The sequence below is a fragment of the uncultured Victivallis sp. genome (assembly GCA_944389935.1).
In the GTDB taxonomy this organism is placed as follows: domain Bacteria; phylum Verrucomicrobiota; class Lentisphaeria; order Victivallales; family Victivallaceae; genus Victivallis.
In genome coordinates this window covers 1-50,005 of sequence record CALXOE010000023.1, presented here as the reverse complement: position 1 = coordinate 50,005, position 50,005 = coordinate 1, and the positions used below count along the sequence as shown (strand labels likewise).

At 58.7% G+C, this 50,005-nt stretch carries 35 protein-coding genes; 13 read left to right on the top strand and 22 right to left on the bottom strand.

Going from position 1 to position 50,005, the window contains the following annotated elements; genetic code table 11:
* Together Q0J85_RS08550 and Q0J85_RS08545 are read left to right on the top strand one after the other, a co-directional pair.
* On the top strand, window positions 1-1,808 hold a 1,808-nt coding region (locus tag Q0J85_RS08550), incomplete at its 5' end, for an ATP-dependent RecD-like DNA helicase (RefSeq protein ID WP_294480351.1).
* 143 nt (window positions 1,809-1,951) lie between these two features.
* A complete protein-coding gene (locus tag Q0J85_RS08545; protein ID WP_294480349.1) occupies window positions 1,952-2,272 on the top strand; it encodes a hypothetical protein in 321 nt (106 codons plus the stop codon).
* 104 nt (window positions 2,273-2,376) lie between these two features.
* On the opposite strand, the gene Q0J85_RS08540 is transcribed toward Q0J85_RS08545, so the two are convergent.
* The 3 genes from Q0J85_RS08540 to Q0J85_RS08530 are packed head-to-tail and all read right to left on the bottom strand — an operon-like array spanning window position 2,377 to window position 6,900.
* On the bottom strand, window positions 2,377-3,774 hold the full coding sequence (locus Q0J85_RS08540; protein ID WP_294480347.1) for a dihydrolipoamide acetyltransferase family protein: 1,398 nt from the start codon (window positions 3,772-3,774) through the stop codon (window positions 2,377-2,379).
* 25 nt (window positions 3,775-3,799) lie between these two features.
* On the bottom strand, window positions 3,800-6,097 hold the full coding sequence (locus Q0J85_RS08535; protein ID WP_294480345.1) for a dehydrogenase E1 component subunit alpha/beta: 2,298 nt from the start codon (window positions 6,095-6,097) through the stop codon (window positions 3,800-3,802).
* Between the two features lie 20 nt (window positions 6,098-6,117).
* Complete coding sequence (locus tag Q0J85_RS08530) at window positions 6,118-6,900, bottom strand: DeoR/GlpR family DNA-binding transcription regulator (protein WP_294480343.1); 783 nt, start codon at window positions 6,898-6,900, stop codon at window positions 6,118-6,120.
* 185 nt (window positions 6,901-7,085) lie between these two features.
* On the opposite strand from Q0J85_RS08530, the gene Q0J85_RS08525 reads away from it, so the two are divergent.
* From Q0J85_RS08525 to Q0J85_RS08480, 10 genes are all read left to right on the top strand, one after another.
* Complete coding sequence (locus Q0J85_RS08525; RefSeq protein WP_294480341.1) at window positions 7,086-8,165, top strand: substrate-binding domain-containing protein; 1,080 nt, start codon at window positions 7,086-7,088, stop codon at window positions 8,163-8,165.
* Window positions 8,162-8,836 carry a prepilin-type N-terminal cleavage/methylation domain-containing protein gene (locus Q0J85_RS08520; protein WP_294480339.1) on the top strand — a complete coding sequence of 225 codons (675 nt, stop codon included), beginning with the start codon at window positions 8,162-8,164 and terminating at the stop codon, window positions 8,834-8,836. Before Q0J85_RS08525 ends, Q0J85_RS08520 begins: the two co-directional genes overlap by 4 nt.
* Window positions 8,837-8,878: 42 nt before the next feature.
* Entirely contained in the window at window positions 8,879-10,420 is a 1,542-nt protein-coding gene (locus Q0J85_RS08515) for a metallophosphoesterase (protein WP_294480337.1), read from the top strand.
* A gap of 10 nt (window positions 10,421-10,430) precedes the next feature.
* On the top strand, window positions 10,431-12,755 hold the full coding sequence (locus Q0J85_RS08510; RefSeq protein ID WP_294480335.1) for a hypothetical protein: 2,325 nt from the start codon (window positions 10,431-10,433) through the stop codon (window positions 12,753-12,755).
* Between the two features lie 99 nt (window positions 12,756-12,854).
* Window positions 12,855-14,660, top strand: a complete 1,806-nt coding sequence (locus tag Q0J85_RS08505; RefSeq protein WP_294480333.1) for a family 20 glycosylhydrolase — start codon at window positions 12,855-12,857, stop codon at window positions 14,658-14,660.
* A 208-nt stretch (window positions 14,661-14,868) separates the two neighbouring features.
* Window positions 14,869-15,945 carry a LacI family DNA-binding transcriptional regulator gene (locus tag Q0J85_RS08500; protein WP_294480331.1) on the top strand — a complete coding sequence of 359 codons (1,077 nt, stop codon included), beginning with the start codon at window positions 14,869-14,871 and terminating at the stop codon, window positions 15,943-15,945.
* Window positions 15,946-15,964: 19 nt separating this feature from the next.
* The gene (locus Q0J85_RS08495) at window positions 15,965-16,711 is read left to right on the top strand and encodes a type II secretion system protein (RefSeq protein ID WP_294480325.1); all 747 of its coding nucleotides are present in this window, start codon (window positions 15,965-15,967) and stop codon (window positions 16,709-16,711) included.
* Window positions 16,712-16,787: 76 nt separating this feature from the next.
* The gene (locus tag Q0J85_RS08490) at window positions 16,788-19,427 is read left to right on the top strand and encodes a glycoside hydrolase family 2 TIM barrel-domain containing protein (protein WP_294480322.1); all 2,640 of its coding nucleotides are present in this window, start codon (window positions 16,788-16,790) and stop codon (window positions 19,425-19,427) included.
* Between the two features lie 22 nt (window positions 19,428-19,449).
* Window positions 19,450-20,190 carry a hypothetical protein gene (locus Q0J85_RS08485; RefSeq protein WP_294480318.1) on the top strand — a complete coding sequence of 247 codons (741 nt, stop codon included), beginning with the start codon at window positions 19,450-19,452 and terminating at the stop codon, window positions 20,188-20,190.
* A complete protein-coding gene (locus tag Q0J85_RS08480; protein WP_294480317.1) occupies window positions 20,187-22,190 on the top strand; it encodes a hypothetical protein in 2,004 nt (667 codons plus the stop codon). Before Q0J85_RS08485 ends, Q0J85_RS08480 begins: the two co-directional genes overlap by 4 nt.
* 58 nt (window positions 22,191-22,248) lie before the next feature.
* Here Q0J85_RS08480 and Q0J85_RS08475 read toward each other — a convergent pair whose 3' ends face one another.
* Window positions 22,249-24,504, bottom strand: a complete 2,256-nt coding sequence (locus Q0J85_RS08475; protein WP_294480314.1) for a hypothetical protein — start codon at window positions 24,502-24,504, stop codon at window positions 22,249-22,251.
* 144 nt (window positions 24,505-24,648) lie between these two features.
* Window positions 24,649-25,362: a 16S rRNA (cytidine(1402)-2'-O)-methyltransferase gene (gene rsmI, locus Q0J85_RS08470; RefSeq protein ID WP_294480311.1), complete on the bottom strand. Its 714-nt coding sequence runs from the start codon at window positions 25,360-25,362 to the stop codon at window positions 24,649-24,651.
* Between the two features lie 62 nt (window positions 25,363-25,424).
* Between rsmI and Q0J85_RS08465 the strand changes: the two genes are divergently transcribed.
* Window positions 25,425-26,141, top strand: coding sequence for a pseudouridine synthase (locus Q0J85_RS08465; RefSeq protein ID WP_294480308.1), 717 nt, complete (start codon window positions 25,425-25,427; stop codon window positions 26,139-26,141).
* Here Q0J85_RS08465 and Q0J85_RS08460 read toward each other — a convergent pair.
* The 17 genes from Q0J85_RS08460 to Q0J85_RS08380 form a co-directional block, all read right to left on the bottom strand.
* The gene (locus Q0J85_RS08460; RefSeq protein ID WP_294480305.1) at window positions 26,132-26,770 is read right to left on the bottom strand and encodes a hypothetical protein; all 639 of its coding nucleotides are present in this window, start codon (window positions 26,768-26,770) and stop codon (window positions 26,132-26,134) included. The two genes, Q0J85_RS08465 and Q0J85_RS08460, sit on opposite strands and share 10 nt — an antisense overlap.
* 5 nt (window positions 26,771-26,775) lie before the next feature.
* Window positions 26,776-28,020, bottom strand: coding sequence for a hemolysin family protein (locus Q0J85_RS08455; protein ID WP_294480302.1), 1,245 nt, complete (start codon window positions 28,018-28,020; stop codon window positions 26,776-26,778).
* An 89-nt stretch (window positions 28,021-28,109) separates the two neighbouring features.
* A complete protein-coding gene (locus Q0J85_RS08450) occupies window positions 28,110-29,723 on the bottom strand; it encodes a hypothetical protein (RefSeq protein ID WP_294480299.1) in 1,614 nt (537 codons plus the stop codon).
* Entirely contained in the window at window positions 29,720-31,159 is a 1,440-nt protein-coding gene (locus tag Q0J85_RS08445; protein WP_294480295.1) for a hypothetical protein, read from the bottom strand. The genes Q0J85_RS08450 and Q0J85_RS08445 overlap by 4 nt, the downstream gene beginning before the upstream one ends.
* Window positions 31,156-32,325 carry an ABC transporter ATP-binding protein gene (locus tag Q0J85_RS08440; RefSeq protein WP_294480294.1) on the bottom strand — a complete coding sequence of 390 codons (1,170 nt, stop codon included), beginning with the start codon at window positions 32,323-32,325 and terminating at the stop codon, window positions 31,156-31,158. Before Q0J85_RS08440 ends, Q0J85_RS08445 begins: the two co-directional genes overlap by 4 nt.
* A gap of 32 nt (window positions 32,326-32,357) precedes the next feature.
* On the bottom strand, window positions 32,358-34,415 hold the full coding sequence (locus Q0J85_RS08435) for a cation-translocating P-type ATPase (RefSeq protein WP_294480292.1): 2,058 nt from the start codon (window positions 34,413-34,415) through the stop codon (window positions 32,358-32,360).
* A gap of 2 nt (window positions 34,416-34,417) precedes the next feature.
* Window positions 34,418-35,542 carry an SPFH domain-containing protein gene (locus Q0J85_RS08430; RefSeq protein WP_294480289.1) on the bottom strand — a complete coding sequence of 375 codons (1,125 nt, stop codon included), beginning with the start codon at window positions 35,540-35,542 and terminating at the stop codon, window positions 34,418-34,420.
* Window positions 35,543-35,548: 6 nt separating this feature from the next.
* Window positions 35,549-36,502 (bottom strand): protease modulator HflC, encoded by a 954-nt coding sequence (hflC, locus tag Q0J85_RS08425; RefSeq protein ID WP_294480287.1) that lies wholly within the window; start codon window positions 36,500-36,502, stop codon window positions 35,549-35,551.
* 46 nt (window positions 36,503-36,548) lie between these two features.
* The gene (locus Q0J85_RS08420) at window positions 36,549-38,564 is read right to left on the bottom strand and encodes an SPFH domain-containing protein (protein ID WP_294480285.1); all 2,016 of its coding nucleotides are present in this window, start codon (window positions 38,562-38,564) and stop codon (window positions 36,549-36,551) included.
* A 302-nt stretch (window positions 38,565-38,866) separates the two neighbouring features.
* Window positions 38,867-40,888, bottom strand: a complete 2,022-nt coding sequence (locus tag Q0J85_RS08415; RefSeq protein ID WP_294480284.1) for a beta-galactosidase — start codon at window positions 40,886-40,888, stop codon at window positions 38,867-38,869.
* Window positions 40,889-40,927: 39 nt separating this feature from the next.
* The gene (locus Q0J85_RS08410) at window positions 40,928-42,583 is read right to left on the bottom strand and encodes a metallophosphoesterase (RefSeq protein ID WP_294480281.1); all 1,656 of its coding nucleotides are present in this window, start codon (window positions 42,581-42,583) and stop codon (window positions 40,928-40,930) included.
* A 43-nt stretch (window positions 42,584-42,626) separates the two neighbouring features.
* Entirely contained in the window at window positions 42,627-44,162 is a 1,536-nt protein-coding gene (locus Q0J85_RS08405) for a glycoside hydrolase family 27 protein (RefSeq protein WP_294480279.1), read from the bottom strand.
* Window positions 44,163-44,172: 10 nt separating this feature from the next.
* Complete coding sequence (locus tag Q0J85_RS08400; protein ID WP_294480277.1) at window positions 44,173-45,648, bottom strand: ABC transporter substrate-binding protein; 1,476 nt, start codon at window positions 45,646-45,648, stop codon at window positions 44,173-44,175.
* Between the two features lie 17 nt (window positions 45,649-45,665).
* Window positions 45,666-47,645, bottom strand: coding sequence for a carbohydrate binding domain-containing protein (locus Q0J85_RS08395; protein WP_294480275.1), 1,980 nt, complete (start codon window positions 47,643-47,645; stop codon window positions 45,666-45,668).
* Window positions 47,646-47,685: 40 nt separating this feature from the next.
* Window positions 47,686-48,411 carry a DUF1559 domain-containing protein gene (locus Q0J85_RS08390; protein ID WP_294480274.1) on the bottom strand — a complete coding sequence of 242 codons (726 nt, stop codon included), beginning with the start codon at window positions 48,409-48,411 and terminating at the stop codon, window positions 47,686-47,688.
* Between the two features lie 55 nt (window positions 48,412-48,466).
* Window positions 48,467-49,189: a DUF1559 domain-containing protein gene (locus Q0J85_RS08385; protein WP_294480273.1), complete on the bottom strand. Its 723-nt coding sequence runs from the start codon at window positions 49,187-49,189 to the stop codon at window positions 48,467-48,469.
* Window positions 49,190-49,246: 57 nt separating this feature from the next.
* Entirely contained in the window at window positions 49,247-49,939 is a 693-nt protein-coding gene (locus Q0J85_RS08380; protein WP_294480272.1) for a DUF1559 domain-containing protein, read from the bottom strand.
* Between the last annotated feature and the right edge of the window lie 66 nt (window positions 49,940-50,005).

The window sequence follows — 50,005 nt, the reverse complement described above, 5'->3', positions numbered from 1 at the left end:
GGGAAAAGTCGCTCAAGGAAGTGCCCGGGATCGGCCCCAAAAAAGCGGAAGCGATCGCGCGCACCTGGCGGGAATCAGCCGCGCGGAGGGACAGTTACATTTTCCTGCAGGGGCTCGGGATCTCCCCCGCATTCTGTTCGCGGCTCTTCAAACGGTACGGGGATGCGGCGCCGCAGATGGTGCGGACGAACCCCTATCGGCTGGCGGAGGAGGTCGACGGAATCGGCTTTCTGAAAGCCGACGAGATCGCCAAATCGCTCGGCATTCCCCGCAACTCCATTCCGCGCATGACTGCGGCTGCCGTCCATACGCTCAACGGCATGATTGCGAACGGCGACGTCTGCTGCCCGTTCGAGACGCTCGTAAGCGCGACGGCGGAACTGGCAGGGGAACCGCCTGAACGCGCACGCCTCGGCATCGAGGCAGCGGTCGAACGGCGTCTGCTGCGGATTCTGGATGGGCAGATCTACACGCCGCTGCTCGCCCGCGCGGAAATGGAATTGCCGGTCCTCGTGGCGCGCCTGGCGATGACACCGGATTTCGCGGGGAAAAAGCTCCGTCCCGCCGCGGGGAACCGCCTCACTCTGAACAGCGAACAGCAGCTCGCGGTCGACCGGGTCAACCAGTCGCCGCTGGGAATCATCACCGGCGGTCCGGGCGTCGGCAAAACCACGGTGCTGGGAGAGATCGTCCGCCGCGCGCAGAAAGCGAATCTGAAAATCGCGCTTGCGGCACCGACCGGACGGGCGGCGAAACGGCTTTCCGAATCGACCGGCCTCGCGGCGCAGACGCTGCACCGGCTGCTTCAGTATGATCCCACGACGAATCAGTTCAACTGCAATGCCGACGCGCCGCTGAACTGTGATCTGCTGATCGTCGATGAGGTTTCGATGCTCGATCTTCTGCTTGCGCAGGCGCTGTTCCGGGCGATTCCGCAGGGTTGTTCCGTCATTCTGGTCGGCGACCGGGATCAGCTCCCCTCGGTCGGACCGGGGACGGTGCTCGCGAGTTTCATTGAATCGGGCTGGTTTCTCGTGACGGAACTTACGCAGATCTTCCGGCAGGCGGGGGACAGCCGGATCATCGTAAACGCCCACCGCGTGAACCACGGCCGGATGCCGGAGAAGCCGCAGGTACGTGACGGTGAACTCTCGGATTTCTACTGGATCGAACAGGACGATCCGGAAAAAGCGCTCGCGATCATCGAGAAACTCGTCGTCGACCGGATTCCGGCCCGGTTCGGGTTCGATCCCGTCGACGACATCCAGATCCTCACGCCGATGAACCGCGGCTGCTGCGGAACAATCACGATCAACGAACGGATCGAAGCATTGCTGAATCCGGGCGGGGAACGGCAGTTCAAATTCGGGGATCGGGTGTTCAAAAGTGGCGACAAGGTCATGCAGATCGCGAACAACTACGACAAGGGAGTATTCAACGGCGATATGGGACGCCTCGCCCGGATCGACGTCCCCGCGAAGAAGTTCAGCGTACTCTTCGACGGACCGCACGCGGTCACCTACAACTTCGACGAGGCCGACCAGCTCACGCACGCCTATGCCGTGACCGTGCACAAGTCACAGGGGTGTGAGTTTCCGGTCGTGATTCTGCCGTTTCTGAGTCAGCACTACATGATGCTGCAGCGGAATCTGCTTTATACGGCCATGACCCGGGCGAAAAAGCTGTTGATTCTGGTCGGCAGCCGCCGGGCGGTTCAACTCGCCGTCGAGAATGCGCGACTCGAACCGCGTTCGACGCTGCTCACGCGCCGGCTTCAGGAAAAACGACGCGAACTGCAGCGGAAATGAACAGGCATCATCGCAATCGCCATTTTGCCGCAGTCCCGCTTGCTTTTTCCGGAATCGATGTTACCTTATAGAGAGAAAGTGTCACCATGTTCATCATCGGCGCCGGCCGGTTCCGGCAGCATCTGCAACAGAGGGGGTTACTTATGAAGAAACTTATGATCATCGGCGGCATCGCTGCGGCGGTTCTGGTTGCGGCGGGAATCCTGACCTCACTGCCCGCACAGGCGGACAGCAGCAGCGATTCGCAGCTCTTCAACGCGGGGCGTTATGCACTCGTCGCGGCGGAAGTCGATACTCTGACTCTGCAGCAGGGCGTCAACAACGAACAGCAGGTCATCTTGAAGATCGACACCGTCACCGGCAAAGTCTGGGTGCTCCAGATCACCACTGGCGGTCCGAACAACGCGCAGGTCAACAGCGCGGTCTGGCAGCCGGTCTCCGATATGCAGCAGCAGTTGCCGTAATCGACAAAGAGAATGCGCCGACGCCCCGACAGCGTCGGCGTTTTTTTTGCACAAAAAACCGGACGGCAGAATTACCGTCCGGGAAATGAACGCAGATCACCCGATCAGATCAGGGAGTCCCAGAGAGAAGCGTCTTCGAGTTTCGCACGGATGCAGTTCGCAAACGCCGCAGCCATCGCGCCGTCGACGATGCGATGATCGGCCGAGACCGTGATCTTCATGATGTCGCGAACAACGATCTCGCCATCCCGCACGACCGGAGTCGGAATGCAGCTCGCAACCGCGAGAATCGCGCTCTCGCCCGGATTCACGATCGCCTGGAAGCTCTCGACGTTCATCATGCCCATGTTCGAGATCGTGAACGTGCCGCCTTTCATCTCATCCGGCGTGAGCTTGCCGGCGCGCGCCTTTTCGGCGAGTTCGCCCGATTCGGCCTGGATCTCGTCGAGCCCCTTGCGGTCGGCGTTCGCGATGACCGGCACCACAAGCCCGTTGTCGACCGACACGGCCATGCCGATGTTGACTTTCGACTTCTGTGAAACCGAAACACCGTCGCAGAAAGCGTTCACGTTCGGGAATTCCTTGAGCGCAAGCGCGACCGCCTTGATGATGAAGACGTTGACGGAGAGATTGATTCCCTCGGCCTTGAGCTTCCGGCGCTTCTCCATGAGGTCGCTCATATCGACCGCGACCGTGACGTAGAAGTGCGGAATCGTCTGCTTGGCCTGGGTCAGCCGCTGGGCGATGACTTTACGCATCGTGTTGAACGGTTTCGGGCGCTCCGCGATCGCGGCTTTCACGTCGGCAACCGTGATGCGCCCACCCTCCCCCGTTCCCTCAAGTTCGGTCATCTCGAGTTTCGCCCCGGCGGCGAGATTCATTGCAACAGGCGTGATCTTCCGCTGAAAATATCCGGTCGAATCGAGATAGTTCTTCACATCCTGTTCGGTCACGCGGATGCCCGCGGCGGGGACTTTGGCAACGTCAATCAGGTAATCGGCCGCAAACTTCTTCGCCCGCGGCGAGATCGGCTTCTTCGCCGGAGCCGCTGCTTTCGGAGCAGGCGGCGGAATCACCGGAGCCGGAATCGGAGCGGCGGGCGCTGCCGGTGCTGCCGCCGGCGGAGCGGGAGCAGCCGGAACCGGTGCAGGCGCGGGAGCCGCAGGTGCCACCGGAGCAGGAGCCGCAGCCGCAGATGCAGCTGCAGGTGCAGGCGCGGGAGCGGAAGCCGCCGCGAGCATCTCGGCCGGAACCGTTTCGCCGGGTTCACCGACGATCGCGGCGGTCGTGGTCATGACCGGGACTTCGACACCGACGGGAGTTACGATCTTCAGGATCGTCCCCTCGAACTGGGATTCGACTTCAAGCACGGCCTTGTCGGTCTCAACCTCGAAGAGGACATCTCCCTTCTTGATCTTGTCGCCCTCCTTGACCCGCCACGAGGCGATGGTCACGGTCTCTTCGGACTGTCCGAGTTTCGGAACGGGAATTCTGGTCGCCATGATGTGTTCCTCCTGTTCCGTTCGATCAGTAAAGTTTCTTCACGGCCGCGAGAATGTCCGCAACCGAGGGGAGGAACGCCGCTTCAAGCGAATACGCCTGCGGGGCGATGCCGTTCTTCGCGCCGACTTTCAGCACGGGGGCGTCGAGATAGTCGAAGCAGTTCGCCACGACCTGCGAGACGATCTCACCGGTAAAGCTGCCGATGTCGACGCACTGGCTCACGACCACACAGCGGCCGGTCTTGCGGACCGAGTCGAACACCGCCTCCGAGTCGAACGGCACGAGCGTACGCGGATCGATCACCTCCGCGGAGATCCCCTCCGCCGCGAGCTGATCCGCCGCCTTGAGCGCGTCCGTGACCGCGGGGCCCCACGCGACGATCGTCACGTCCGATCCGGCCCGGACAATGTTCGCCACGCCGAACGGAACCGTATACTCCTCCTCCGGAACCACACCTTTCACATTGTAGAGCAGCTGTCCCTCGACGAAGACCACGGGGTTGTTCGTACGGATGGCGGTCTTGATCATCCCTTTCGCATCGTACGGATTCGATGGATACGCGACGTAGGTCCCCGGAATGTGCGCGAACATCGACTCGAGCGACTGCGAATGCTGCCCGCCATACCCCTTGCCGCCGCCGACGCTGCAGCGCACCACGAGCGGGACCTCCGTTGAAGCACCGGTCATGTAGTGCCATTTCGCGGCCTGGTTCGAGATCTGGTCGGAGGACATCAGCGCGAAATCCATATACATGAGTTCCGCCACGGGGCGGTAGCCGGTCATCGCCATGCCGACCGCCGCGCCGCAGATGCACGCTTCAGAGATCGGAGTGTTGAAGACGCGGTCGCGGCCGAACGCCTCAAGCATCCCTTTCGAGAGCTTGAATGCGCCACCGTACTCCGCGACGTCCTCCCCGAAGAGCACGACCCGCCGGTCGCGCGCCATCTCCTCGCAGAGCCCCTCCTTGATCGCGTCACGGTAGGTGACCATGCCGTTCGCATCGCGTTTCGCGCGCGGCAGCGGCTCGTGAAGTTTCGGGGAGGCGTAGGCTGTCGGGACGACTTCGCTGTCGGTATCGGTGTACATATATTTGATCACGTCGGCCGGATCGGGGTCGGCGGCATCCGCGGCGCGGCGTGCGGCGCGGGCGTTGCGCGCGGCGACCTTCGCCTCAAGCGCGCTCAACTCCTTCTCGTTCATAATTTTCGCTTCGAGCAGACGTGCCCGGAACGTCGCGACCGGATCGACCTCTTTCCAGCGCGCTTCCTCCTCGCGGGTGCGGTATTCGTTGCGCGGGTCCGAGAGCGAGTGGCCGTAGTAGCGGTAGGTGTCGAACTCGAGCAGGACCGGCCCCTCGCCTTTCGCGATCAGCGCTTTGGCGCGGGCGATCGCATCGCGGACGGCGAGAATATCCATGCCGTTCACGATCTCGGCGTGCATGTTGTCGTTGTCGAACCCCGCTCCGCGCCGCGCGAGATGGTCGACGCCGGTCACTTCGCCGTCGGCGCGCCCGGTCATGCCGTAGTGGTTGTTGATCAGGCAGTAGATGATCGGCAGACCGAAATCGGTCTCGGCGAGCTCGCCCCGGAACTGATCCTGGCTCGCCCAGTTCAGCGCCTCGAGCACGACGCCGTTGGAGTAGGCGCCGTCTCCCGCGAACGAACAGACGACGCGCCCTTTCATCGCGTCGTCGATGCGGCAGGTCATTGCCGCTCCGGTCGCAATCGGAATGCCGCCGCCGACGATCGCATTCGCGCCGAGATGGCCGACGCGGAAATCAGCGATGTGCATGCCGCCGCCGCGCCCCTTGCCGTACCCCTCCTCCTTGCCGAAGAGTTCGGCGATCGTGCGAAAGACGTGATCCTCCAGCACCGCCTCGCGCAGCTCTTCGCCGGAGAGATTCGCAAACTCGGGGCAGCGTTCGTGCAGTTCGGCTTCGGTCATGCACTTGATCGCATGGAATCCTTTCGCGATCGAGTCGCCGTGCCCGCGATGCGTGCTCGTGATGAGGTCCGTGATGTTCAGCATCGAACAGACGCCCGCGGCGGTCGCCTCCTGGCCGATGGAGAGGTGGGTCGGTCCACGGTAGTTGTAGTCGCTGATGACCTCGTATGCGCCGGTGCGGCACTTGTTGATCATGTCCTCGAATTCGCGGATCACGAGCATCGATTCGTAAAGTTCGGCGGCTTCGGCTTTGGAAATCTCTCCGGCTTTGTACTCCTCGGCCAGCGTCTTCGAGAATGTGTAGGCGGGAATCGGCTTGAGTCGGATGGTTGTCTTGCGGAAATCGGGGCCACGGTCGGAGAGATAATTGTTCGCCATTGTGTCTTCCTCTGGTTTGGTTATGCTATTATGAATTCGACCCTGTGTTTCTTCAGGATTTTCAGGAAATCCGGAGACGCTCCGGAATCGGTCACCAGACAGCTGAAATCGTCGAGTTTCCCCGCATCAACAAGCGACGTGCGGCCGATCTTGCCGGAATCGGCCAGCAGAATCGCCTGCTCCGCGCGGCCGAGGATCAGTTTTTTCGTGAACGCCTCGCCCGGATCGGTGGTGGAGACCCCGGACGCCGTGAGCCCGATCGTGCCGAAAAACGCCTTGCCGATGTGCAGCGCCTCCCCGATCGGAGAGGTCAGCGGCCCGACCAGCGTGCGCGAAAGCGGCCGGAATTCCCCGCCGAGCAGGATGAGTTTGTGTCCCGACTCCATGAGCTCGGCCGCGGCCATGAGCGAATTCGTCACGACCGTGAGTTCATGGCGGGAGCTGAGTTTGCGCGCGAGCGCCAGAACGGTGCTGCCGCCGTCGAGATAAATCGAATCCCCGTCTTCAATGAGCCCGAGCGCGGCCTCGGCGATGCGCTCCTTTTCGTCGGCTCGCAGCGTGGTTTTCTCGTGAAACAGCGGTTCGCGCTTCTCGCCGTCATCGACCCGTACCGCTCCACCGTGCACACGCTGCAGCGCCCCGCGCTGTTCGAGCGTGCGCAGATCGCGCCGCACGGTCGCCTCGGAGACCTGCAGCGTTGCCGCCAGTTCCGAGATCGTCCGGACACCGTTCCCGAGTGCCTCGAGGATCAAAGCCTCGCGCTCCGGAGTGAGCAGTTTTCGATTGTTCCCATGACTGATCATGTTTATATTGTATCACATTTTTTTATTTTTGCAAGTTTATGAAAGAATTTGACAAATTTTTTCATTTTCCGGTCCCAAAAGATTCTCGCACAGAAAAAAATTTCAAAAAAATCATGCACAGTTATCGTGCAAAGTGTGCATTTTCGGTATAATATGGGTGAAGGCCAACTTGGAATGTACAGATTATGAGACTGGAACCGCAAATTGAAACTCTGTATCAGACCCTGAACCGGGAACTCGACAACTTTCCGGCAGGGACAAAATTTTATTCCGTACGGAAGCTCATGGACAAGTTCAAGTGCCATCGCGGTGTGCTGGACGAGGTGCTCGAACGTCTGGAGGCGAATCAGCTGATCGACCGGATACCGCAAGTGGGCATTTTCAGCAGCGTGACCCGCCGCCCGAACGCGCGCAAAGTGCTCTTCGCCGCACCGGACTGGCCGAGCGAACTGCTTCAGGAATGGAGCCGGGAAGCCACTATCTATACAGATACACATGAAGGGTGGCAACTGAGCAAAATCATGCTGGAACCGAACCGGGAGATGATCCGTTCCATCACAGCTGACGGCTTCGATGCGGTCATCATCCAGATGCCGAGTGCGAATGTCTCCCGTGAGGAAATGCGTTTTTTCGCCGAACTGCCGATTCCCGCTGTCCTTTTGAATGTCGACACCGGCAGCTTCTCCATCAGCGACGTCCATTCGGCCGATGCGGATGGGGCAATCATCGCCTGCACCTATCTCTACCGCCGCGGCCACCGCAACATTGCGACGCTGCTGAGCGAACCCCACGCTCCGCTGCCGGCGGAAAAGCGAGTTCGAACCTTCTCCCGCGTAGCAGATCTGTTCCACATCGAGCTGACCTGCATCGACTGCATGACCGTCAGTGGAGAATATGCACCGCACCGCGCCTATCTCGGCATGAAACGGTATTTGGAGGAACAGGATGGGAAAGTCGAGTTCACTGCGGTTTACTGTGATACCGGCGAAAGTGTCCCCGGTATCATGACCGCGCTGCGCGAAGCCGGTTACGAACTGCCGCAAGACATCAGCATCATCGCGCACTCGACCGAAAAAATCGGACAGTTTTACCACCCGGCGTTGACCGCAGTATGTGCGGACATTGCAGCTGAGGTCGAGGCGGCATTCACCGGAATCGCCGCGATCCTCAACAAGCAGAAAGATTGTTTCAAGGCAGAAGTGCCAATGAAACTTATCGAACGAGACTCCGTAAGAACACTCAACCCAAAGGAGGAAACGGTATGAAAGACAAGTGTTTTACATTAATTGAACTTCTAGTTGTGATTGCGATCATTGCAATTCTTGCTGCGATGCTGCTGCCAGCGTTAAACAAGGCCAGGGAACGCGGGAAGTCGGCAAACTGCATCAGCAATCTAAAACAACATGGAATGACGTTGAGCTTGTACGCCATGGATAACAACGACATGATTCCGAACAGGAAGGAGATTGTCGATGACGCCGCAACAAGCAAAATACTCTCCTGGCCTTATCTTTTTGAACCATACACGGGTGGATTCGCCTGCTGCCTCTGCCCTTCCGACGTCGATAATCCAAGTCTAGATGGTAAGGTTAAACCTTATCCTGACACAATTGATGAGGCCTACTGGTACGATACGAGCTACCGGCTCCGTTGGGTAATGATTCGCGACGGTGCCAATCAGATGCGGGGAACCACGTTTAGCATGCTGGCAAAGCCATCCCAGCAGGTGGTTATGTACGATAGACGCGCCAGGCACGATGGGACCAACATCAATTCAACTCAGAGCGGGCAACCACCGTTTGCAGTGGTTCACTTCAATTCGGTTTTCGGAGATCTGCATGCAGCCCCTCTGGCCTACACATTTGGAGGTACCTATGATATGTGCTGGTTTCACTATGGCGACAATACCGCCGATCCACGCAAAGGTTGGGACTGAACAGGTACGCAGACTCCCATCATCAAAAAGCGAGACATTCCCATGGATCATGGAACCACGTTTCAACTTCGCTTCACCGACGACATTACGGAAATCGGTCGTCGAAGCCTGACGCCCATGCCGCCCGGAACCGGGACGATCCGGATCGTCCCGGGAAAGGGGGCTGTCGATCTGGCCGGATTGCCCTCCTATCAAAACGACGCCTGTTTCGCCATTCTTTCAACGGAATTCCATTCCAGAAAAAACTGCGACGTTCAACTGGCAGCCGCCGCAGACTGGTGGTTTGACTGTTACGTCAACGGCGAACTGGTTTACAGCACCATGGATCTCGGGAACGGCGGTGCGCCCGACGCGAAACGCCACCATTTTCCCGCCCATCTGAAGGAAGGGGAGAACCGGATCGTGTTTGTGGTTGAACGTGGAGCCGATTCCATGAAATTTTATTTCGACCTCCAACCTTTGCCGGCGAACGCAGACGCGGTGAAATGCCGCATTCCGGTGCAACTGGAACGGGAACTCCGCCCGCCGCAACCGGAGTTTCCACTGCTGTTTCCGCCGCTCATCACCCACATGACTCCCCGAACCATGCTGATTCGCGCCATCACCACCGTTCCAGTCAAGCTCGGGGCGGAAGCGTGCTTCCCGAATGGAGAGCGGTTCACGGTTTTCGGCGACGGCGGCTGCCGAACGGTTCACACGCTGAAGCTCGATCATCCGGCAAAACGTATCGAAGGAACCTTCCGGCTGTTCACCTGCAACGGCGGAAAACGTACAGATCTGGCGGAAGATTATCCGGTTCACAGTTTCGGCGAAACAGGACCGTTGCGATTTCTCGCATTCGGAGACACTCAACACAGCATGCTTTACCGGTTTGACCTGCTGAAAAAATACGCAGAACTGGCAGAACGGGCAAATGTGGATTTCGTGGTACATCTCGGCGACATCGATTCATTTTCAGACAACTATGAAAGTCGTTATCTGCGCGGTTTTCTGGAGCCATACGCCAGGCTCTTCCACGGTCGTCCTCTGATGCCGGTGTTCGGCAATCATGAACTGCGAGGGAAAGAACCCCGGCGGTGGTTCGATCAGTTCGCCATCGCCCCCGGTGAAACCTGTTACACGTTCCGGGGCAGCGAAATCTTCTTTGCTGTACTTGACGGGGGCGACGAGGATCCGAAAATAGAACAACTCATTCCACATCAGCAGCAGATATTGAAAGCCGCTTTTTCAACACCGGAATTCCAGAATGCCAAATACCGTATTGTGCTGATCCACGGAGTGAATGTAGAACCGTTTCCGACCGGTTCAAAAATGAAGGCTGTTCTTGAACCGTTCCACAACGGAGCGGATTTCGATCTCGTGATCGCGGGACATGTTCATCGTTATGCACTGTATCCCCGAGGACAATACCCGTTCCCCATCGTCACCCTGGATGGGCCGGGCGGTGTTCGCGAGAGCTCAGCACTGCTGATTCAATTCGACGGCGACAGCCTGAGCGCCTGCGCCCTCACCCCGGACGGAGAAGAATTCGACCGGTTCACCATAATGAACCGAAAACAAAAACCAATTGCAACCAATTACTAAAGGAAATCAGATGAACTTTCTCAGCAAAACGATTCTGGCGACAGCCTGCATCGCCTTCACGAACCTGTATGGCGGTACGGTCCTTCTCAACCCGACGGAAAACATGACCGAATGGTGGGTTTATAACGGGCCGGAATTTCCTGGTGCTTCCGGGAAAATCCTCACAGATCCCGATAACGGCAAGGTGACGCTTCATGCCAATTTCACCCAAAAAAGCCAGTATGTCACGGCTGTGTACAGGCCGGAACTGCCCAAAGGGATCGAAATGTTTCATTTTCTGGTCGTACCCAGCCATCGGATTGAAGTTTCATACCGGCTCGTCGATGCCAACGGACGTTCATTCCAGTCCCGGAGAACCTGGCTTGAACCGGGAAAAGAAACCCGCCTCCTCCTTGACCTGCGCGGCGAATGGCCGGAAAAATGGGGCGGCAAGCAGGAAACCGACCAGCCGAAACTTCCGCTCAAGGAACTCCATCTCATCGTGAACCGCGGGCCGGACGCAGCAGTCACATTGCGCATCAACGGAATCGAGGCGGAGGCGCCGTTTCTCAACGAGAAACCGTTCCGGGGAGACGATTTCCGCTTTACGGCGTTCGGCTGCGACGTCACCGGTGTCTGGACGAACGGAACAAATCCCAGACTCAAACTGACGGTCTCCGCTCCGGACACCTTCGACAAGGGAACTCGACTCGTGCTTCGCTTCCCCGACATGTACCGCGACAAGGTCCAACGGTTCGAAATCAAGCCGGGCGAAACCGTCACACACGAGTATACCGCCCCGCTATCGCTCGGCGGCTGCGCCTTCAACACTTATGTCATTCCGGTTGCCCTCGAACGGAACGGGCGCGTGCTGGCTCAGACGGAAACCCGACTGCGCGGCGCGGATTCCCCCGACTGGTCGCGTCGCCTCACTTCCGCTGAAGCTGACGAAAACTCCATCATCGGAACCGGCGTCCACTTCAACCAGGCCGTCAAACCGGGTGTAGGAAACGTCGGGTGGTACGATTACGAAGCCATTCTGAACATACTCTCCCAAACGGGAATCAAATACATCCGTGACGACTTCTGGCCGAGGCGTGATGACGGAACTCCCGGCGTCCCCCCCGAACAATTCGAACGACTTAAGGCTGCCAAACGATACGGCTTTAAAGTCATTGCAATTCTCCCGACCTTCGCGGACCAATCCATCGAATACTTCCTCGAAGGGATCCGTGGATTCGTCAAAGAAACACGCGATTACATCGCCATCTACGAAATCGGCAACGAACCGCATAATTTCGGGGGGTGGCGCGCTAAATATCCGGGCGGCACCTGGAATGCGAAGCAGCCTGACAACTCCACCTCACGCTGGCTGCTTGAACACGCGAAATACACACAGGCAGCAGCCAAACTGATCCGGGAGCTCGCCCCGAATGCGAAAATCATCGGCGGCGGCTGCGTGACCTCCGCAAATATCCGCTATCTGCAGGCAGGAATTCCACAAGAGCTCGACGGAGTCGTGGATCATCCGTACTCAAACATGATGCCGCCGGAACGGCTCGCGTTCGGGACTCCGTTCAACAAACGCGACGGCGTGAAAGCGGGCGGTCCGAATCTCACGCTGCCGGAAGTCGTGGACGCTTACAAGGAGCAGTTCGCAAAGATCAACCGGAGCGACCTCTCGCTCTATTTCACGGAATTCGGTTATTCGACCTATGTCTACAACGGGAAGTACGAGCGGGATGCCTACGGGTTCGCGGCTTACACGGAGCCGGCGCAGGCCGCATACATCACGCGTCGTTTCCTGCAATGCCTGACCATGCCGGAAATCAAAGCCGTTGTCCAGTACGACGCATTGAACGACTACGGTGGCAATCCCTTCGAAGGAGAGGCGAATTTCGGCCTCCTCAACGCGGATTACTCCCCGAAACCCTCCTACTTTGCGATGCAGAATCTCGCCACGCTCTTCGACGGCGCAAAATATACGCCCGCAGTCGCTCAACTCGTGAAAATCGAGGAGCAGCCGCTCCAGCGCGCCGGCAAGCGTGACATCCTCATCGACTGGGAGATGAACGGGAAAGTGCTCCTGAAAGCCGACAACTCGCTTCATGCGCATCTCTTTGAAACCGCCGGAGGACTCCGGCTCGCCATCTGGTCCGGCCAGCAGTATTCGGAGGAGTTCGCCAAACGCACAGCCGTGATCCGGATCCGCAATCACGCGGCGTCGGCAGGGAAAACAGTCGGAACCGACCTCGTCACCGGAAAATGCTTCGACGTGCCGTCCCGACCCGACGGCAGCGATCTGATCCTGAAAATCGCAGTGGGTGGAAATCCGATCACAGTGACGCTCTTCTGATTTGCGGCGTTTTTGCGGAAAAAGCACATCCGCAGGATTGCAAAAGACCGAACCGGGTTTATAGTAATCCGTCAGATGTCAACGAAAATGAGGTGCATCATGACGCTTTTTCCGCCGCCGCGCAAGGTTTCCGAACAGAACAGCAAACTCGACTACTCCCGCCGCCGATGGCTGATCCTGCCGCACGGCGCGGGGTTTGAACTCAAGGAGGCTGCTTGCCGCACGGCGGCGGAACTTTCCGGACGTTTCTTCACTCCGGTCGAAGTGACAGCCGGAATCCCCGGCAGCGGAGAGTGCCTCCTCGTCATGGCGCGCGATCCGGAACTCCCGGCCGACGGGTATCGCCTCGAAACCACTCCGGAGGGCGCACTGCTCTTCGCCTCCGCCGATGCGGGTTTCTTCTACGGGATGCAAACGTTCCGGCAACTGCTCGCAAAACCGTCACAGGTTCCGGGCCTGCTCATCGAGGATGCGCCCGATTTTCCGCGCCGCGGCTACATGCTCGATGTCTCCCGCTGCAAGGTTCCGACCATGGAGTCGCTCAAAGCGCTGGTCGACTCCATGAGCAGACTCCGGCTCAATGAACTGCAGCTCTATATGGAACACTCGTTCGCGTTTGCCGGAGATGAACGGGTGTGGTACGACACAACCCCGCTCACTCCCGCCGAAATCATGGAGCTCGACCGCTACTGCCGTGACCGCTTCATCGAACTCGTCCCGAATCTGAACAGCTTCGGTCACCTCGAACGGTGGCTCAAATTCAAGGAGTACCGCCACCTCGCCGAAAGTCGGGAACCATGGTATTACCAGGAGTGGGACTCCTGGTATCAATCCTCGCTTACGCCCGGAGAAGCTGCGCTCGCTTTCATCGACCGGCTCTACGCCGAATTTCTCCCGAACTTCACGAGCGGCACATTGAACGTCGGCTGCGATGAAACCATCGAGCTCGGTCACGGACGCAGCCGGGAACTGTGCGAAAAACGGGGCACGCATCGCGTCTATCTGGATTTTCTCGGCGAACTTGCGAAACTCGCGGCAAAATATGGACGAAAAGTCCAGTTCTGGGGAGACATCATCCTGCATGAGCCCGATCTCATCCCGGAGATTCCCGCCGGAGTCACCGCTCTCGCCTGGGGGTACGAGGCAAACCATCCGTTCCGCGAACAGTGTGCGAAATTCCATGACGCAGGAATCCCGTTCTACGTCTGCCCCGGCACTTCAAGCTGGAACTCCATCACGGGCAGAACGGCCAATATGCTTGCAAACATCTCCTCCGCCGCCCGGAACGGCCGCGATGCCGGCGCGTCCGGGTTGCTCCAGACCGACTGGGGCGACGGCGGTCATCACCAGTACTGGCCGATCTCATGGCCCGGAATCACCGCCGCGGCGGGCTGGAGCTGGAACGCCTCCGCAGAAATCGAACCGCTGATCCCTTACGGCATCGACTTCGCGTTCAACCCCGGCGGCGACGGCACGCTCGGAACGTATCTGCTCGAATACGGACGAATCTGCGACGCATTTGCGCATCCCGGGGTCAACTGCAATCTTTTCTGGGCGATTCTGAACGCTCCCGACCGCCGCAGCAATCGCGAACTTCTGGAGCAGTCAACCCCGCTGGAGATCGCTGCTGCAATGCGCAAACTCGCCGTCTGGCGTCGTCGGATCGAAACCCGTCCGCCCGCGGCGCCGCGACTCGTCCTTGACGAGCTCGACAACTCAAGCCGCCTTGCCCGCCTCGCTCTCGAATCGCTGGCCGCATGCAAGGGGAAGCGGATCGACCGGGCCGCCTGGAACGACTCCATGCGCCATGTCATCGGCCGTCATCGCGACTTGTGGCTCGCCCGCAACCGCGCCGGAGGAGTCCGGGAAAGCATGAATGTACTCGAGAATTTCATCCGGAACTGAATTCTGTCGAACGTCGCCCTCCCTGCCGCAGCCGGGAGGGCTTTCTTTTCTCCTTTTCGATGAACTTTAAAGTTCATCAATACTGATAAAGTTCAATAAAAAATCTGAAAAATGGCGAAAAGCTCTTGACATTTCTGGAAAAATTTGGTATAATTTATAGTGATGACCGATGAACAATTTGAATGAACATTTATGACGACAAGAAAAAATGGCGGAATATTCCATACGTGACATCGCCCGGATGGCGGGAGTTTCAGTCGGCACGGTGAGCCGGATTCTGAATCATGCAACGAACGTCGACGAGGGAATCCGGCAGCGCACGATGGAAGTGATCCGGCAGGTCAACTATCGCTCCGGGCGGCGCGGACGGCGGGCGGCAGCACGATCCGTGACAACCGCGCCGGATCGGACACACACGCTCGCATTGATCTCCCCCGGCATGGGGTCGGCCTGGAAAAGCAATGAGCTCTGGACCAGCTACATGGCCGGAATCGAGGCGGCATGCCAGGAACGCCGCTGCCGGCTGACCCTCTACATGGCGGATGCGAAGCAGGAGGATATCGCGCGCGAAATCTCCCGGAACAGCGACGGACTGCTCATCAAGATGGAAAATGCTCTTCCGGATTACCTGAAAGAACTCATCACCCTGCTCCCCGCAGTCGGATTCGGAGCGGCACACACGTTCGACCCGCTGCCGCAGGTGATCGTCGACAACAATGCGGGAGGAGTGATTGCGACGGAGGAGCTCCTGAGGCGCGGCCATCACCGGATCGCTTTTGTGAATCACGAAGCGTGCAACGAGATGTTCATCGCCCGTTCCAACGGCTATCTGGAAGTCATGAAGTCCACAGGCCATTACCGCCCGGAATACCTCATTGAATTCTCCCCCGGAAACCGGGATGTGAGGCAGGTTGTAGATCCGGAACGCACCCCGCCGGATATGTCCGGTGCGCTCGAGCGGCTGCTGTCGCTGCCGGAACGGCCGACCGCGGTGGTTTTCGGCAACGACTGGGCGGCGTTCGGATTCCTGACGGCGTGTCAGGCGCGCGGAGTCCGGATTCCGGATGATTTCAGCATTATCGGCATGGACGATACCGGCAGCCTCTGCAACTTTCTGAAACCGACGCTCTCGTCAGTGGCGATGCCGTTCAACCGGGTTTCGCATTTTGCGACCTGCACGTTGTGCGACCTCATCGACGGGATTGGCATCCACCAGCGGAACACCTCGTCGATCACCCGCATTCCCGGTATTTTGAAACAGCGTGATTCGATCAAAACCATATAACCTTAGAAGGAGATGGATCATGAAACGCAACTCATTCACTCTTATAGAGCTTCTCGTCGTGATCGCGATCATCGCGATTCTCGCCTCGATGCTGCTGCCCGCACTCAACCAGGCCCGGGAACGGGGACGGCAGGCAAGCTGCCTCAACAACATGAAGCAGATCGGAGTCATCGACCTCACCTACGCGCAGGACTTCAACGACTATCTGGCCCCCGGCATCTATAACAACAAAGGCTCTTCGGAGAGTTACGTCAGCGGCTTGTACCGAAACAACTATTTATCTGCGTCATCTTTTAAGATCGTTCGCTGTCCCTCAACAGTACAATTTGAGATCCGCGGAGCCAATAATCCGGGAACCGCAATCAACGGAAACTTTTATGGCCAGACGCTGCTGCCGAATTACTACGTGCATCCGAATCTGAACACAGCGGAAAACCAGAAATACGTCGACAACGGCTATATGGACGTCGTTTATCCCAAAGTGACTCGCATCCGTACTCCAAGCCAGACTTATTCCGTTTCCGAATATTATAAACTCGGCTCAGGCTGGAATGCCGACAGTGAAAAAGTTGCGGGGTGGGTCACTCAGACGGAAGCCCACGGTGTCGATGCGTTCCTGTTGCTGAACGCTGATGCGCAGGGAAATCACCGGGATCGTTATAAAACCATTCTGTACGTTGCGGGAAACGCCGAACCGTTTGCGCTTGTCCCCGAACGACGTATGGTGAATAAAAAAGAGTTCTGGGGGACATTGAAAGATCTCTAATCTTCTGACATTAAAAAAGGCAGACAACAATATGTGGAAATCTCTCTTTGCAACAGCAGCAGTATTTGGATTAACCGTGGTTTCGACCGCGGACCAGATTGGTGACCCGTCAAAATATGCGTTTAAAGCTTCTGATAACGGCAGTGACACCAAAGCATTTCAACCAATCGTCGATGCAAATGGAATCCTTTCAATCGATTTCACTGATCAGGCCAATGCGGATAATTACCTCATCATCGATCTCGGCAGTTATCCGCTCGCCGATTACCTGCCCGGCGGCTATCTGGAAGTTCGAGCGGAAGTCGACAAACCGATTCTGAAACTCGGAACTTGTATCGCCATTCCTTCACGCTTCTGGCCGACCCGGGTGACATTGACCGGAGAAGCACTCCTGAAAGGCGGAGCTCAAACTCTCCGATTCTACTTCGACGAACTGCCGGATCGGGCGAAAAACAATCCGGATTACCATCTGTATCTCTTCCTGCACGACACCGGCGGCGACTCCAAGGGCAGCGCAAAGTTCAAAATGGTGAATTCGCGGCTCGTGAAGAGCGCGCCGAACTGGGAACAGGAGAAAACGGACTGCTATCGCACGCAGTATAACTGGCGCAAATTCCCCGACCTCGGCAAATATTACCGCGGGAAATACGACCGGCTGATCCCGGCCGCCGCCGTCACGGCGTCTCCGTTCATCAAGACGATTTCGCTCAACGGCGAATTCGACAAGAGCTATGCGGGCGACCTGACCTGGAAATACGACCAGCTCCTCGACGATACCCCCGCCCGGCCCGGCACCCCGCTCGCCGATGCGAAGAAAGTGCAGATCCCGGAAAAAGCCGTCCCCGATCAGCCCGGCGGCCACTTCTGGTACAAGCGCAGCTTCAACTGCCCCAAACCCGACGGCGGCAAGGTCTATCTGCAGTTCAAAGATCTGGCGGACTCCGCCGAGATTTTCGTCAACGGCGAACGGGTCGGAACTCAAACCAACGCCCGGCGCCGCAACGACTGGATGCTCAAAAACAGTTCACGTCAGACCCAGCTCTGGGGGAAACCCGCCCGCGAAATGATGAGATTCCAGCACTTCGAGCGGTGCGGCATCGCGTTTCCATTCGACGAAAAGGCCATCCCGGACGAGGATGTGCTGCTGCTGCCGATCATGACCGGCGCCTATCCGTGGAACTACGTCTACGACATCACCGATCTTGTGAAAGAGGGGAATAATACGCTCGCCGTCCGGCTCTACAACAATCCGGTGCGCGGCTACTGGATCTTCCGGAACGGCGAAGACCGTCATCACAAGGGAATCGCCGGAATTCTCGGCGACGTAAATCTCTATGTCGAACCGGCCGCGGCGTTCGTCGCGATGAATCCGGTCGCAGCGGGGAGTGTCGCGGAGGACGGCAGCGTCGTACGCACGTTCTCCGGCAAAGTCCGCAAGGGAACGGCTTCGGTCACCGTGACCGGCCACGGACTCCGCGCCGACGGGAAACCGGCCGCAGACGGGAGCTTCTCGATTCCCGTGACGCTCCCGGCGAATTTCGACCGCTACAACTTCACAATCAGCGCCCGCGACAGCGAGGGAAAGATTTTCGACGAGCAGAACGTCGAATTCAACGGGTCGGTCATCGAATTCCGCAACGACAAGCTCTTCGTCAACGGTGATCCTTTCCAGATCCGCGGAATCAACGGCGACCCCGGGATCGAGTGGGACAACGCCCGCACCCAGACCCGTCGCCGCTGGCTGAACCGGCTGACTTTCTTCAAGAATCTCGGCTTCAACGCCCTGCGCATGGAGGGAGTCAAGGCCGAGCAGCTTCAGGATGCGCTCGACGCCGGATTCATGGTCATGCCGGTCTATGCCGCCGGATCGTGCAACACCACCGAAGTGGCGCTCGGCAACCTCGACAATCCCGACCTCGCTTTCGCCACCGACCCGCACGAGGAGATGGCCCGGCAGCTGAACGGGTATCCGAATGTCCTCTTCTGGAACTCCGGCAACGAGAATCACGCGACCGCCGGATACAACGACAAAGTGCTGATGGACCGCTATCTGACTGCCGCGCGCGAACGGATCCGCAACGCCGATCCCGACAAGCGGCCCGTCACTTATGCGAATCTCGACACCTTCGGGAACTTCTGGTTCTTCACCGCCGGGCAGGATGTCCTCGGCTACAACAGCTACCAGTTCATCCCGGAATTCAAAACCCTCGCAGCCGGCATCTACGACCGGACGAAAATGCCGATCGTCTTCTGCGAATGGGGCTTCACCGAAAACGAACGCAACGGCACCCGCTACCGCAACGAGAACGTGGAGAAGTGGGAGAATGAAATGCGCGAAAAACTCGCTCTCATGCGGCAGTGTCCGGGCGTCATCGGCGGTTTCCTCTACCCGCACCACGGCGAACTCAACGACGTGCGCGGCCGGGAATTTCTGCAGGAGATCATGGCCTCGTTCAAACTCGCCCGCGAGAGCAACACCATCAAGTTCGAGAATCAGGATGTCGCGCCGCTGCGCAAGGTGAGCATCCACCTCGTCTCGCCTGACGACGTCATCAGCTCGGAATGGGCGGATGAACTCAAACCGGGACGCTCGATGCGGCTGCTCTTCCCCGGAGATGCGCAGAAAAACAGCCGCGATCTCCGCCTCGAAATCGAATTCGAGACTCATCGCGGATTGAAACATCGTTACACCAAAATGGTCGATCGGATCAAATAAACGAAAGGGAAACAGAATGAAAATGATGACCCATACTCTTCTCGGCTGCTCGGTTCTTCTGGCCGCCGTCACCGCTTCGGCGGCGGAATTCTACCGCCTGGATCTCTCGAAGAACAATCCCGGCGACAAATTCGTCACCGTCGACGACAGCGGGAAACAACGCTCACAGCGCCCGACCTGGGGAATGTGGCCGCGCGAAAAGAACACCGCCGGCGGTGAGGTGGTCGAGATCAACGGCGTCAAGGCGATCAAAATCGCGAAAGGGCTGCAGATCAACTCCTCCGAGTGGTCAGCCGATGTCCCCGACGCCCAGCAGAGCGTGATCTATGCGCGATTCAAGGTGATGATCGACAAACTCGGCGACAAGGTCAACGGTTCGCTGACGCTTCAGCAGCAGAACGGCCGCGCCGCCGCATTCGTCGGGCTGGTCGGCGACTTCAACAAACCGCAGGTCGTCATCTCCAACGGCGACGGCAAAGGATATGTCAGATGGATTCCGGTCGCTCCGTTCAAGGTCGGCGAGTGGACCGTCATCGACCTGAAGCTCGACTTCAACAACAAGCGCAGCGACATCTCCGTCAACGGCAGCCTCCCTCTGACTGGAAACATCTTCCGCCATGCGGACGCCTGGGAGGGCACCATGTGGGCGAAAGCCGCCGGTGACAAATCCTACCGTTATGACCTCAAAGCCGATTCCGCCGACCTCTATGTCTCCGACGTGGAGTTCAGTGCGGAACCGTTCCCGGGAGCCGCGCTGAAATGAATCAGATCCGTCTGCGCGAGTTTCTGGAGGAGAGCCCGTTCGCGGCCTACATCGAAACGTGTTGGAATTCCGATCATTACGAGGAGTTCCCCATCGCTTCCGGCTTGACCGGATGCGATCCGGGCGGCGTCAATTCGCAAATGCTCTTCTACCATGTCTACACGGAAAAACTGAAACTCCGCAGCGCGATTTCCGGCCGCGCCGTCAAACTTGCGGTCTGGCTCGCCGGTCTCGTGCGTGAAGACGGCCTCTGCCGGACCGCGGACGGCGTCACCGACCACCCGGCCTATGCGTCCACCATTGGAGACGCCCTCGGGACTGCCCTCAGCTGCGCCGACCTCATCGGAATGACCGAAGCGGATCGGCAGAAAGCCCTGGACGCCCTCACGCGCATGGCGGAGAACCATCCGCGGCTGCGCTTTCCGGAGGGGGCGCAGGGCAAGACGCAGCAGCTCCGCTTCGAGTTGCGCGTCTATTACTGGATGATGCTGCTCTCGGGGAAGCCGGTCTGGAAAGAGCGGTTTGAAACTCTGCTCGCCAACGGATTGCGCAACTACGTCACCCCCGCGGCGATCGACGGCCCGCTGCTCCAGCCGAGTTTGAACCCGGACTGGAGCTGGAATTACGTCTGCACCGGGGGCATCACCGACCAGCACTCGACCAACACCCATACTCCGGCCTACTACTGCACCGAACCGAACGGCTTCATGTTCGTCTATCTGCACGCTCTGCGGAACGGGATCTTCAAACGCCGCCCGGACTTCGACGCATTCTGCCGGAACTACATCGCCGGACTGCTGCGCAACCTCAGCCGCGGCGGCCATCTCGCCAGCGATCTCGACGGATACGGCATCCACCGCGCCTGGTACGGCCCGGTGCTGGTCGAGGGGATTCCGCTCGAATCGGCCATGCTCGCGGCTGATCTCGGCGAATCGGAACTCGCCGGCTACTGCCGCTGGTACATCAGCCGCTACGTCGAATTTGTCAAGAGCCGTCCCACTTATGCGGAAAGCGGCCTGCCGGAAGCGCAGCCGTTCGGCCAGAAGATCAACATCGAAGCGCAGTTCTCGCAGCTGGCGACGGCACGTTTTTACGCCTCGATCGCGCGGGCTCTCGCCGAATTCGGCGAAGTCGACGAACTCCCGGAACAGGAACCGCCGTTTTTCGGCTCCTACGCCTGGGAAGCGCAGTGGCTCCGGATCAGCACCCCCGTGTATGAAACCTCGTTCGCGGGGCACACCTGTCTGCGGAACATCCCGGTCGTGCCGCGCTACGGCGATCCGAATCTCGGCACCCTCATCGGCGGCGCGCCGCTGGCGACGCTGTTCGGGAAGCGCGAACTTCTGCACGCCGCGAGTTTTCCGGCGGCGTCGCTCTGGCACATCGAGGTGGACGACCACAATGGACGTCGTTTTGTAAGCTGCTCGACCTCTCCGGAGGATCACACCGCCATGGCGGTGAGAAGTTCGACCGGAAAAATGCTCACCGCATCCGATTTCGATCCGTACGATCCTCCGTGCAATTTCTTCCTCGACAGCGCGGCTTGCCTGGAAGCGGTCTGGGAGCGGCATGAACGGCGATACAAGATCGATTTCCATGTTCACAACCGCTATTATTCCGACCGGATCGAGCTCGAATTCGGCATGCGCCACATGGCGGGACACTATTGCGACAAGGTGACATTCGTAGTGCCGATCCCGCTCGTGAATGCAGAATTTTCCGAGGACGGGAGCTCGTTCCGACCGTTCGGACAGCCGTCTGCCATCCCCGCCGCAATCCGCTGGGGAGAGACGGAAAAGTGCATCATCCGCGATCTGAAACTCTCGGGCGGCGACGATGACCGGATCGAAATAAAAGCGGTCCCGCTGCCGCAGACGCCGGGAAATCCCGGAGGAATCAACGCATTCTCCCCGCACGCGACGCTCCAGCTGCGGTTCGAGGTGACGCCCGGCGTCATGACACAGATGCACAGAATGCGCTGCACGCTGACATTCCGCTGAGGACAACTCCGCCCGCCGCCCGTCCGGGGAAACATTCCCGGGCAGGCGGCGTCATATTTCAATCCAGGTCGAGTTTTTCCCGGCACTGCAGATAAAAGTCGAGATCGCAGGGGGGATGACCGAGCAGGTAGTGATTCCTCCTCCAGACGCCGTCCACCTCCCACTCGAGCAGGTACATGCGGTGAACCCCGGTCGAAACCCGCAGCGCGCCGAGATCCACGCCGGAGTTTGCGGCGCATTCGTACCGGCCCGAGACGAACTCCTCACCGGTCAGCAGGTCGCTGACCCGGTACGCCCCGGAAACCGTCCGCGGCAGATTGTTGTCGAGCCGCAGCGGGGAGTGCCACGCCGCCGGTTCCCCCATCATCAGCAGCACCGGCTGCTGCACGTTCCTGATGTAGAAATACGCCAGTTTCTTCTCATAATAGTAGTCGACCACCGCATCGGAGATCTGCGGCCAGCAGTCCGCGACGTTCCACCAGAGAATTCCGCTCTTGCGCCATTTGTGGAAGCGGAAATTCTCGATGAAGAACTTCAGCGCTTCCGCCTGTACGATCTGCGACGCCGCAACCAGCCGTTCCAGCTCTTCCGGAATCTTCCCGAACATGTTCGCGATCTGGTCGAGAAAGAGTTTGATCCGATAGGCGTAGGGTCCCTCCGGATCCCCGAACGGCTGCGCGGCATGGGTCAGGTACTCAGGGTCGCCGATCTTCGGGAAAAGGTGACCGGGGGAGAGAAATTTCTTCAGGCTCTCGACGCAGGGCATGCCGTGATAACCCGTTTCGCTCGCAAAACAGGCGGTGTTGAGCCGGTAGAAATCCCCCTTGTACTCATCGCGCGGCCCCCAGAGATGCTGCTCCGGCGCGGTCCGCGATTCGCCTCTGGTGATGACGCCGTCCACCAGATACGGTGAACTCGGCAGGTAGTCGCGCCCCGGGTCGTAAGAACGAATCACCCGCTTGAGCACTTCGCGCGTGATGCGGTTTTCGGAGGGCCGCATCAGATCCCCGCGCCAGAGCACGGCCTCGTCGCACTCGTTGTCGCCGCACCAGAGCGCGAGTGACGGATGATTCCGCAGTTTCGTCACAACCGCGACGGCCTCCGCTTCGATCCGGCGGCAGAAGTCATCGTCCTGCGGAGGAATTTCACACGCGAGCATGAAATCCTGCCAGACAAGCAGGCCGTGCTCGTCGCAATAGTCGAAAAACTCATGGTCCTCGTAAACGCCGCCGCCCCAGCAGCGGACCATGTTGCAGCCGAGATCCGTGAAGAGTTCGAGTGTCTTCCGGACTCTTCCACGCTCCTCCCCGTGCATCGCCTCCACGGGCACCCAGTTCGAGCCGAGGATGAAGAGAGGCTCGCCGTTCAGAAGAAACCGGAAATGGCCGGAGCCGTCCGGAGCGAACGATTCGCTCCGCTCCAGGCGCACGGTACGGATTCCGGTGCGGAAGCGGTTTTCCGCGACGACCTCCCCGTCGAGCAGAAGTTCGAGCGTCACATCGTAAAGCGCACTCTCCCCCAGCCCGTTCGTATACCAGAGATCGGGATTTGGAATCTCGAACACCGTATGTCCGGTCGTGAAGAGAAGCCGGAACCGTTTCTCAAAGCGCTTCGGGCCGCGCGCAAGCGTGAGCTTCGCCTCGAATCCGGTCAGTCGCGTGGCGGAACTCTCGAAACTCCAATCCAGCGCCAGGCGTGCCACGCTCTTCGCGGCCGATACCGTGTAAAGCAACACCTCGCTCCAGCGGTGTTCCGGAATCCGTTCCAGCCCGACCCGGCGCCAGAGTCCGCCGAGGACGATACGCGGTGCGATGTCCCAGCCGAACGAGTGTCCGGCCTTGCGCAGGTAAAGCCCCTCGAAATTGTACGACTGCGCCGACGTTCCGGGCGCGCGCCGGTATTTGCGGGCGGCGTTCACGGAACTGCGGATCACGACCGTCAACTCATTCTCTCCGTCGCAATTCAGCTTCCCGGTCACATCGAAGCGGTGTTCGTGGAACATATTCTCCATGCCGCCGAGAGGAGTCCCGTTCAAAAACGCCTCGGCTGCCGTGTCCACCCCCTCAAAGACCAGCTCAATCCGCCCGCCGGGCGCACACTCCGGCAGCCGGAACACCACCGAATAGGTGAAATCGGTGAACTCCCACTCCCGCAGCAGCTCCGCATTGCTCCCGAAATACGGATCCGGAATCACCCCGGCCCGATGCAGATCCGCCGCAATGTTCCCCGGCACCCGGGCCGGAATCGCCATCTTCTCCCCGCTCCCGGGGTGAACGAACGAAAGCATCCAGTTTTCATCCGGAATCCACTGCATTTGCGCCCTCCTGTGCTGCACAAAATCTCGTAGTCCGAATAGTATATCGCCCGCCGCATTCTTTATCAAGCGCGAGTCCGAAACTTTTCGGCACTTCTCCGCCACATCCTTCTCGCCCTCGCTGAACGGCAGGGAGTGCCGGAGTTACTCGTATTCCCTCTCTTCCGGGTTCTTCATACCGGCCGGGTGGACACCGATCACGAATTCGCCGCGCCATTGCCGTCCGGCGGCGAGTGCCGCAAGTTCCGCAGCGCTCCCGCGCAGAATCTCCTCGTGGAGTTTCGTCGCTTCGCGGATGACCGCGACCTGCGCATCCCCACCGACGATTTCAGCCAGCTCCGGGAGCGTCTTTGCAATCCGGTGCGGAGATTCAAAGAAGAAAACCGTCCTGCCCTCCTCGCGAATCTCCTCGAAAAACTTCCGCCGCCGCCCCGATTTGACCGGCGGGAAACCGAAAAACGCGAACTTGTCCACCGGCAGCGCCGACGCCGTCGCCGCAAACGTCAACGCCGACACCCCCGGAATCACCTCCGGGACGATTCCGCTCCGAACCGCTTCCCGCACGAGGAAAAACCCCGGATCCGCGATTGACGGCGTTCCCGCATCCGAGACGGAAGCGACATTGAGTCCCCCCAGAATCTGCGCGATGAGCCCCTCGGTCTTCCGGTGCTCGTTGAACGCATGGAAGCTGACCAGCTTCGTGTGAATGTCGAAGTGACTCAGAAGCTGCCGCGTGTGACGGGTATCCTCCGCCGCAATCAGGTCGACGCTCTTGAGCACATTCAGCGCCCGCAGCGTGATATCCTCGAGATTGCCGATCGGCGTGCTGACCAGATAGAGTTTTCCTACGTTGTCCATTGCAAAATTCCGCTTTCCGGTGTAATCTATATCAATGTCAAAAAAACAGGAGCCGCAACAAAATGCCCGAGCAACAGGAACGACTGGTCAAATTTCTCAGCACAGCCGGAGTCGCTTCCCGCCGCGCCGCAGGAGACCTCGTCAAGGCGGGCCGCATCGCCGTCAACGGCGTAACCGTATTCGAGCCCGGATTCCGGGTCTCCCCCGCCGACTCCGTCTGTTGCGACGGGAAACCCGTCAAACCGGCCGGGACGCTCCACTATATCATGCTGAACAAACCGCGCGGCTATGTCTGCACCAACTCCGACCCGCACGCGCGGCGGAAAGCCGTCGACCTGATCCGGCTCGACCCTCCCGTGCGGCTCTTCTCCGCCGGGCGGCTCGACAAGGAGAGCGAGGGCATGATCCTCTTCTCCAACGACGGCGACTATGTCGCGCAAATTACGCATCCGCGCCATGAGATTCTGAAAACCTATCTCGTCCGCGTCACCCGCGACTTTACCGCAGCCGAACTCGCCCGAATCCGCTCCGGGATTCTCGACCAGGGGGAACTCCTCCGCGTCATCTCCATCGACCCCGTCGGAAAATACCGATACCGGATCGTCCTCAACGAGGGGCGCAAACGCGAAATCAGGCGAATAACCGCCGCCGCGGGAGCTCCGACCCTGGAGCTCCGCCGCATCCGGATCGGCGGACTCGAACTCGGCGACCTCCCGAGCGGCGCGTTCCGCGAACTCTCCCCGGAAGAAGTCGCCCTGACTCTGCGTCCCTACTCCTGAACCGAAGCCGCCTCCGCGGCACTCTCCTCTGCCGGTTCTTCCGGCAGAGTTTTCTCTTCCGCCGGGCTCTGCCGCGACGGCTCTGAGGGGGCGCCCAGAATCTCTTCGAGCTCCTGATCCTGTTCGGCAATCAGCCGTTCAAGCTCGGCTTTCTTCTTCAGAAAAAGCGCTTTGACCTCAACCTCGAGGCGGGTTCCCACCGCACTGCTGAGCGTCTGCGGCCGGCCGAACTCCGCGAGTTCCGCCGCGAGCGGCTCCGGGGCTCCGCTGAATCCCACATTCGCCGGGTCAAGCGGGAACTGCGGTCCCTGATTGACCTCCTCGCGCTCGTAATAACCGACCGGGACCTTGCGGGCACTCACGAGGCAGACCGCATCCGCGCCATAGCTCCGCGCTTTCTCGAGCAGCAGCTCCTGAATATCATAACCGTCCGTCCCGTCCGGCGCCGTGATCTCCGCCCGCCCCATGATCCGGAACTCTCCCGGCGGAAGCTGCTCGCGGTTCACATAGTAAGCGACCGGCTCCGACATCGGCGTCGGCGCGAACTCCCGGCCGACATACTCGAAATTCATGCACCCGGCAACCAGAAAAAGCGCCGCGGCGCCAGTCAGAAGTAAACTCCGAATCATGCGGCTCATCCCTCGAATTTGATCCGTTTCAAATTGAACTCCCACACCTGGCCCCGCCGGATCTTGCGGACATAGAACTCCGCGTTGCCGTGCCGAATCGTATCCCCGACTTTCGGCGGGCGCTTCAGCATCCGGGCAAACCAGACCGCCACCGGTTCGGCCCGGCGCGGCAGATCGAGGTGCGTATCGCGCGTCAGCAGCGTCATCGGCACACCGCCGCCGACCACCCAGAAAAATTCGCTCGGGGAGTAGAACGTCCGCGGCAGCGGATCGAATTCATCGTCCAGATCCCCCAGCAGCTCTTCGACAATGTCTTCGAGCGTGACGAGGCCGAGCGTCCGACCGTCTTTCGGGTCACGCACAATCGTCATGTGACAGTGCTGGCTCGCAAACCGTTCGAGCAGTTCAGACGCCGTATCGTCCGGCTCCGCAAACGCGATGGGCCGCAGAATATCGGTCAGAGGCTGTGTCCCCGGGTGTGTCCGCTGCGTCGCAACGAGCTCCTTGAAGTTCACATACCCGAGCACCTTGTTCCGGTCGCCCTCGTCGCAGACCGGATAGCGCGTGTGGAAATCGGTTCCGGTCGCATTGATCGCATCGGAAACCGTCTGATCCGAACTCAGGAACGAGATATTCTCCACCGGCAGCATCACTTTCGACGCGGTCCGCTCCGACAACCGCGGAACCGCACGGATGATCCGCTCCTGTCGGGTCGAGATCACCTGCGAACTGCGCGCCAGCGCCGCCAGCGCGGAAATCTCATCCGCCGTACTCGGACGTTCCGGACGACGCAGCTCGAAAGGACGGTTGATGAAGTGTGTCAGCCGGATCAGCGGCAGCAAAACCCAGATCGATACCTGAAGCGGACGCGCCGCATAACGCATCACGGCCTGATTGAATCTGACTCCGAGCGTCTTGGGCAGAATCTCCGTGTACTGCACCATCAACAGCGTGAAGAGGATGGTGAATACCCCCATATATTGATTGCCGATCGTCTCGCTGACCGCTCCGCCCGCCACGGCCGCGCCGATCGTATGGGCCGCCGTGTTGGCAATCAGAATCACCGCGATCGGCTTGTCGATATCATGTTTCAGCGCCTGGCAGACCTGACCGACTTTCGGGCTTTTCTGCCGCAGCTCGGCAAGCTGACTCGGCGTGATGCTCAGCAGAGCCGCCTCCATCAAAGAACAGACGTGCGACGTGACCATCGCCACTGCAATGGCCCCGAAAAATATAAACCATTCCTCCAACGTTTTCTCTCTTCTGCCCGACTCGGGCGATTTGAACCGGAAAGCGACCGCCTCCGTTGCGGTCTGTTTCTCCGCTTTCCGCGTCCCTGCTATTGATCCGACTTCAGCGGGCCGACCGCCGGAGCCGCCGCCTGATCTTCCTGCACTCTCTGTTTCAATATCTCGGCCATGACCGGATTCAGCGTCTTGCTGAGGGTCTCGACCATCGATTTCTTCATCTCGTTGTACGGCGGCAGAGTGGTACGCGCTTCCCCTCCCATCTCTTTCTGATATTTGTTGTAAATATAACGCGCCATACGTTCATTCGCAACTGCGGCATCGTGATCGTTGTAGATCAAGTAGAACATGCTCCGCATAATCAGCCCCGAAACGATCTCGCTGGCTTTCTTCACGCTCGCATCGCGAACCTCTTCCGCCCACTGCTGCATGACGAACGCCTCAAGCGGCAGCTTGTGCGAACCGGGTTCCTCGGCCTGCAGCTTCTTGTAATACTCCGCAGACTTGCTGAAGCTGCCGTAGTTCCACAGAATCGAGATCGCCTCCTTGATGAAGTTGATCCGGGCACTGCGGAAAGTCGAGTAGTTGTTGTCTTTCTCGTAGATCTCCTGAACCTCCTTGTAGCGATCGAATACCGCATCGACCAGCTGGATGTTCGGAACGAGCGTGATCGTCTCGAACGCAGTCTCATCGATCATCAGAATGCGCCCGCTGCGGAACGCCTCGTAAAGCGACTGCGTGATGATCCGGTCGCAACTCAAATCCTTATGACCCGGCGTCCGCTTGATCCCCATCGTCGCCCAGTAGATCGCCTGCGACTCCGGCACCCGCCAGTCCATGTCGCCGTACTCCTTGTTGATCTCCACGATCAGTTTCGAGTCGAGCTTGAGCTTCTCCCGCAAATACTCCGCATGGAAATAGTCCCGCAGCTTCTTCACGAGCTCCTCATCATCGCCGAGGCGGTTCACGAACGGCTGCGGCAGCGCGGCCGGCTCCGTGGACTTGAATGCCGCATAGAGCATCGCGTAATTCTCATACCCCGCAGCCTGTGCCGCTTTCCAGATCCGGTGATCTTCCGGGTAGACTTTCATGAACTCCCGCTCTCCCACGGGCGCGGCCGCCATCCCCTCCCAGTCCGGATTGGTGCCGACCACATTTGTGACCAGAATCGCCAGCCGGTTCTTGTAGTAGAGATTCGCATCGTCCATGATGTTGCCGAGCTTATGCTGGAAAATCCACGCGAGCTCCTTGTACAGAATCGGATCCTCCGGATTGTATTCGATCGCCTGGTCGCGGATGAGTTTGATCCCCTCATTGACCCAGCGCCACCGGTCCTCGAAACTCGAACAGGTGACCGAGATGTTGTACGCCATATTCCACGCCAGATAGGCCGTCGCCCCGGAGAAAGTCGGCTGCAGATCGGTGATCCAGCGCGCAAGCTGAACCATCTCGAAATAACTGCCTTTCTCCTGAAGTGATCCGGCGCGCAGCCAGAGCAGGTCCGCCACCAATCCGCGGAAACTGCCGAGCGCCACCGTCGTAAACGTCACCAGAGGCGGAGCATTCTTGATCTGACCGGTGAAGCGCAGATGATGCTCAGCCACAGCATTGTCCAGCCGGCGCTCGACCCGGCCCACTCCGAAAAGCAGCACCAGCGTCACGCACACCAGCACAAAATACATGACAAGTGTTCGGAATTTACTCATTTGCGTATCACCAATCCCAGTTCACGCCGCCGGTACAAAATCATTCCGAGCACAAACAGCGGCAGCGCCCGGTAGATGAAATAACTCCGGAACAGCGCCCAGAAATGGGCGAGCTCGATCACTTCGCCGTTCGCAACCTGCCCGGAAACCTCAAACGCCTGCAGCGGAATCACCACCAGCAGCAGCAGTTTCGCAATCGCCTGCCCGATGTGGTCAGCCGCTCCAGCCAGATAGTCCTGGCTGGTCATATAAACTGCAATGCTCCCGAACAGCATATACGACACCGCCACGAAGATCGCCGTCGGCAGCGTCAAAATCCCGCCGAACGCACAACCGAGCCCGCTGAGAATCAGCAACTCCAACGCGATGATTCCAACCGCACGCATGTAATTCTCAAAAAATCCCGTCACTTCGACGAGCAGCTGCGGCCCGTCACCGGGCTGGAAATACTGTTTGGCCTGCGCCTCATCGTAATTCACATACGCAAACGAAACCGTCCCGTCCGGCGCAATGGCGTTCCAGCTCGCGGGCAGGACTTTCTCGTGAAACTCACCGGACATGACCTGCTCCGGATACTCCGACATCACCTGCGGCGTATACATGTAACGCTCTTTGCGACTGTTCTCCTCAAACACGTTCGCCGCCGGCGCCGTATTCTCGACCCGGCGCGGAATGCCGACGATCCAGAGCGAACGGGTCATGCGCTGCCCCTCGCTCGCAATCTTGCCGACATAGGGACGATACCGCAGGAACAGAGGCTTCTTCAAATCGTGCGGAATCCCCGTGAACACAAACTCCTTCGGAATGCCGGGCTCAACCTCGGAGTCGCGGCTCATGACCTCCAGCCGGGCCTCCTTGAGCATCTTATCCTGTGCGGACGGCGAGGTATCCGGGTCGAGTCCGCGGGCACGCGAACGCTCGATCTTCGCCTTGACCAGCTCCTGGCTCTCTTTCTCCAGATCAACCCGCTTCGGCCAGAAGACACGACGACCGACCATCACCTCATTGCGGATCTTCTCGCGATCTTTCTCCGGGAAATCCTGTTCATTGTATTTGTAGAGAATGATGAAATAAATCGCGGTCGTCGCCAGCACAAGAAGAATCAGATGCACCAGATAAACCCCGACCCATTTCGCAAGCCAGATCCGGATCCGCGAAACCGGCTTGGTGACAACCATGTGAAGCTGGTAGCTGTCGATATCCTGCGTCATCGCATGACAGGCCAGCCAGATCGAAGACAACGCAAGTATCGAGCTGACCGCCGAGAGGCTGTACAGCAGCGATACCCGGATGAATCCCCCCGCAGTCCCGTCGCCCGAAACCGTCGACGGAATGATAATCACCGCCAGCAGCAGCAACAGCAGCAGCAACTGAAAGATGTGCGACCGGAATGCATTGCGGCAGGTCAGTTTTACGATTGCCCAGAATGACTTCATTTACGATTTCCCAGAATATCATTGAGCCTGGCGTCGGCCTCTTTGAGGTTTTGATCCTCTTTCACCTTGACCGGCTCCGGTTCCGGAGCGACCGGCGCAGGCTCACCGGTCAGCTTCTCAAGTTTCTTCCCGACATTCTCTTTGCGCTGTGCCTCCTCTTCCGCCGGGGCCGGCGATTCGGCCGGTGCGACCGGGACGGACGGTTCCCGCACCAGGGACTCGAGCACCGCGGACTTCTCGTCCCCGCGCGACAGATATTCCGCAATCTTGCCGCCACCGGCGACGCCGGCCGTCTCGACCTTGTCGGATTTCGCCTTGGAAATCACGTCGAGGAAGAACTCCTCAAGCGTGCGCCGCGGATGGTCCACCTGGAACGTCTCGCCCTTGAGATTCTCACGCAGAATCCGCAGAACCTCGTTCATCGCCGCCTGCGGCAGCGCCGGCGTCACGATCCGGTTCTCGTCGGAAACCGTCAGAAGCTCGTTGAGCCCGCCCATCGCCCGGACCTTGCCGCCGTAAAGAATGATCACACGGTCGCAAACATCCTCGATATCACTGAGCAGATGACTTGTGATCAAAACCGTCTTGCCGCGCTTCTTCAACGTCAGGATCAAATCTTTGACCTCCCGGCAGCCGAGCGGATCGAGTCCCGAAGTCGGCTCGTCGAGGATCAGAAACTCCGGATCGTTGATCATCGCCTGCGCCAGACCGATCCGGCGCGCCATGCCTTTCGAGAACTCCCCGACCCGGCGGCGACGCGCATGCGCCATTCCAACCATATCGAGAAGCTGCTCAATGCGCATCTTCCGGTCCGCGCGCGACAGGTTGAACAGCGACCCGAAAAAGTCCAGCGTCTCCTCCGCCGTCAGATATTTGTAGAGATAGGACTCCTCCGGAAGATAACCGATCTCGCGCTTGGTTTCAACCGCCCGGGGCGAACGCCCCAGCACGTTCAGAATTCCCCCGGTCGGGTACAGAAGCCCGAGAAGCATCTTCACCGTGGTCGACTTTCCGGAGCCGTTCGGCCCCAGCAGACCGATCACTTCACCGGGTTCAATGGTGAACGAGATGTCATTCACCGCCTTCGCTTTCGGGCGGCCCCAGAAATCCCGGAACACCTTGGTGAGCCCAACGGCCCTTACGATTGATTCACGCTGTTCAGCCATCGTATGATCGATTCCTCAAATGATAGTATGGATTACTCTTCCCCGTCCGCGTCTTCACGGCTCTGCGTCTGCTCCTCGAGTGTCAGTTCCTCACCGGTCCGGACAAGACGCGCGCTGTTGAAGATGATGATCAAGGTACTGCCCGCATGCAGCACCGCAGCCCAGATCGGCGTCATCCAGCCGAACACCGACAGCAGAATACCGCCGAACACGAACAACATCCCGAACGCCAGATTCTGGTTGATGATCATACGCGACTTGCGCGACAGATACACCAGCATCGGAATCCGACGCAGATCGTTGGTCATCAGCGCAATCGACGCACTGTTGATCGCCACGTCGCTGCCGATCGCTCCCATCGCGATGCCGAGATCGCCCGCGGCGAGCGCCGGCGCGTCATTCACACCGTCACCGACAACCGCAACCCGCGAACTCTCCTTGATCCGTTCGACAAATTCAACCTTGCCCTCGGGCAGGCATTCGCTGCGATATTCGTCGATCTGAAGTTGCGCGGCCACAGATTCGGCCACCGACTTGCGGTCGCCCGTCACCATCGCGATAAACCGCACCCCGAGACGGCGCAGATCCGCAATCATCGCCGGGGATTCCCGACGCAACTTGTCCTTGAGCCCGATCCAGCCGAGCATCCGGCCGTTGCTCACCACATACATCACGCTCATACCCTCGGTATCGGCATCGTGTTTGTCCGGCAAAACAACCCCCTGCTCCGCCAGCCAGTTCGCCCGGCCGACCATGCAGACAATGCCGTTGATCTTCGCCGTCACACCCTTACCCGGAGTCTCGTGGAAGTCGCTCGCGGAATCCAGATCGAGCGACGCCTCCGTCGCCAGCTTCTGCAGCGCCACCGCGGTCGGGTGGTTGCTGTACTGTTCCGCCGAGGCCGCCACTTTCAGCAGTTCCGCAGGAGACACCTCCCCGAACGGATTGAGTTTCACCACCGACAGCAGCCCGTCGGTCAGCGTACCGGTCTTATCGAACACAAACGCCGTGATCTTGCTCGCAAGTTCCAGATGCGCCACATTCTTGATGAAAATGCCGAGACGCGCCGCCGCCGCAACCGCCGCAACCACCGCCGTCGGCGTCGCCAGCACCACCGCGCACGGACACGAGATCACCATCAGCGTGATGACTCGATTCATGTCTCCGTCCGAGAAATACCAGGTAATCAATGCCAGCATCAGCACTGTCGGCGTGTAATAACCCGCGTAACGGTCGATGATCCGCACCACCGGAGTGCGGCTCTGCTCAGCCTGAAGAATCATCTCCTTGACCTTGCCGAGTGTAGTATCCTCGCCGACTTTCGTCACTTCAAGGTCGACGAGACCGGTCAGGTTCTGCGTTCCGGCGAACACGTCGTCACCGACGCTCTTGTCCACCGGCAGCGACTCGCCTGTGATCGACGCCTGATTGACCGTGCTCTCTCCGGAGACGATCCGCGCATCGACCGGAAAGTTCTCACCGGGCCGGACACGGATACGGTCACCGATCTTGAGCTCGGTAACCTGAACTTCAACCTCCGTCCGCGCCTCGCCATCAAGACGGCGCGCCGTATTCGGCGTCAATTTAATGAGCTCTTCGATCGAGCGCTGCGCTCCGCTGGCCGTCCGCGTCTCGATGATGATCGTCAGCAGCAGGAAGAACGCGATGATCCCCGCCGTCTGGAAATCCGCACTCGCCAGCGCCGCGAGGATCGCGAGCGCCACAAGCTCATTCATGTAGACTTTTCCGTTTACCAGATCCTTGATCGCCGTGATGATGATCGGAAATGCCAGAACAAACGCGCCGAACAGCGCACTCATCTTCGAAGCGAACTCCTGCCCCGGCAGCAGCCACTCCAGCAGGAACGAGTTGACCGTCAGCAGACCGCCGAGAATCGCAAAGAAGATCCGCCCCATCGCCCGGTCATGCCCCACTCCACCTTCGACAGCATCATGGCCGCACGGGCAGTATCCCCGGTGCTCATGTTCGTGTTCGTGCTCATGGTTGTGGTTGTGCTCATGAGCGTGCTCATGGCAGCCGCAGGCGCAGTTCCCGGTATGTTGATGTTCGTTTTTCACAATTTCAGCCATGATTATTTCTCCTCCGCAGCGTCGCCGGCGGGAGTCTGCTGTTTCTTCTGTTCATGATTGAGCAGGAGCCGAACCTGCTTTGACCCGGTTCCGGAAGAGCCGAGAATGTATTTCCCCTGCTGCTTCTGCAGCACATCCGCAAGCGTGCTGGTGTAGAGCGTCATAAGCACCGTTTCAGGATCGTTCCGGTACTGCTCGTAAATCTTCTGGAAGTAGATGCTCTCGGCTTTCACTTCCGAAACCACCATCTCCTTGTAGGTCGTTGCACTTGAAATCAGCTCCGTCTGCATGGCCAGGGCCTCATTCCCGGCCTGAACGGCGTACTGCTCGGCCTTGCTGCGCAGCGAATCGACCGTGTTGGAGGCGGCCGCCACCTCGTCGAAAGCCGATTTCGTCTTGAGCGGCGGGAACACCTGCTCCAGCGTGACGTTATCCACCTCAACCCCGCAGTCGATCGCAGCGAGCTGCCGGGCAAATTCATTGCGGACCGCATCAGAGTAGGCCGCACGCCCGCTGTACAGCATCGAATCGACCGTCTTTCCGGAGGTTACCTCAATTACCGCCGCCCGGAACAGATTCCGCAGCAGCGTCTGCGGCCCCCGCGTTCCGACAAAACCGTTGATATCTTTCTCCGGCGTATCCGGACTGGTCGGATCGAACGGCGTCGCCAGCGATTCGTAATACTTCGCTGGATTCGCGACGTGATAGGTTACACGCCACGTCGAATGGATGATATTCGCATCCCCGGTGATGAGATAGGAGTCTTTCCCGGGAACCAGCGCCTGGGGCGGCGCACCGTCCGGCGTCTCCGCCGGCAGAAAATCAACCCGCAGCGACTGCTGGTTGGTCCGCACTTTCACCCAGCGGTTGACCGGATACGGCAGAAACCAGTGCCCGTCGGAGGTGTAGGTGTTCTCAATCTTGCCGAACTGCATGACAATCACCGCATTTTGCGGTTCAACAGAGAAGTAGCCGCCCGCCGTCACAAAATAGACCATGAGTCCGATGATGACCACCAGCAGAAATGCGAACGCCCACTGCAGGCTCTTCACCAGCGACTTCAGACCGGAGTCATACTGTCCGGAGCGGTCGAACTCGCCTTTGATTACGCTTTTGGTTTCTTCCATCTTGACTTATTCTCCATCCTTCGCGTCCTTGACCTGCTTGACCTGCTTGACCGGTCCGAGCATCTCGGCACCCGGTTTCAGGAGGTCGAAAGGCGCGACATCGGTGTTGAGAACCAGTACCGTCTGCCCCTGCATGACCTGGCGCAGGGAGTCGAGCTTGCGCAGAAATTCCGCAAGATCCGGATTCTCCTTGAACACCGAATAGTATTTCGCCGCATCCGCATCACCCTGCGCGCGAATCACACGCGCCTCGGCTTCCGCTTTCGCCAGAAGCACCGCCTTGTCCTGATCCGCCTTGATCCGGATATCGGACGCGAGACGGGTTCCCTCGGCCAGATAGCCCGCTGCCACGGCCTTGCGATCCTCGATCATCCGGTCGAACACCTTGTCGGAGATCCGCTCCGGAACATTGATCGTGTTGATTCCGACGCTGATGATCTCAACACCGTATTCCGAAGTGTCGGCCTTGAGCTGCGCCAGAATCTTGTCCTGAATCTCGCCGAGCTTCATCATCTCCGGATTCGTGTTGATGATCTGCCCGAACTGGTACTGGCCGAAAATCGTATTCTTGGCCGACCGCATGAGACTGTTCAAACGCTCTTCGGCATTCGTCATGTTCTCCAGCGTCCGGAAGAACTTCTCCACCGCGTTGATCCGATAGTTGATGTAGATCCCGACCAGAATATTCTGCCCGTCTTTGGTCATCGTCTCTTCGATCTTGCCGGAACCACCCTCAAAACAGCGAATCCGGTGGTCGAACTTGTAAATCTTCTGAAACGGGAACGGCCACCGGAAATGCAGCCCCGGCTCCGTCACCGCCGTCGGACTCCCGAACGTGGTAACCACGGCGCTCTCAGTCTGATTCAGCTGATAGGAGAATACCGCGATCAGAAGAATCACTGCGACCACCACGCCCAACAGCATCGTCGGCCAATGTTTGAAGAAATTACCCGTTGCCATACCTGGAAAACCTCCCTTTATGTGAAATGATATTTGTCCGATTCCGTTAATTTCCACCCAGCGCGCTCGCATCCACATCGATGAGATCCAACTGCTGTTTGGTCTCGAAATTCAACTGGTATACCTCGTTGTCCAGCCCCGAGGCGATGATGAATTTCCGAATGTCCCTGCAATCGTTCTCCAGCAGATCGAGATAGGCCTTGAGCCGGAACATGCGCGGCATGATCCGATAAGTGACCAGCTGCGTATTGAAACGTCCCGCTTCCGCCTCCGCAATCGTCTTCGTGCGATAACTGTAGGAGGTCGCTTCGGCCCGGATCCGCGCGGCCTCGGCCTCCGCCTCCGGAACCGTCCGGGCCGCGTAACTCTCCGCTTTCAGCACGGTCGCCTCTTTCTCCTCCATCGCTCCAATCACATCCTGGAACGCGGGAGCCACTTTCTCCACCGGCGGATGCGAGTCGAGAATCATGACTTTCACAATTTCGATGCCGATGTGGTGCTCATCCGCAAGTTTCTGAATCCGCTCCTTGAGGGCCGTCTGCGCGGACGCGCGACCGCTGGACATGATGTCCATAATCGAGGTGCTCGCCAGATATTCCGTCGCAGCCTGCTGCCCGATCCGGGTCAGCGTCGCAACCGGGTCGGCATTGCGGTAGGCAAAATCCATCACGCCGTCAGGCCGGATCCGGTAGTCGATCGGGATCATCATGCGGATGAATGCGATCGACGCCGCATTGCGGTCTTCTTTCCCCTCCGCATCCTCGCTTTTGCTCTCCGCACTGCGCAGACCGGGCTCGACCGCCACAATGAAGTTGTTCGTATCACTGCCGTGCGCAGCCGTCCAGAGCACGACCGGAGTCGGTTCCCCTCCGGTGCTCTTCTTCTGCGGCTGAGAGTGACCGTGGCCGTCATCGGCAACCTCTTCGGCCTCCTCTTCACCGTCGGCATGCAGCTCACCGATCACAACCTGATAAATCTCCGTGCAGCTGAAACGCTTGACCTCTCCGAACGGATACGGGAGCGTCCAGTAAATACCCGGCTGAAGCGGCTCTTCGCTGACGACTTTCCCGAGCCGCTCCTTGATCCCGACCTGGCTGGGCCCGACCTCGTGGATCATCGTAAATCCCCAGAAAATCAACGCCCAGAACAGCACCACCGGAAAAAACGACCTCTCCAGAAAACTGTAAATCCACGTCCCGGAAACCTTGAACCCGAACTGATAATCGAGCGCCAGCGCAATGTTGCGCATCACGCCGCCCGGCTCGGTGAAGAGCGAGAGCAGCTTGCTCTCGAAAATCGGCCGCATCTCCCGGATGGTCCGCGGCCGGTAGAACTCGATGATGAAACTTACGATGAATTCAGCCCCGAGTATCGCGAGAATCACAAATACCACCCGCGCGATCACCGTATCAAGACGGCCGCCGCTCGAGGCGAACACCGTCACGATCATCGAGAGGAACATGATCACAAAACCCGCCAGCAGCCACGCACCGAACGCACGCAGCCACCGGAACGCCGGCTGCCGCGACTGCCCGACGAAAAACGCACCCGCAAACAAGCTCAGCGCAGCGAAAACCGCCGAGGCAACCGGACCGTAAACCGCCCCGGTCACCGCAGGCTTCTCCAACCGCCCGTCCCAGTATCGCGAAAACGCCACCAGCACGGCCGCCACCAGCACGGCCCCGAGAATCGAGAGCACGTAAGGAGCGTATTTCTTGTAGTTCTCAAACGACCGGCCCGCCGTGAAGCGAACATCCTCCTCCACATTCAGCGCATGCGTGTCGTTGCGTTTCTCCAGCAGCTGCTTCTCCTCCGCTTCCTGCGCCGCAGAGGTGTTCAGCATGCCGTAGATCATTGCGGCAAATGCAAAAACAACCGCCAGCGAATACGGAATTACACCGAGGGAAAATACATCCGACCCGATCAAATCCGGTTTAATCACGCCGAAAATCAGCACCGGGATCAACAGAACCACCACTGTGATGATTCCGCCGATGACGGATAGTTTCGTCATCAGCCTGGCATTGTCGATTTCTGCGCGAATGTCACTTTTTCGCTCCACATCCCACCTCGTTCTTTTATGTCAAACCCTGTTGATTCCGCATCGCGTCAAGCCGGATTCTCTGCCCGGCGCAGCAGGAAAACCGTTTTTACAGGCACGGTTCATTTACATATTTATACACCCTCCCGCTGAAAAAACAAGTTTTCCCCGCAATTTTTTCAGATTTTTATCAATCTTCCCCCGTAAATTCATCGAAAAAAAACAGGAAACACATCCGTTGATACGGACGCATTTCCCGTCGAACGGAGACGACCTCCGTCGCCCGATCCGGCATGGAATCATCCGATTCCGCACCGCGCTGTTCAGCCGCGCGCCTCCCCGGCCGCGAACAGCACAGTCGCTCCGTCGGATGAAAGTGTGACCGAGTCAACGTCCGCACCATCCTCCCAGACGGCACACATCTTCCGCGGCAGTTTCACCGTCTGCGCTTCTTTCGACAAATTGTAAAGGAAATAGTAACTCCCTCCGTCAACTGCGAAGCGGCGCGCAGCCCGGACACTGTCCGGTACCCCGGGCAGAACCGGATCGATTCCGATTTTCTTTATCAGCGCGCCGTAGAAGTCGTTCAGAAAATCCATCCCGGTACGCGCCCCGATGTAGACTGCACGCCCCTGTCCGAGTTTCCGGAACGTGACGGCAGGAGTCCCCGCATAGAAATCCTCTCCGTAAACCGCTTCAACTGCCGACCCCTCCGGGTGAAGAATTTCGGCATAGTCCATGACCGGATACCGTTTTCCGTTCCAGACGAGGCTCTGACGCGCGGCGGGCTCAAGCCCGTCGAAGTCCTCACTCCAGACGCCGAAGAGGTCGCGCCCCGCCTCCCCGCCGGGATTTCCGCCAGCCTGGCAGTTGTTGCACTCATCGACGTAACCGGTAAAATAGGTGCCGACCACCGTTCCTCCCGCTTCGACAAAACGCCGGAGGCGCTCCACCACGCCCGGTTTGAACAGAAACAGCATCGGCAGGACCAGCAGTTTGTAACGGCTGAAATCCTGTTCACTGTCGATCACGGCAAGATCGATGTTGCTGTTCCATAAGGCGCGATAGTGGTTCTGAATCGTCTCATCCCACTTCTTGATCTCGTTTCCTCCGGCAAAATGGCTCTCCCGGAGCGCCCAGTTCGACTCCCAGTCGTAGATGACCGCGGCAACCGGCTCCCGCACCGCGTCGACCAGTCCGGAAAGCCGTTCGAGTTTCTCCCCGTAGGAGGCGACCCGCCGGAAAACCATCGTCCGGTCACTGCCGTCGTGCCCGACAACCGCGCCGTGGAATTTCTCGCAGTTGTTCCGCCCCTTGCGCCACTGGAAATACATCGTGCCATCCGCACCGTGGCCGAGCGCGAGGAGCATCTCCCGCTCGAATTCGCCGGGGCGGCGCAGCTTTGTGTACGGCATCATATTCGGGATGCCGGGACAGGACTCCATCACCAGAAACGGCTTGTTCCGCATCGAATAGTGCATGTCGTGACGGAACGAAACCGAAGCGCCCTCGCGTTCCGCCTCCCCCGCATACCAGGTCGGATAGCAGTCGTCGCTGATGAAATCGCACAGAGGCGCGAACTTCCAGTAGTCCAACGTCGGGAAGAGTCCCATGAGGTTGGTCGTCACCGGCGCGTCCGAAAACTCCCGCACCGCGTCAATCTCCATGCGGAAAAAGTCGACGATCACCTCCGTACAGAATCTCCACCAGTCCAGCGCCGCGCCGTCCATCGAGGAATCGAACGGCTCGACCTGTCTCCAATCCGTAAAACGATGCCCCCAGAATGCGGACCAGTATGCCTGATTGAGTTTCTCCAGCGTGCCATACCGTTTCCGGAGAAAATCGTGAAAACGGCTCCGGCACAGATCGCAACCGCACTCACCATGGTATTCATTCGAGATGTGCCATCCCCCCAGAGCGGGGTGTTTTGCGTACCGTTCCGCGAGTTTCCGGTCCACGATCCGGACCCGTTCCCGGAAGCCGGGCGAGGAGAAGCAGCTGTTCTGCCGCGACCCCTGAATATCCCGGTGGCCGGCCCGGTCCGCCCTGCGGCTGTCAGGCCACCGTTCTGCCAGCCATGCGGGCTTGGAGGCCGACGGCGTCGCGAGGAACAGCTTCTTCCCGCTTTTCGCGCAGCGCTCAAACACATCGTCGAGCCAGCCGAACTCAAAATGGTCGGGTTCAACCTCGAGCTGCGACCAGGAGAAGATCGCAACCGAAAACGTGTTGCAGTGCGCCTCGTCCATCAACTCGAAATCGCGATCGACCGTCCCCGGCACGTGAATCCACTGATCCGGATTGTAATCGCCCCCATGCAGAATCTTACGGAAATCTTTGATGATCATGATGATGTCCTTATCGTCAAAACGTTCGCCATATTCGTTTCACTTCGTGCCGATGCGCGTCACCGGAAAGGAATCGATGTGCTCTCCGGTGGAATCGAATGCCCTTACGGTTAATATATCCCCTCGCCGTGACAATTCCAGATGCGCGCAGTAATCGTTCAGGACCACCGGAAACGGCAGATCCCAGGCGGAATACCTCTGCAGCTTCGGCGAGTTGCAGAAAAGCGTTTTCCGCCCCGGCGTACTCCGACAGTAGCAATGTTCATGGCCGCCGATCATCAGATCGATCACGCCCGGCCCGGTCAGAATCCCATCGATCACCTCGAACACCGCATGCGATCCCAGTTCAGGAGAAATCAACGCTTCGTGACTGAGCAACACCCGGAAGTCGGCATGAAGAAATTCCCCGGATGCCGCGACGGTCCGCAGCCATTCGCGCTGCCGGTCGCGATATGCCTTCTCCAGCTCCGGCAACGCGGGATTGTAATCCCCCGCGACATCCAGGACAATGAAAAATACGCCGGCGTGGGAGAAAGTGAAATATCCCGATCCGTCCCGTCCCGCGAAAAGGTCGAACCACGCCCCCGCTCCGCAACCGCGAAATTCATGATTGCCGGTGGTGATGACGAACGGTTTGCGCCACTCCCGGAGCATCGCATCGAGAAAACCGTCATAATAGTTGCGCCGCCCCGGCGAAGCGGTCACCATGTCTCCCAGCAGAATCCCGAAATCGGCGGTTTCCGCCTCCGGAGTGCGCAGAATCCGCAGCAGCTCTCCGGTCCGGCAATGCAGATCCGAAGTGATCAGAAGCGAAAAATCCCGTTTGTTTCCGGCGTTGGTGCGGAAAGAAAAGTTTCCTGTCACCGGAGACTCTTTCCCGAGTTCGGGGAAAAGCATTTTCAGTTGATACTCGTATTCGCATCCCGGAGTCAGATTTTCCAACCGCGCACGGTGAAGCGTCCGATCCCGCCGGACCGTGCCGGAAACCGGGTCGGCATACGCACTCCGGAACTCGCCCTCCCCTTTCCGGCGATACTCCACGACCGCAGCGCCCGCGCCTGCCGTCTCCCAGCCGATCTCGACGGAAGAGCACTCCGGCTGACACACCCAGGGACCGTGCAGAATGCACTCCGGTTCAGGCGGCAGAAAATAGAGCCGTCCGAGCCGGTCGATGTTGTGAAAAGCCGATCCCGTGTGAACCCAGACGAGCAGCTGCTTTGCGGCGGAACGCTGCCGCGCGATGTTGAATCCGACGGACTCCCCCGCAAACGGCAGCAGTGACAGCGGAATCCGGATTTCCGCACTCCACCGGTCGTCGGCCATCGCGGTCACGGCCTCCCAGTCGGAGAGTTCCGCAAACTCGCTGAATCGCCCGCCGCCGGCAGAGACGGCAAAATGCCGATACCAGCTGTTTTCACCGGACTCCCCGAAAAAGATTTCCAGATGATCTCCCTCCAGGGCAGCATATCCGTCCTGAGGAGTCCCCGCAAGGATCTCCAACGGTTCCCGGGCCTGGACGTTCAGAAACAGATGCGTCGCACTTCGGAAAATGCTCACTTCCGTCAATGACTCAGCCACAGGATTTCCGTCGGCGTAATCAAGAAAGCGGGAAAGAACCGTTTCAACGTCCCGGCCCGCGTCCGGATTCAGAATCTGCGGGACGAAAACCCGCCCGGTCTGACTCTGGTTCGTCATGGTGTTTCGGTTCCTCCCCGAATCCAATCATTTGACGGACTCGTCAAAAAGTTCCGGCAGAGAGATTTCCCGCCCCCTGCAGCGATTGACCCCTCATCGCATTCCGGAACAGGGAATCCTGTCTGGACGGAGCAGGGAGAGTCCGGTAGAGCTGCACCGAATGCGGAAGAACCATCAGTTCTCCACACAATTCCCGCTCCTCGCCGCTCCACAACTCCCGTCCCCGGCACGCCTCGTCCATGAGGCAGGAGCGCCGGTCATCGCTCCGGTTGAAAAGGGCGACCGCGGTCGCGCCGTCTGCAAGTTTCTTGCGGTACTCGAGAATTCCCCGGCCCCGATCACGGATTTCCGGCGGAGAAACCAGCGGATCCTGATCGATGGCGATGAGTTCGTCATTGGTAAGCAGCTGGAACGTCGCCTCATCCATCCCCGCAATGTCACAACTCAAAAGCAGCGGCGCGGACAACAGACACCAGAGCGTGAACTGCAGCCGCTGCTCATCCAGCGTCAACCGCGTTGGGGAAAAGGTCGGATTGGGCGTGTTGGGCACGCCGATCGCACCGATCTGCAGCATATCCGGATCGGGAAAACGCCCCGGCCCCATCGCCGCGTGCCAGACGGCGGAGTGATCGAACCCGATCGAGGAAATACTCGACCAGAGATCCTTGATATCATGCGAAATACGGCAGAGCTGCGCGAGCGAAAGCAGCGCCTGCGCATCGGCCTCGGCCGCGTCGTTGGAGAGACTCAATACGATGTCTCGACCGCAATCCCGCAGTTCGGAAGCGATCCGCCGCGTGGTCGGCAGATCGTTCGGGTTCCAGTCCATCTTCACGAAGTCGACGCCCCATTCAGCCCACTGACGGATGTCGTTCCCGACCTTCCACTCCGATCCGATGCGGTCGACCTGCAGCTCATGCAGCCCCGGATAACGCCCGAACACCTGATGAGGCTGCAGCCGCTGCGACTCCGGCAGGAAGAGACGCTCCTCGCGGCCGCCGTCCGTACTGCCGCCGCGAAACCCGGCGTAAGTCGAAATCCACGGCGCCGAATAGATCCCGAACCGCAATCCGCGGGAATGCACATAATCCGCCAACGCTTTCATGTCCGGGAAACGCTCGTTGCCCTGCAATGCACCGTGCTTTCCGCCCCGTTCTCCCTGCCAGCAGTCGTCGATGTTCACGCTGTTCCAGCCGTGAGCGGCGAGACCGCGTTCGACGAGCGCGTCCGCAATCGCGCGGATACGCCGGTCACTGACCCCCTCCGAAAAACAGTACCAGCTGTTCCACCCCATCGGCGGGGTGAGCTGAATCTGTTCCCCGGCGATCACCTTGATTTCACAAGTTGTCCGACCGGCCGGATTCTCGGCCTCGAATTTGACGCGATACACCCCGGGAGTGGAAATTCTTCCCCGCAATGTGCCGGACGCCGCATCGAATGCACAATCCGGCGGAGGATTCACACAATTCAGGCTAACTCGCTCGCCCTCCACCGGCAGCGGGAGCAAAAACTCATTGCCCGGACGCACTCCGAACACCCCCGAAGCATGAAACCGGGGGCGAAATAATGACTTTTTCATGGTCACTTCTCTACTCTTCAAGCATATTCTTTTCACGATAATAGCGGAGATGGAACGGATTTTTGATCCACTTTGCCGGGATCTTTCTGCCCTCCGCCTTGTACTGGTCAATCTTCTTCTGGAGTTCACAGTCTTCGCGATAGCGTTCGCTCAACGAGGCGACGCTCTTGACGGTATCGCGAATCGAATGCATGATACCCTCATTCGCAAGTTTCAACGCCTCCTCCGGCGTGGAAAGACCTCCCGCCACGCGCTCGTAGGCGTACAGAATCTTATCTTCCGCCAGCGGATAATAGGGGCTCAGGCTCTCCGGCAACGCGATCGTCCGCGCCCACTTGAGTTCGTTCGTGTGGAGATTGCCCTCATATTCGTACCCCGGTGGATTGTGATATTCCGGGTTGTTCTCCGCCCATTTCGGGTTCGGCGGCAGCCCGTCGGAACTGCGGATCAGCAGCTCATTGTATTCGCGGCTGGCCAGAAACAGCAGGAAGATCTTCGCGTACTCCTTGTGTTTCGATCCGCGGTAAATCGCCGTGTTGCGCGAAATAAACACCAGATTCTTGAAATCATACTCGGGATATTGTGAGAATGACAGATGAACCGGCTCAATCTTGAACCGGCGCAGGTCCATGTTCACATACCGGCCGGTCGAAATCATCGCGTACCGTCCCGCAACAAGCTGCGGAATGGTCGTGCTGTTCACGCTGGATTTATCCGCACTCTCGGAAGCGACCTCCGCCGCGTTCGGAATCAGATGCAGCTCGTCCACCCAGCGGTGATAGATCTTGAGCGCTTTCACAAAAGCCGGATCCGTCAGACACGGGGCGGTCAGCGTCTCATTGAACATGTCGCACCCCATGCTGCGCGCGATCGGCAGAATCACATTCGGCATCGCAGCCGCGAAAAAAGCCTCCTGGCGGCGTTTGCCGGCATTCGCGCGCTTGATGTATTCCAGCCCGATCTTCTCGAACTCCTCCGGCGTCCACTCCTCGGGCGGCACCTCCATGTCGTATTTCCGGAAAAGATCCACGTTGCAGAGCAGCGCCGAAGCCGAGAGGTTGCACGCATAGGCGTACTGTCTGCCGTCGTACATCAGCAGGTCCCGGGCGGCACCGTAGTTGTTGCCGGGATCAAGTCCGTTCTCGCGAGCGAAATCCGTGATATCCTCCAACACCCCCATCGGCGCATACCGTTTCACCGGAACATGGTCGATCAAATCGCCCGCCATGCCGGAAACCGCCTGAATCAATGTACTTTGATTGTCAGCGGCTTCCAGCCGGATTCGGAAAAGCGGTTCGCCGTTTTTGTCGACCCGCCCGGTCTTTTTCATCCATTCATGAAAGGCGGCGACCTGTTCGACCCGATCCGCCGAAAGTCCGGCCGTCCACACAAGCGTCGTTCCGCCATCGTGGTCGGCGCGCGTCAGATACGTGACGATCGCCGCCAGACAGAGAAGAACGGCTATGATCAAAAACAGGTTCTTCATCTCTCACGCCTCTTTGTTTACTCCAGTACGTCGGAATCGATCGCATCTGCGGAGAACGCATAGCGCCCGCCGCCGAGATTGCGGATCTTCCCGAAACGGGATTTGAGACCGGGCTGCCCCGGAATCGTGAGAGTCACATCGCACTTCGCTCCGAGTGACGCCACGACCACCCACACGTTGCCGTCCTTGACGAACGCCCGCGCACAGACCTCATCGGCACCGGTGCCGTTCACCGTCACCGCGGGGGCTTCTTCCGTGCTCATGATCCACGGTTCAAGATCGTGCAGCAGCTGCACGGTCTCCTTGAGATTGTTCCAATCCTCTTCTCCGCGTTCCGGGGCGCGTTTCTCCATCGCGGTGATGTCGTAATAGGCGTAGAAGACGAACGCTTTCGCTCCATAAATCGCACCGAGCAGCGGCGCGGTACGCACCTCCTCGCGGGTCAGAAAACGGGTTTTGCGGAACTCTTCGTCGCTCATGTTCTTGTCGACGATCGCCCAGTTGAACGCCTGCGGCACATGCCAGATCGTCGCACCGGTCTTCTGTCCCGCGGCCAGGGCGTCACGCAATTCGCGCAGCGACTGCGGTCCATGGGTCGCCTTGATCGGGTACGGATCGATCCCGAGGATGTCACCGGAAGTGGCATAGTAGTTCAAATCGTCGTAGAAACAGGTCAGAGTCCAGGTCGGATGATCGGGGTCGATCGCGCCGACGGTTTCGCGCAGTTTGATGATGTCCGGAATACGCGAACGAGCCTCCTCGTCACTGACGTACCAGACCAGAACAGCGGGGTGATCTTTCAGATTCTCGACGATTTTCTTCGCAACCGGAATCGGGCCGAACGCATCGTCCACCTTCTGATTCCAGCCATGCAGCATCTCCTTGATGCTCGGGACGAGTTTCAGACCGTATTTGGCGACCTGGTCGACACCGGCGCGGATCCCCTCCATGTCGGTGGCGTATTTGCCCGGACCGCGATGCCACGCGATCCCATAGAGATGCAGCGTGTTGAAACCGGCATCGGCGATGCGTTTCAGATCCTCGTCCTTCATCGACCCCTGCCAGGCGCCGTAGATGCCGATCGGCATGAACGGTTTCCCGTCAACGATCAGACGGTGATGTTTGTCGATGGTGACGGCGTTCGCGGAAGCAGCGCTGCGATCCCGCACCTGAATGTCGTACGCGACCGAGAAGAGGCGGCGTTTCGCCGCGGTGTCGAGCAGCGTGAAGTCGATCTTTCCGGAACCGGCCGGCAGTTCGCCGAAGTCGCCGCTGCAGAACCCATTGTCATCGGGGGTGAGCAGTTTTTCATACCGTTTCCCATTGAGATCGAGGGTCGCAAGAACCGCGAAATTCTTCGCGCCGGCAGGAATCGAGGCATGGACGTCAAACGACGAATCGTCCGTCCAGAGCGCAAGTCCCGTCAGCCGGGTCGGCTGCACCGACCAGAGGTTGCCGACCTCTTCGACGCGCAGATTGTCATAATAGAGCGTGCCGGAGGCCTTATCGCGGATGTAAAGCGAAACCTTTGCCTCCTGCCCCTCCTTGAGCACGAAGGGGCGTTCGATCTTCGTCCACTCTTTCGTGATCGGCTGAGCGTCATAGAGACCGCCGTCATACTGTCCGTTTCTGGAGAACTCGATGCAGAACCCGTGCGGTTCGCCCTTAATGTTCTCGCCGCGGCAGAGCATGGAGACTTTGTAGGTCTTACCCGCCTTCAGCCCCGGAATCGGAACGGAGACGAAGCCGTATTTCTCACCGGGTTTGCGCTCGGCGCGGAGACCGGGGGAACCGTTGTAACCCCACTTCCCGATCTCATACCCCTGATAGGAGGTGAAGACCGCGAGGTCGCCCGTGGCGAAATCCTGCTCGTAGACAACGCCTCCGCTGTCCCCCTCCGGCCAGGCGCGGCATTCGTCGAACATCGACTCGGCGGCAAAAGCCGCTCCCGCGAGCCAGAGTGAAGCTAAAATCGTATAAAACTTATTTTTCTGCATAATCATTCCCAAATTAGAAAAAGCTGTTGAAACAAAACCGTCAGATGACGTTCCCACGCGGGCACTGCGGACACTCGCCGTCAACAATGTGAAGGAATGTTTCCGCAAAGGAGGCACTGTCCGGGAAGCGCTTCGTCTTGACATGTCCGTCCATATAGCTGTGCGTGGTTCTTCCATTGTGACGCCCCAGCGGCAGATGCTCCCAGGCGTCGTACTTGTCCTGAAAATCCCGGTCGTTGCCGCGCTTGTTCGCATCAAGGTCGATAAAGACGCCCTGAATGGACGGATGACCGACGCGGGTCGTCTTTCTGGCGGTATACCAGATATCGCGCTTCTTGCAGAGCGACCAGTCACCGAACATCCACGGATAGCCGTAGGAAGACCAGGTGATGTTATCGACCGTATGAACCTCTTGCTCATTCGCGCTCGGGCAATTGAAAAGTTTTGCCAGAACGAAGTCATCGGGAACCGGCAGCGTGTACTCACCGGCGCCGACATACGGATAAATTTCCGGGATCCAGTACATCTCGTCGCGGGACGGACTGTTCCAGTCCGCTCCCTGGTTGGAAAGCGGCATGAAGTCGTTATAGTCGATCGTATACGCAGCTGCGCCGCTCGCAAGCTGCTTGACGTTGCTCTGGCAGCTCGCAATGTGCGCCCTTTCGCGGGCACTGTTCAGAGCCGGAAGTAACATCGCCGCCAGAATCGCAATAATCGCAATGACAACCAGGAGCTCGATCAAGGTAAAATTACTTTGTCTGTTCATATTTTTGATTTCCTTCATTTATGGACGTACTTCTCTTGTACGCTTTTATTAAATTTTAGAAATAACACTTGGGACAATTCCGATTGACAACGTGCAGGAAAGTTTCCGTGAACGATGCCTCATCGGGGAAGCGCTTTGTCCTGACATGTCCGTCGACATAACTGTGCGTGGTTCTACCATCATGACGCCCCAGCGGCAGATGCTGCCAGGCATCATACTTGTCCTGAAATTCCCCCTGATCATTGCTGCGGCGATAGGAGTCAAGATCGATAAAGACACCCTGCTGAGACGGATGGCCGATGCGGGTTGTCTTTCTCGGATAATACCAGAAATTCGTAGGTTGCACAACGTTCAGGCTTGCATCCCCGAACATCCAGGGATAACCGTAGGACGACCACACGATGTCATTCGTCGTGCGGACTTCTTTCTCGCTTGCACTCGGGCAGTTGAAGATATTCGCCAATTTGAAGTCCTCCGGTACGGGAAACTCATATTCCCCCGCTCCCACATACGGATAAATTTCCGAAAGCCAGTACGGCTCATCACGGCTGGGACTCGTCCAGCTCGCACCCTGATTGGCGATCGGCATGTAATCGTTGTAATCGACCGTATATGAGAGCGCACCGCTGGCAAGCTGTTTGACGTTGCTCTGACAGCTCGCAATGTGCGCCCTCTCCCGGGCGCTGTTCAAGGCGGGCAGAAGCATCGACGCAAGAATCGCAATGATCGCAACGACGACCAGGAGCTCGATCAAGGTAAAATGTATCATCTTCTTCATGGTAAGTCCTCGTATTAAGTTTACCGTTTATATCCATCCTGTAAAAAAGACATCAGACTACTTGGTGCAATCCTCACAGATCCACGGGGCGACGACATGGCAGAACGTCTCCGTAAAGTCGTCGTCGTTGTGGAATGCTTTGTTTTCGACATGTCCATCAGCGAAACTGAGATTGACATATCCTCCGTTCCGATGCCGGTCAACATCCAGATGATTGTAACCGTCGAACATATCGAGGAAGTCGCTGGTATCCTGATCTTTCTTGGTCGCGTCGAGGTCGACGAGCACGCCCTGTTCGGTCGGGTGACGGAAACGGGTCAGCTTCCGCGGGTAGTACCAGGTGTTCTTCTCTCGCGTCAGGAGGGAATCTCCAAACATCCACGGATATCCGTAGGAAGACCAGACAATCCCCTCAGACTTGCGGAGTTTGTCCTCGGACGCCGACGGACAGCTGAAGACTTTGGCCAGCTTGAACCCCTCGGGCAGCGAGAAATCGTATTGCCCCGCTCCCACGTAGGAATATACTTCGCTGATCCAGTACGGATTCCGGCGGGAGGATCTGCCGAATTCCGAATAGACCGCCATCGGGAAATACGAATTGTAATCGACCGTATACGACAGGAGACCGGTCTGAAGCTGCTTCAGATTGCTCTGGCAGTTGGAGCTCTTCGCCCGTTCCCGCGCCTGATTCAGCGCCGGGAGCAGCATTCCGGCCAGAATCGCAATAATCGCAATTACAACGAATATCACTTGTTAAATATACATTATGGGAATATATTATTCAATCAATAAAAGAGGAGATAAAGTAATGAAAGC

Bases quoted from the DNA above. Each gene is read 5' to 3' on its own strand.
- Q0J85_RS08545 (WP_294480349.1), top strand. From the start codon at position 1,952: ATGAAGAAACTTATGATCATCGGCGGCATCGCTGCGGCGGTTCTGGTT.
- Q0J85_RS08540 (WP_294480347.1), bottom strand. From the start codon at position 3,774: ATGGCGACCAGAATTCCCGTTCCGAAACTCGGACAGTCCGAAGAGACC.
- Q0J85_RS08535 (WP_294480345.1), bottom strand. From the start codon at position 6,097: ATGGCGAACAATTATCTCTCCGACCGTGGCCCCGATTTCCGCAAGACA.
- Q0J85_RS08530 (WP_294480343.1), bottom strand. From the start codon at position 6,900: ATGATCAGTCATGGGAACAATCGAAAACTGCTCACTCCGGAGCGCGAG.
- Q0J85_RS08525 (WP_294480341.1), top strand. From the start codon at position 7,086: ATGAGACTGGAACCGCAAATTGAAACTCTGTATCAGACCCTGAACCGG.
- Q0J85_RS08520 (WP_294480339.1), top strand. From the start codon at position 8,162: ATGAAAGACAAGTGTTTTACATTAATTGAACTTCTAGTTGTGATTGCG.
- Q0J85_RS08515 (WP_294480337.1), top strand. From the start codon at position 8,879: ATGGATCATGGAACCACGTTTCAACTTCGCTTCACCGACGACATTACG.
- Q0J85_RS08510 (WP_294480335.1), top strand. From the start codon at position 10,431: ATGAACTTTCTCAGCAAAACGATTCTGGCGACAGCCTGCATCGCCTTC.
- Q0J85_RS08505 (WP_294480333.1), top strand. From the start codon at position 12,855: ATGACGCTTTTTCCGCCGCCGCGCAAGGTTTCCGAACAGAACAGCAAA.
- Q0J85_RS08500 (WP_294480331.1), top strand. From the start codon at position 14,869: ATGGCGGAATATTCCATACGTGACATCGCCCGGATGGCGGGAGTTTCA.
- Q0J85_RS08495 (WP_294480325.1), top strand. From the start codon at position 15,965: ATGAAACGCAACTCATTCACTCTTATAGAGCTTCTCGTCGTGATCGCG.
- Q0J85_RS08485 (WP_294480318.1), top strand. From the start codon at position 19,450: ATGATGACCCATACTCTTCTCGGCTGCTCGGTTCTTCTGGCCGCCGTC.
- Q0J85_RS08480 (WP_294480317.1), top strand. From the start codon at position 20,187: ATGAATCAGATCCGTCTGCGCGAGTTTCTGGAGGAGAGCCCGTTCGCG.
- Q0J85_RS08475 (WP_294480314.1), bottom strand. From the start codon at position 24,504: ATGCAGTGGATTCCGGATGAAAACTGGATGCTTTCGTTCGTTCACCCC.
- rsmI (WP_294480311.1), bottom strand. From the start codon at position 25,362: ATGGACAACGTAGGAAAACTCTATCTGGTCAGCACGCCGATCGGCAAT.
- Q0J85_RS08465 (WP_294480308.1), top strand. From the start codon at position 25,425: ATGCCCGAGCAACAGGAACGACTGGTCAAATTTCTCAGCACAGCCGGA.
- Q0J85_RS08460 (WP_294480305.1), bottom strand. From the start codon at position 26,770: ATGATTCGGAGTTTACTTCTGACTGGCGCCGCGGCGCTTTTTCTGGTT.
- Q0J85_RS08450 (WP_294480299.1), bottom strand. From the start codon at position 29,723: ATGAGTAAATTCCGAACACTTGTCATGTATTTTGTGCTGGTGTGCGTG.
- Q0J85_RS08445 (WP_294480295.1), bottom strand. From the start codon at position 31,159: ATGAAGTCATTCTGGGCAATCGTAAAACTGACCTGCCGCAATGCATTC.
- Q0J85_RS08440 (WP_294480294.1), bottom strand. From the start codon at position 32,325: ATGGCTGAACAGCGTGAATCAATCGTAAGGGCCGTTGGGCTCACCAAG.
- Q0J85_RS08435 (WP_294480292.1), bottom strand. From the start codon at position 34,415: ATGGCTGAAATTGTGAAAAACGAACATCAACATACCGGGAACTGCGCC.
- Q0J85_RS08430 (WP_294480289.1), bottom strand. From the start codon at position 35,542: ATGGAAGAAACCAAAAGCGTAATCAAAGGCGAGTTCGACCGCTCCGGA.
- hflC (WP_294480287.1), bottom strand. From the start codon at position 36,502: ATGGCAACGGGTAATTTCTTCAAACATTGGCCGACGATGCTGTTGGGC.
- Q0J85_RS08415 (WP_294480284.1), bottom strand. From the start codon at position 40,888: ATGATCATCAAAGATTTCCGTAAGATTCTGCATGGGGGCGATTACAAT.
- Q0J85_RS08410 (WP_294480281.1), bottom strand. From the start codon at position 42,583: ATGACGAACCAGAGTCAGACCGGGCGGGTTTTCGTCCCGCAGATTCTG.
- Q0J85_RS08405 (WP_294480279.1), bottom strand. From the start codon at position 44,162: ATGAAAAAGTCATTATTTCGCCCCCGGTTTCATGCTTCGGGGGTGTTC.
- Q0J85_RS08400 (WP_294480277.1), bottom strand. From the start codon at position 45,648: ATGAAGAACCTGTTTTTGATCATAGCCGTTCTTCTCTGTCTGGCGGCG.
- Q0J85_RS08395 (WP_294480275.1), bottom strand. From the start codon at position 47,645: ATGCAGAAAAATAAGTTTTATACGATTTTAGCTTCACTCTGGCTCGCG.
- Q0J85_RS08390 (WP_294480274.1), bottom strand. From the start codon at position 48,411: ATGAACAGACAAAGTAATTTTACCTTGATCGAGCTCCTGGTTGTCATT.
- Q0J85_RS08385 (WP_294480273.1), bottom strand. From the start codon at position 49,189: ATGAAGAAGATGATACATTTTACCTTGATCGAGCTCCTGGTCGTCGTT.